The organism is Alcanivorax sp. 24 (assembly GCF_004360225.1).
Classification (GTDB): domain Bacteria; phylum Pseudomonadota; class Gammaproteobacteria; order Pseudomonadales; family Alcanivoracaceae; genus Alloalcanivorax; species Alloalcanivorax xiamenensis.
In genome coordinates this window covers 57,672-115,342 of record NZ_SNUA01000010.1, presented here as the reverse complement: position 1 = coordinate 115,342, position 57,671 = coordinate 57,672, and the positions used below count along the sequence as shown (strand labels likewise).

53 protein-coding genes and 1 tRNA gene (2 of these 54 cut by a window edge) are annotated in these 57,671 nt (G+C 62.4%); 24 read left to right on the top strand and 30 right to left on the bottom strand.

Going from position 1 to position 57,671, the window contains the following annotated elements:
* Positions 1-151 carry the final stretch of a hypothetical protein gene (locus E0L37_RS14310; RefSeq protein ID WP_166643071.1) on the top strand. 878 nt of this gene lie to the left of the window's left edge, so 151 of the gene's 1,029 nt are visible here — the last part of the coding sequence; its start codon lies beyond the left edge, outside the window; it ends in the stop codon at positions 149-151.
* Positions 152-277: 126 nt separating this feature from the next.
* On the opposite strand, the gene E0L37_RS14305 is transcribed toward E0L37_RS14310, so the two are convergent.
* From E0L37_RS14305 to hemA, 4 genes are read right to left on the bottom strand one after another with little or no spacing between them, the layout of a single operon-like run.
* A complete protein-coding gene (locus E0L37_RS14305) occupies positions 278-1,039 on the bottom strand; it encodes a molybdopterin-synthase adenylyltransferase MoeB (RefSeq protein ID WP_133492397.1) in 762 nt (253 codons plus the stop codon).
* Positions 1,040-1,066: 27 nt separating this feature from the next.
* Positions 1,067-1,888, bottom strand: coding sequence for a peptide chain release factor N(5)-glutamine methyltransferase (prmC, locus tag E0L37_RS14300; protein ID WP_133492396.1), 822 nt, complete (start codon positions 1,886-1,888; stop codon positions 1,067-1,069).
* Between the two features lie 3 nt (positions 1,889-1,891).
* Positions 1,892-2,989, bottom strand: a complete 1,098-nt coding sequence (gene prfA / locus E0L37_RS14295) for a peptide chain release factor 1 (RefSeq protein WP_133492395.1) — start codon at positions 2,987-2,989, stop codon at positions 1,892-1,894.
* 43 nt (positions 2,990-3,032) lie between these two features.
* Positions 3,033-4,298 (bottom strand): glutamyl-tRNA reductase, encoded by a 1,266-nt coding sequence (gene hemA, locus E0L37_RS14290; protein WP_133492394.1) that lies wholly within the window; start codon positions 4,296-4,298, stop codon positions 3,033-3,035.
* A 198-nt stretch (positions 4,299-4,496) separates the two neighbouring features.
* On the opposite strand from hemA, the gene E0L37_RS14285 reads away from it, so the two are divergent.
* The 7 genes from E0L37_RS14285 to pth all read left to right on the top strand — a co-directional run bounded on the left by E0L37_RS14285 (position 4,497) and on the right by pth (position 10,236).
* Positions 4,497-6,218: a tetratricopeptide repeat protein gene (locus E0L37_RS14285; protein WP_133492393.1), complete on the top strand. Its 1,722-nt coding sequence runs from the start codon at positions 4,497-4,499 to the stop codon at positions 6,216-6,218.
* The gene (gene lolB, locus E0L37_RS14280; protein ID WP_133492392.1) at positions 6,215-6,775 is read left to right on the top strand and encodes a lipoprotein insertase outer membrane protein LolB; all 561 of its coding nucleotides are present in this window, start codon (positions 6,215-6,217) and stop codon (positions 6,773-6,775) included. The genes E0L37_RS14285 and lolB overlap by 4 nt, the downstream gene beginning before the upstream one ends.
* Positions 6,772-7,653, top strand: a complete 882-nt coding sequence (ispE, locus tag E0L37_RS14275; protein ID WP_133492391.1) for a 4-(cytidine 5'-diphospho)-2-C-methyl-D-erythritol kinase — start codon at positions 6,772-6,774, stop codon at positions 7,651-7,653. The genes lolB and ispE overlap by 4 nt, the downstream gene beginning before the upstream one ends.
* 12 nt (positions 7,654-7,665) lie before the next feature.
* A tRNA-Gln gene (locus E0L37_RS14270) sits at positions 7,666-7,741 on the top strand.
* Between the two features lie 51 nt (positions 7,742-7,792).
* Positions 7,793-8,752 carry a ribose-phosphate pyrophosphokinase gene (locus E0L37_RS14265; RefSeq protein ID WP_133492390.1) on the top strand — a complete coding sequence of 320 codons (960 nt, stop codon included), beginning with the start codon at positions 7,793-7,795 and terminating at the stop codon, positions 8,750-8,752.
* 195 nt (positions 8,753-8,947) lie between these two features.
* The gene (locus tag E0L37_RS14260) at positions 8,948-9,592 is read left to right on the top strand and encodes a 50S ribosomal protein L25/general stress protein Ctc (protein WP_133492389.1); all 645 of its coding nucleotides are present in this window, start codon (positions 8,948-8,950) and stop codon (positions 9,590-9,592) included.
* 59 nt (positions 9,593-9,651) lie between these two features.
* Entirely contained in the window at positions 9,652-10,236 is a 585-nt protein-coding gene (gene pth / locus E0L37_RS14255) for an aminoacyl-tRNA hydrolase (protein WP_133492388.1), read from the top strand.
* A gap of 12 nt (positions 10,237-10,248) precedes the next feature.
* Here pth and E0L37_RS14250 read toward each other — a convergent pair whose 3' ends face one another.
* A complete protein-coding gene (locus E0L37_RS14250; RefSeq protein WP_133492387.1) occupies positions 10,249-10,989 on the bottom strand; it encodes a glutathione S-transferase family protein in 741 nt (246 codons plus the stop codon).
* Between the two features lie 160 nt (positions 10,990-11,149).
* On the opposite strand from E0L37_RS14250, the gene ychF reads away from it, so the two are divergent.
* Positions 11,150-12,241: a redox-regulated ATPase YchF gene (gene ychF, locus E0L37_RS14245; protein WP_133492386.1), complete on the top strand. Its 1,092-nt coding sequence runs from the start codon at positions 11,150-11,152 to the stop codon at positions 12,239-12,241.
* A 194-nt stretch (positions 12,242-12,435) separates the two neighbouring features.
* Positions 12,436-13,050, top strand: coding sequence for an NTP transferase domain-containing protein (locus tag E0L37_RS14240; protein WP_133492385.1), 615 nt, complete (start codon positions 12,436-12,438; stop codon positions 13,048-13,050).
* Positions 13,051-13,089: 39 nt separating this feature from the next.
* On the opposite strand, the gene E0L37_RS14235 is transcribed toward E0L37_RS14240, so the two are convergent.
* From E0L37_RS14235 to E0L37_RS14215, 5 genes are all read right to left on the bottom strand, one after another.
* A complete protein-coding gene (locus E0L37_RS14235; RefSeq protein WP_133492384.1) occupies positions 13,090-14,013 on the bottom strand; it encodes an XdhC family protein in 924 nt (307 codons plus the stop codon).
* Between the two features lie 44 nt (positions 14,014-14,057).
* Positions 14,058-16,349, bottom strand: a complete 2,292-nt coding sequence (locus E0L37_RS14230; RefSeq protein ID WP_133492383.1) for a xanthine dehydrogenase family protein molybdopterin-binding subunit — start codon at positions 16,347-16,349, stop codon at positions 14,058-14,060.
* Positions 16,349-16,819, bottom strand: coding sequence for a (2Fe-2S)-binding protein (locus tag E0L37_RS14225; protein ID WP_133492382.1), 471 nt, complete (start codon positions 16,817-16,819; stop codon positions 16,349-16,351). The genes E0L37_RS14230 and E0L37_RS14225 overlap by 1 nt, the downstream gene beginning before the upstream one ends.
* Before the next feature lie 289 nt (positions 16,820-17,108).
* Positions 17,109-17,327, bottom strand: coding sequence for a hypothetical protein (locus E0L37_RS14220; RefSeq protein ID WP_133492381.1), 219 nt, complete (start codon positions 17,325-17,327; stop codon positions 17,109-17,111).
* A gap of 28 nt (positions 17,328-17,355) precedes the next feature.
* The gene (locus E0L37_RS14215; RefSeq protein ID WP_133492380.1) at positions 17,356-18,132 is read right to left on the bottom strand and encodes a DUF899 domain-containing protein; all 777 of its coding nucleotides are present in this window, start codon (positions 18,130-18,132) and stop codon (positions 17,356-17,358) included.
* A gap of 88 nt (positions 18,133-18,220) precedes the next feature.
* Here E0L37_RS14215 and E0L37_RS14210 point away from each other — a divergent pair, with 88 nt between their 5' ends.
* Positions 18,221-19,441 (top strand): helix-turn-helix domain-containing protein, encoded by a 1,221-nt coding sequence (locus E0L37_RS14210; RefSeq protein ID WP_133492379.1) that lies wholly within the window; start codon positions 18,221-18,223, stop codon positions 19,439-19,441.
* A 36-nt stretch (positions 19,442-19,477) separates the two neighbouring features.
* Positions 19,478-20,107, top strand: coding sequence for a PQQ-binding-like beta-propeller repeat protein (locus E0L37_RS14205; RefSeq protein WP_133492378.1), 630 nt, complete (start codon positions 19,478-19,480; stop codon positions 20,105-20,107).
* Between the two features lie 101 nt (positions 20,108-20,208).
* On the opposite strand, the gene E0L37_RS14200 is transcribed toward E0L37_RS14205, so the two are convergent.
* Entirely contained in the window at positions 20,209-21,075 is an 867-nt protein-coding gene (locus E0L37_RS14200) for a DMT family transporter (protein ID WP_133492377.1), read from the bottom strand.
* A 369-nt stretch (positions 21,076-21,444) separates the two neighbouring features.
* On the bottom strand, positions 21,445-21,882 hold the full coding sequence (locus tag E0L37_RS14195; protein WP_133492376.1) for a PACE efflux transporter: 438 nt from the start codon (positions 21,880-21,882) through the stop codon (positions 21,445-21,447).
* A gap of 89 nt (positions 21,883-21,971) precedes the next feature.
* Between E0L37_RS14195 and E0L37_RS14190 the strand changes: the two genes are divergently transcribed.
* The gene (locus E0L37_RS14190; RefSeq protein ID WP_133492375.1) at positions 21,972-22,850 is read left to right on the top strand and encodes a LysR family transcriptional regulator; all 879 of its coding nucleotides are present in this window, start codon (positions 21,972-21,974) and stop codon (positions 22,848-22,850) included.
* A gap of 113 nt (positions 22,851-22,963) precedes the next feature.
* Here the strand turns inward: E0L37_RS14190 and E0L37_RS14185 are convergent, their stop codons facing one another.
* Positions 22,964-23,542 (bottom strand): carboxymuconolactone decarboxylase family protein, encoded by a 579-nt coding sequence (locus E0L37_RS14185; protein ID WP_133492374.1) that lies wholly within the window; start codon positions 23,540-23,542, stop codon positions 22,964-22,966.
* A 91-nt stretch (positions 23,543-23,633) separates the two neighbouring features.
* Between E0L37_RS14185 and E0L37_RS14180 the strand changes: the two genes are divergently transcribed.
* Entirely contained in the window at positions 23,634-23,960 is a 327-nt protein-coding gene (locus E0L37_RS14180) for a helix-turn-helix domain-containing protein (protein WP_133492373.1), read from the top strand.
* A 46-nt stretch (positions 23,961-24,006) separates the two neighbouring features.
* Complete coding sequence (locus E0L37_RS14175; RefSeq protein ID WP_133492372.1) at positions 24,007-24,858, top strand: DMT family transporter; 852 nt, start codon at positions 24,007-24,009, stop codon at positions 24,856-24,858.
* Here the strand turns inward: E0L37_RS14175 and E0L37_RS14170 are convergent.
* Genes E0L37_RS14170 through E0L37_RS14160 form a run of 3 tightly spaced genes read right to left on the bottom strand, consistent with a single transcriptional unit; the run spans position 24,822 to position 27,390 of the window.
* Positions 24,822-25,769, bottom strand: a complete 948-nt coding sequence (locus tag E0L37_RS14170) for a bile acid:sodium symporter family protein (RefSeq protein ID WP_133492371.1) — start codon at positions 25,767-25,769, stop codon at positions 24,822-24,824. The genes E0L37_RS14175 and E0L37_RS14170 overlap by 37 nt on opposite strands.
* A 53-nt stretch (positions 25,770-25,822) precedes the next feature.
* On the bottom strand, positions 25,823-26,593 hold the full coding sequence (cysE, locus tag E0L37_RS14165; RefSeq protein WP_133492370.1) for a serine O-acetyltransferase: 771 nt from the start codon (positions 26,591-26,593) through the stop codon (positions 25,823-25,825).
* Positions 26,594-26,622: 29 nt separating this feature from the next.
* Positions 26,623-27,390 (bottom strand): RNA methyltransferase, encoded by a 768-nt coding sequence (locus tag E0L37_RS14160; protein WP_133492369.1) that lies wholly within the window; start codon positions 27,388-27,390, stop codon positions 26,623-26,625.
* Between the two features lie 131 nt (positions 27,391-27,521).
* Here E0L37_RS14160 and suhB point away from each other — a divergent pair, with 131 nt between their 5' ends.
* The 7 genes from suhB to E0L37_RS14125 all read left to right on the top strand — a co-directional run bounded on the left by suhB (position 27,522) and on the right by E0L37_RS14125 (position 36,262).
* On the top strand, positions 27,522-28,343 hold the full coding sequence (gene suhB / locus E0L37_RS14155; RefSeq protein WP_133492368.1) for an inositol-1-monophosphatase: 822 nt from the start codon (positions 27,522-27,524) through the stop codon (positions 28,341-28,343).
* 195 nt (positions 28,344-28,538) lie between these two features.
* Positions 28,539-29,993, top strand: a complete 1,455-nt coding sequence (locus tag E0L37_RS14150) for an NAD-dependent succinate-semialdehyde dehydrogenase (protein ID WP_133492367.1) — start codon at positions 28,539-28,541, stop codon at positions 29,991-29,993.
* A 60-nt stretch (positions 29,994-30,053) separates the two neighbouring features.
* A complete protein-coding gene (locus E0L37_RS14145; protein WP_133492366.1) occupies positions 30,054-31,256 on the top strand; it encodes an isocitrate/isopropylmalate dehydrogenase family protein in 1,203 nt (400 codons plus the stop codon).
* A gap of 74 nt (positions 31,257-31,330) precedes the next feature.
* On the top strand, positions 31,331-32,581 hold the full coding sequence (locus E0L37_RS14140) for an aspartate aminotransferase family protein (RefSeq protein WP_133492365.1): 1,251 nt from the start codon (positions 31,331-31,333) through the stop codon (positions 32,579-32,581).
* Positions 32,578-33,549, top strand: a complete 972-nt coding sequence (locus E0L37_RS14135; protein ID WP_133492364.1) for a D-2-hydroxyacid dehydrogenase — start codon at positions 32,578-32,580, stop codon at positions 33,547-33,549. Before E0L37_RS14140 ends, E0L37_RS14135 begins: the two co-directional genes overlap by 4 nt.
* 62 nt (positions 33,550-33,611) lie before the next feature.
* Positions 33,612-35,021 (top strand): amidase, encoded by a 1,410-nt coding sequence (locus E0L37_RS14130; protein ID WP_133492363.1) that lies wholly within the window; start codon positions 33,612-33,614, stop codon positions 35,019-35,021.
* A gap of 44 nt (positions 35,022-35,065) precedes the next feature.
* Positions 35,066-36,262, top strand: coding sequence for a pyridoxal phosphate-dependent aminotransferase (locus tag E0L37_RS14125; RefSeq protein WP_133492362.1), 1,197 nt, complete (start codon positions 35,066-35,068; stop codon positions 36,260-36,262).
* 299 nt (positions 36,263-36,561) lie between these two features.
* Here E0L37_RS14125 and secF read toward each other — a convergent pair whose 3' ends face one another.
* The 6 genes from secF to E0L37_RS14095 all read right to left on the bottom strand — a co-directional run bounded on the left by secF (position 36,562) and on the right by E0L37_RS14095 (position 42,576).
* A complete protein-coding gene (secF, locus tag E0L37_RS14120; protein ID WP_133492361.1) occupies positions 36,562-37,488 on the bottom strand; it encodes a protein translocase subunit SecF in 927 nt (308 codons plus the stop codon).
* 7 nt (positions 37,489-37,495) lie between these two features.
* Positions 37,496-39,379 (bottom strand): protein translocase subunit SecD, encoded by a 1,884-nt coding sequence (gene secD / locus E0L37_RS14115; RefSeq protein WP_201303685.1) that lies wholly within the window; start codon positions 39,377-39,379, stop codon positions 37,496-37,498.
* Between the two features lie 63 nt (positions 39,380-39,442).
* Positions 39,443-39,766 carry a preprotein translocase subunit YajC gene (gene yajC / locus E0L37_RS14110; protein WP_014995999.1) on the bottom strand — a complete coding sequence of 108 codons (324 nt, stop codon included), beginning with the start codon at positions 39,764-39,766 and terminating at the stop codon, positions 39,443-39,445.
* 22 nt (positions 39,767-39,788) lie between these two features.
* Positions 39,789-40,910: a tRNA guanosine(34) transglycosylase Tgt gene (tgt, locus tag E0L37_RS14105; RefSeq protein WP_133492451.1), complete on the bottom strand. Its 1,122-nt coding sequence runs from the start codon at positions 40,908-40,910 to the stop codon at positions 39,789-39,791.
* A 96-nt stretch (positions 40,911-41,006) separates the two neighbouring features.
* A complete protein-coding gene (gene queA / locus E0L37_RS14100; RefSeq protein WP_133492360.1) occupies positions 41,007-42,071 on the bottom strand; it encodes a tRNA preQ1(34) S-adenosylmethionine ribosyltransferase-isomerase QueA in 1,065 nt (354 codons plus the stop codon).
* A gap of 28 nt (positions 42,072-42,099) precedes the next feature.
* Positions 42,100-42,576, bottom strand: a complete 477-nt coding sequence (locus E0L37_RS14095) for an RDD family protein (protein WP_133492359.1) — start codon at positions 42,574-42,576, stop codon at positions 42,100-42,102.
* A 372-nt stretch (positions 42,577-42,948) separates the two neighbouring features.
* Between E0L37_RS14095 and E0L37_RS14090 the strand changes: the two genes are divergently transcribed.
* Complete coding sequence (locus E0L37_RS14090; RefSeq protein ID WP_159659843.1) at positions 42,949-44,094, top strand: DUF3541 domain-containing protein; 1,146 nt, start codon at positions 42,949-42,951, stop codon at positions 44,092-44,094.
* Here the strand turns inward: E0L37_RS14090 and E0L37_RS14085 are convergent.
* The 3 genes from E0L37_RS14085 to E0L37_RS14075 all read right to left on the bottom strand — a co-directional run bounded on the left by E0L37_RS14085 (position 44,064) and on the right by E0L37_RS14075 (position 47,997).
* Positions 44,064-45,254, bottom strand: a complete 1,191-nt coding sequence (locus E0L37_RS14085; protein ID WP_133492357.1) for a serine hydrolase — start codon at positions 45,252-45,254, stop codon at positions 44,064-44,066. The genes E0L37_RS14090 and E0L37_RS14085 overlap by 31 nt on opposite strands.
* 116 nt (positions 45,255-45,370) lie before the next feature.
* The gene (locus E0L37_RS14080) at positions 45,371-46,384 is read right to left on the bottom strand and encodes a helix-turn-helix transcriptional regulator (RefSeq protein ID WP_133492356.1); all 1,014 of its coding nucleotides are present in this window, start codon (positions 46,382-46,384) and stop codon (positions 45,371-45,373) included.
* Positions 46,385-47,001: 617 nt separating this feature from the next.
* Complete coding sequence (locus E0L37_RS14075) at positions 47,002-47,997, bottom strand: GlxA family transcriptional regulator (RefSeq protein WP_133492355.1); 996 nt, start codon at positions 47,995-47,997, stop codon at positions 47,002-47,004.
* Between the two features lie 199 nt (positions 47,998-48,196).
* On the opposite strand from E0L37_RS14075, the gene E0L37_RS14070 reads away from it, so the two are divergent.
* Positions 48,197-48,883, top strand: a complete 687-nt coding sequence (locus E0L37_RS14070; RefSeq protein WP_133492354.1) for a M24 family metallopeptidase — start codon at positions 48,197-48,199, stop codon at positions 48,881-48,883.
* Positions 48,884-49,207: 324 nt separating this feature from the next.
* Here the strand turns inward: E0L37_RS14070 and E0L37_RS14065 are convergent, their stop codons facing one another.
* The 5 genes from E0L37_RS14065 to E0L37_RS14045 form a co-directional block, all read right to left on the bottom strand.
* Positions 49,208-53,143 carry a cobaltochelatase subunit CobN gene (locus tag E0L37_RS14065; RefSeq protein WP_133492353.1) on the bottom strand — a complete coding sequence of 1,312 codons (3,936 nt, stop codon included), beginning with the start codon at positions 53,141-53,143 and terminating at the stop codon, positions 49,208-49,210.
* Positions 53,143-53,502, bottom strand: coding sequence for a DUF2149 domain-containing protein (locus tag E0L37_RS14060; protein ID WP_133492352.1), 360 nt, complete (start codon positions 53,500-53,502; stop codon positions 53,143-53,145). The genes E0L37_RS14065 and E0L37_RS14060 overlap by 1 nt, the downstream gene beginning before the upstream one ends.
* Positions 53,495-54,049, bottom strand: coding sequence for a MotA/TolQ/ExbB proton channel family protein (locus E0L37_RS14055; RefSeq protein ID WP_133492351.1), 555 nt, complete (start codon positions 54,047-54,049; stop codon positions 53,495-53,497). Before E0L37_RS14055 ends, E0L37_RS14060 begins: the two co-directional genes overlap by 8 nt.
* 12 nt (positions 54,050-54,061) lie before the next feature.
* Entirely contained in the window at positions 54,062-56,143 is a 2,082-nt protein-coding gene (locus E0L37_RS14050; RefSeq protein ID WP_159659847.1) for a TonB-dependent siderophore receptor, read from the bottom strand.
* A 224-nt stretch (positions 56,144-56,367) separates the two neighbouring features.
* Positions 56,368-57,671, bottom strand: the 3' portion of a protein-coding gene (locus tag E0L37_RS14045) for an isochorismate synthase (protein ID WP_133492349.1). Its footprint extends 88 nt past the window's final position; only the last 1,304 of its 1,392 coding nucleotides appear in the window; its start codon lies off the right edge, out of view — the gene reads right to left on this strand; the stop codon is at positions 56,368-56,370.

The window sequence follows — 57,671 nt, the reverse complement described above, 5'->3', positions numbered from 1 at the left end:
CAAGGGTGCGGAAGGGATTTACTTCTTCGGCTTCGTGGCCTTCGTCAGCGATGATCCGGTCAACGATCCCACCGGTGAACGGCTGCTGTTCGTCACTCCGGAAAACTGCTCCGGCAGTCCGCTGTGCGCCTTTCCAACCAAGGTGCTCTGATCCGTAATCGTTGAGCAACCGCTCCATTCGCGGCCAGAGCCGCTCCCCACGGTGACTTTGTGGTTACTGCCGTGGGAAGCGGCCTTGGCGGCGAAGACTACGCCAATCCATGTCTCCTGAGCCTGATCATCCGTCTTCCCTGGCGACGGGATCACCGCACACCGGGCAATGCGGGTCCTTGCGCAGTGCCAATTGCCGCCAGCTCAGGGCGCGCCCATCGAAGACGTGAAGTTTCGGAGCCACCGGTTTGCCGGTGAGCAGGTGCATGGCCAGCAGTGCCTGCAAGGTACCCACGGTACCCACCACCGGCCCCAGGATCCCCGCCTCACTGCAGAGCAGATCGCCCTCGGTACCGTCGCCAAACAAACAGGCATAGCAGGGGCTGTCGATTCGGCGCAGATCGAAAGCAGCGATCTGACCTTCCAGACGAATGGCCGCGCCGCTTACCAGCGGCTTGCGGTGACGCACACAGGCGGCGTTGACCGCTTGCCGGGTAGCGAAGTTGTCGGTGCAATCCAGCACCAGATCCACTTCCAGCAGCTGATGATCGAGCCAGTCAGCGCCGACTCGGGCCACCACTGGCGTGATCGACACATCGGGATTCAACGAACGCAATTGCGCCGCCAGGGCCAGGGCTTTGTCCTCCCCCACCTGATCGGCGCGGAAAGCCACCTGCCGATGCAGGTTGGACGCCTCCACGCGGTCGTCATCCACCAGCAACAACCCACCGACACCGGCGCCGGCCAGATACAGGGCCGCCGGATTGGCCAGACCGCCACATCCCACCAATAACACCCGGGCACGGCTCAACGCCTCCTGACCGTCCAGATCGAAGTCCGCCAGCAGCAACTGCCGGCTGTAACGCATTAGCTGGTCGTCGTTGAACATGGTGTCTCCGCCTGTCGTCGGCACCGGTTATCTTTGCCCGAAAGTGACGCGATCCTGCCCTCCCAGATCGCGGAGCGTCTCCACTTCTCGATACTCTCGCTCCGTCAACAGAGTGCGTACCGCCTCGCCCTGATCATAACCGTGCTCCAACATCAGCCAACCCCCTTCCACCAGGCGCGTCATGGCCTGATCGGCAAGCACACGAATATCCGCCAGCCCCTGTTCCGCCGACACCAGGGCGGTACGCGGCTCATGGCGAACATCGCCCTGCCCCAGATGCGGGTCTTCGGGATCCACATAAGGCGGGTTGGATACGATCAGTTCAAACGGGCCCGACAGCGCCGCCAGCCAGGTTCCGCCAACCATCTCGACCGTCGCCCCAAGAGTCCGGGCATTGTCCTTCGCCACCTGTAGAGCCGCCTCACTGATATCCACCAACAACACCGACCAGGCCGGCCTTTCCAGCGCCAAAGTGATGCCGATGGCGCCGGTGCCGGTGCCCAGATCCACCGCTCGTAACGGCGATTCAGGCATCCGTTCCAGCACGGCGTCAATCAGGGTCTCGGTGTCCGGTCGCGGAATCAGGGTGTCCGGCGAGACCCGAAACCGCCGGCCATAGAACTCCCGCTCACCGATCAGATAAGCCACCGGCTCACCGGCTTCACGGCGCGCCAGCAGTTCCAGGAAATGCCGCTGCTGGGACTCATTCAGGGTCCGTTCCGGCCAGGTGAACAGATAGGTGCGGGATTGGGCCAGCACGTGGGCAAGCAGACACTCCGCATCCAACGCCGCGCTGGGCGAGGCCCGCAGACGGGAGCGGGCTTCTCGCAGTGCCTGGTCGATGCGCACCGGTTACTCCGCGCCGCCGGCGTCCGCCAGCGCCGCCAGCTGTTCCGCCTGATGTTCGGCGAGCAGAGCGTCCAACACTTCGTCCATGTCACCGGCGACGATTTCGTTGAGGCGGTAGAGGGTCAGATTGATGCGATGATCGGTGAGGCGGCCCTGAGGGAAGTTATAGGTGCGGATACGCTCGGAGCGATCACCGGAGCCCACCAGGGACTTACGCTGGGCGGCCTGTTCCGCATGGGCGGCGCTTTCGCGGGCGTCCAGCAAACGTGCTTTCAGCAGGGACATGGCCTTGGCCTTGTTCTTGTGCTGACTGCGTTCGTCCTGACACTCCACCACCACGCCGGTGGGCAAGTGGGTGATGCGTACCGCCGAGTCGGTGGTGTTGACGTGCTGCCCACCGGCACCGGAGGAACGATAAGTGTCGATGCGCAAATCCTCGTTGCGAATCTCGATATCGCCGGCATCCTCGGCCTCCGCCATCACCGCCACGGTACAGGCCGAAGTATGAATACGGCCCTGGGATTCGGTGGCGGGCACACGTTGCACCCGGTGGGCACCGGATTCGAACTTGAGGCGGGAATACACGCCATCGCCCATCACCCGCGCGATCACTTCCTTATAGCCACCGTGTTCGCCTTCGCTGGCGCTCACCGTCTCCACCTTCCAGCCGCGCTGATCAGCGTAACGGGAATACATGCGAAACAGGTCACCGGCGAACAGCGCCGCTTCGTCACCGCCGGTGCCGGCGCGGATTTCCAGGTAAACCCCGGCATTATCGCGGGGGTCCTTGGGCAGCATGGCCCGTTGCAGGTCGCTTTCCAGTTGCTCCAGACGCGCCTGCCCCTCGCGCAGTTCCTCCTGCCCCATGGCACGCATTTCCGGATCGCTGTCCTCGGCGAGCGCACGGGCTGCGTCCATATCCTCCTCGGTGGAGCGATACTCCCGGAATCCCCGCACCACCGGTTCCAGCTCCGCGTACTCCTTGGAAAAAGCACGGAAGCGCTTCTGCTCGGCAATCACGTCCGGATCGGACAGCAGGCCGCTCAGTTCCTCGAAACGTTCCGTCAATTTCTCGAGCTTGGCGCTCAGCGAAGCTTTCATAGAGGTTTCCGATGTTGAAAAAGAGGGACCGGGCGACGCGGCGTCAGGTCTGATCAGGCTCGTCGCCGAGCAGCAGTTCCCGGGCGGTGCGCAGATCCTCCACACGACCTTCGGCGGCCATCCGCCGCAGTGACACGCTGGGCTGGTGCAGCCATTTGTTAACCAGGTTGTGCTTGAAGCGGCGCAGGACATCCTCCGGATCCACGCCGTTCCGCAGCTGCGACAGTGCGCGCTCCAGCTCCTGGTCCGCCAGCAGCACACGCTGCTGCCGGTAATCCCGCAACACACCGGCGGCGCGCTGCTCACGGCGCGAACGGCGATGACGGTGCACCGCCTCCCGGATCAACTCACCGGCCTCGCGGGCCGCCTCCTGGCGGGCGCGAACATTCTCCTCGATGGCTTCCTGAAGGTGATCCACCGTATATAGATAGACGTCGTCCAATTTACCCACTTCCGGCTCGATATCCCGGGGCACGGCGATATCCACCATGAACACGGGGCGGTGCCGGCGCCGCTTCAGCGCCCGTTCCACCGTGCCCTTACCCAGCACCGGCAGCGGTGAAGCGGTGCAGGAAATAACGATGTCCGCGTGCTCCAGCGCCACCGGCAATTCTTCCAGGGCGATGGCGCGTCCCGCCACCTCGGACGCCAGTTCACTGGCCCGTTCCAGTGTCCGGTTGGCAATGACGATTTCCCGCACCTGCTGTTCATGCAGATGCCGGGCCACCAACTGGATCATCTCCCCGGCTCCGACCAGCAATGCACGGCTTTTCTTCAGGTCAGAGAAAATATGCCGGGCAAAGGAGACCGCCGCATAGGCCACCGATACCGGATTGGCGCCGATACCGGTTTCCGTGCGAATGCGCTTGGCCACCGAGAAGACGTCCTGGAACACCCGCCCCAGTTCGCTGTTGAGCAGGCCAGCCTCATGGGCACGGGCATAGGCTTCACGCATCTGCCCGAGAATCTGGGGTTCTCCCAGCACCAGGGAATCGAGCCCACCAGCCACCCGCATCATATGTTCCAGCGCTTGCTCATCACGATACTGGTAGACCACGTCACGCAACCGCTGCGAGGACATACGCCGGGCACGGGCCAGCCAATCACTGAAATCGGGGATGGGGCCGTCCACCAGGCAATACAATTCGGTACGGTTACAGGTGGACAACAGCGCGGCTTCGCGAACGCCGGGCAGCTCATCGCGCAAGACGGCCAGCACCTGGTCGGCCTGATCCGCTGAAAACGCCAGTTGCTCACGCAACTCCACGTCCGCGGTGGTGTGATTGACCCCGACTGCGAAGAGATTCATATGGACAGGACGACCCGGCATGGGTCACGCATTTTGCTCGAAAGCGCCCGCGGAAACAATGAGAGCCTGTTTATAGTCTGTACGGCACCGCGCCACCAGGCCCGGGAGCAGCAGCGGGAGCCCCGTGGCGCGGCCCCTTGGGTGACGCAAATGTCTGTGCCATGATAGCCGCTCCCCCGTGCCGTGACAGCGAGTTCGATGAAACCACGTTCGCCGTTTTATGCCGCGATCCCGCCACTGATCGCCAGTTTATTGCTTGGCGGTTGCGCCAGTCCGGCCCCCAAGGTCGAGGATCCCGCCACCGCCTCCGAGCCCACGCCCACCATTCCGCCAGTCAAGTACGATGGTACCGATATCGGTGACCTGTTGGTGGCGGAAGCCGCCGCCCAGCGTCAGGCGCTGGATCTGACCCTGGATTACTACGCCCCGGTGGCGGAGCGCACCGGCGATCCCAAGGTGATTGGCCAGGCCACCCAGTTGGCCGCCTACCTCGGCCACTTCGACCAGGCCCGGGCACTGTCCAACCAATGGCTGGCGCAGTCTCCTCGGGACCCCGACGCCCTGCGTCTGGCCGCGCTCGCCGACATCCACCTGGGGGACGGTGATGCCGCCGCCGATCATGTGGATCGATTGGTGGCCCATCACGGCACCGAAGCTCTCGTGCCTCTGGTAGCGGAGGCCCAGAATCTGGATCAGCAGGGCAACCGGGAATTGCTGCATGCACTGTCCAGCCTCGCCACCCGTTACCCGGAGCACGCTCCGCTGTGGTATGCACGGGCTCTGGACTTGCGTGAACAAGGCGATCTGGAAGGAGCCATGGAAGCCACCGACGAGACCCTCAAACGCAACCCGGATCACAACGAAGCTCTGCTGCTGAAAGCCCAGCTCTGGCATGACATGGGGAAGCAGAAACGCGCCCAGCGCCACCTGCGCAAGATGGTGAATAAGGCACCGGAGCAGCGCCGTTACCGCCTCGCCTATATTCGTGTGCTGCTGGCCGATGGCGAGCACGAACGCGCCGAGGAACAGCTGGAAATTCTCGCCGCTCAGGACCCCGACGATCTGGATCTGCAATATTCCCTGGCCCTGATGGCGCTGGAGTCCGGTGCCGCCGAGGTCGCGCAGGAGCGGCTCCAGGCCTTGCTCGATCAGGGCTACCGCCCGGATGAGGTGCGCATGCAGCTGGCTCAGGCGGCGGAGCAGCAGGGCGTGCCCAGCCAGGCCATCGACCTTTATATGCAGGTGCAGGGTCCTCAGACTCTGCCCGCCCGGGTCCAGGCGGTACGGCTGATGTACGAGCGCGGCCAGACCGCCAAGGGGCACGCCTTGATGACCAGTCTGATGCAACAGCACCCGGCCCATACCTCACTGCTGTACGTTACCGAGGCGGAGATCCGCACCGACATCGGTGACACTCCCGGGGCCATGGCCCTGTTGGATGAAGCGGTCAGCGAGCTACCCGACGACCCCGATCTGCTCTATGCCCGCGCCATGACCGCCACGCTGCTCAAGGACTGGGACCGGGCCACCGGCGATCTGCGCAAAGTGCTGGCCTTGCGCCCGGGCAATACCGATGCTCTTAACGCCCTGGGCTACACCTGGGCGGATCTGGGGATCAATCTGGATCAGGCCCACGACATGATTCGCCAGGCTCTGGAGCAGGAGCCGGACCATCCCGCCATTCTCGACTCCATGGGCTGGGTGCTGTTCCGGTTGGGACGCCCCCAGCCAGCTCTGGACTATCTGCAGCGGGCCTACGCCCAGTATCCGGATGCCGAGGTCGCCGCTCATCTGGGTGAGGTATTGTGGAATCTGGGTCAGCGCGACGAAGCTCGCACGGTCTGGCGCGACGCCCTCGCCGACGACCCGGAAAGCGAGCTGCTGCGCGACACCCTGCAACGTCTGGGAGTGTCATTATGATGCGCATCGCCGCCCTGGCACTGGCCCTTTTTCTGGCCGCCTGTCAGCAGCAACCGGTGAGCACCGATTTCACCCGTCCCGACCAGATTCTGAAGTGGCGCATGTCCGGCAAACTGGGCTACCGCACCGACGCCGACGGCGGCTCCGCCACTTTTGACTGGCATCAGACGCCGCGCCAGGGCGAGATCCAGTTCTCCGGCCCCCTGGGTTTCGGCAGTGCCGAACTGCGCTGGGACCCGGGCCTGGCCCATCTGCGCACCGCCAAGGGGGAATGGCAGGCCCGCACTCCCGGAGAGCTGGCCTGGCACCTGACCGGATTCTGGCTGCCGGTCTCGGCACTGGAATACTGGAGTCGCGGCCTGGTCTGGCCGGGCGCCCCGGCGCGGAGTGACCGCGACCAGGCCGGCAATCTGACCACATTGAATCAGCTCGGCTGGCATCTGCAATTTGACCGCTATGAACCAGTCGGCCGGGTCACGCTGCCCCATCGCATCAAGGCGGAGCAGGACGGTAACCGGTTCACTCTGTTGATCCGCGACTGGCAACCGCTGCCATGACCCCCTTCGATCTACCGGCGCCGGCCAAGCTGAATCTCTTTTTGCATATCACTGGCCGCCGCCCGAACGGCTACCATGAGCTGCAAACCCTGTTCGTGATCCTGGACCATGGCGATCGCCTCTACTTTGAGCCGGGCGACGATCTCCACCTCCAATGTGACGCCCCCGACTTGCCCATCGATGACGACAATTTGGTACTGCGGGCCGCCCGGCTTCTGCGCGAGCACACCGGATGCCGCCAGGGCGCGCGTCTGCGTTTGCAAAAACGGCTACCCGCCGGGGGCGGGGTCGGCGGCGGCTCTTCCGACGCCGCCACCGCTCTGTGCGGTCTGAACCTGCTTTGGGATCTGAACCTGGAAGAGTCGGAACTGATGGCTCTGGGGCTGAAGCTGGGTGCCGACGTTCCGGTATTCGTGGCCGGCCACAGCGCCTGGGCGGAAGGCGTCGGCGAACGCCTGACTCCGGTGTTCATGCCCGAAGAATGGTTTCTGGTGGTGCACCCCGGCATTGCCGTTCCGACCGCTCGAATTTTCGGCGACAAGGAATTGACAAGGCACACACCCCCCATTACAGTACCGGCCTCGCTGGACAGGGGCATCCTGGACAGTCTGCAAAATGACTGTGAAAGCGTGGCCAAACGGCACTTTCCGCTCATAGCGGAAGCCCTGGACTGGCTCCAGCGAGAAGCGGGCAACGCCCGCATGACCGGCACCGGCGCCTGCTGTTTCGCACGCCTTGCCGGTGAGCAAGCAGCCCGGCAATTACTGCCGAGGTTGCCACAGCACTGGACAGGTTTTGTGGCACGAAGCAAACAAATCTCCCCACTCCGGGAGGCACTGGCAACGCTTCGGGCCAGACAGAATTCAGGAACGTCCTGAGCAAGTTAGTGTTGGGGTATCGCCAAGTTGGTAAGGCAACGGGTTTTGATCCCGTCATTCCCAGGTTCGAGTCCTGGTACCCCAGCCATCTTTCCTGTAGTACTTCAAAACAGTACTTTCAACATCCTAGGGGACGCCAGTGTCCAAACTCGTCATCTTTTCCGGTAACGCCAACCCGGTTCTCGCCGAGGCCATGTCCCGGCATCTCAGCATTCCCCTGGGCGATGCCGAAGTCGGCACCTTCAGCGACGGCGAAGTCGCCGTGGACATCCAGGAGAATGTACGCGGCAAGGACGTGTTCATCGTCCAGTCCACCTGCAACCCCACCAATAACAACCTGATGGAAGTGCTGGTGATGGCGGATGCCCTGCGCCGCTCCTCCGCCGGCCGCATCACCGCCGTCATGCCCTACTTCGGCTATGCCCGTCAAGACCGCCGGGTTCGCTCCGCGCGGGTGCCCATCACCGCCAAGGTGGTGGCCGACATGATTACCGCGGTGGGTATCGACCGGGTGGTGACGGTGGACCTGCACGCCGACCAGATTCAAGGCTTCTTCGATATCCCGGTGGACAACGTCTACGCCACGCCTCTGTTCGTGGCCGATATCGAGCGCCAGAAGTATGACGACGCCATGGTGGTGAGCCCGGACGTGGGCGGCGTGGTCCGCGCCCGTGCCCTGGCCAAGCAGCTCAATGACCTGGATCTGGCGATCATCGACAAGCGCCGCCCGAAAGCCAACGAATCCCAGGTCATGCACATCATCGGTGAAGTCGAGGGCCGCACCTGTATCCTGGTGGACGATATCGTCGACACCGCCGGCACCCTGTGCAAAGCCGCCCAGGCCCTGAAAGACCACGGAGCCGCCAAGGTCTACGCCTACTGTACCCACGCGGTACTCTCCGGCCCGGCCATCGACAACATCCGCAACAGCCCGCTGGATCAGCTGGTGGTCACCGACAGCATCCCGCTGTCCCTGGAAGGCGAAGCCTGCCCCAACATCCGCGTCCTCAGCCTGGCACCGATTCTGGCTGAAACGGTACGCCGGGTGAACAACGAGGAATCCCTGTCCGCCATGTTCGACCGCCTCGAGCTGGTGTAACGCCGGACGCCTGACGCTTTCCAAAAGCCCGCCTCGGCGGGCTTTTTGCTTTTCGTCCGGCGTCCGGCGTCTAGCGTCTAGCGTTCTTTTCCGGCATAATCCGCCCCCTTCCGGCCTGGTTGCCGGTTCCATTCGATTGATCCCTCCCGGTGCGCCTGGTCGCGGGGCGCCGTGGAGCTTTACCGGAGAATACTCATGAGCAATGAGTTTGTACTGAACGCTGAAGCACGCAGCGACAAGGGGAAAGGTGCGAGCCGCCGCCTGCGTCGTCTGCAAGACCGGGTTCCCGCCGTTCTCTACGGTGGTACCGACGAGCCCGCCATGCTGTCCCTGGAAATGCGTGAGCTGCGCAAAGCCCTGGAAAACGAAGCCTTCTACAGCCACGTGCTGACCCTGAAACTGGAAGGCAAGGAGCACCAGGCGGTACTGCGTGATCTGCAGCGCCATCCGTCCAGCGGCTTCCCGATCCACGCCGACTTCCTGCGCGTGGACACCAGCCATGCCATCACCATGACCGTTCCGCTGCACTTCATTAACGAAGAAACCAGCGTGGGCGTGAAGAAGGAAGGCGGTGAGGTCCACCACAACATCTCCGAGGTTCAGGTCAGCTGTCTGCCGCAGGACCTGCCGGAATTCATCGAAGTGGACATGGCCGATGTTGCCCTTGAGCAAGTGGTTCACCTGTCCGACCTGGTACTACCGAAAGGCGTGACCCTGGTCGAGCTGAGCCACGGCGAAAGCCACGACCAGCCGGTTGCCGCGGTACACAAGCCGAAAGTGCGTGGCGGTGGCGACGACGCCGAGGAAGGTGGCGAAGCGGAAGGCGAAGGCCAGGAATAATTGGCCCGAAACGAAACGGGGGCCTCGGCCCCCGTTTTTTATGACTTCAGGATAGCGACATGGCACCGGTCCGACTGATTGTCGGCCTCGGTAACCCGGGGCAGGAGTACGAGCAGACCCGCCACAATGCCGGCATCTGGTATGTGGACGCGCTGGCCCGTGCTCACGGGGTTCACCTCAACGAGGAAAAGAAGTACTTCGGTGTCACCGGGACGTTCACCTTCGAAGGCGAAACCATCCGCTTGCTGGTGCCCACCACTTTCATGAACCGCAGTGGCCAGTCCACCGCTGCTCTGGCCAACTTCTTCAAGATTCCCACCGAGGAAATCCTGGTCGCCCATGACGAGCTGGATCTGCCACCCGGCACCGCCCGGTTCAAGCAAGGCGGCGGGCACGGCGGCCACAATGGCCTCAAGGACATCATCAGCCGCCACGGCAACAACCGGAACTTTTACCGGCTGCGCATCGGCATCGGCCACCCGGGCAGCGCCCAACTGGTCACACCCCATGTGCTCAACAAACCGTCCACCGCCGACCGTACGCTCATCGAACATGCCATCGACGAAGCGGTGCGTTATACCCCCGATTTGCTGCGCGGCGACCTTAACACCGCCATGAACCACCTGAACGGCTTTCGCGCCTGACCGCCACGCCCTCTACCGGTCACTCAGGTAACGCTCCTTCACCCATTGCCCGGCGGGCCGTTCGCGGTTGGCCTGGAATTGCTGCTGGACCGGCTCCGGCAAACTGGCGATCTCAATCCCTTCCCAAGGGGTGCCGGCAATCCCCATCATCGGCGCCAGCAGACTGGCGGCGGTAATGTCCGCCAGCGTCAGGCTTTCTCCCACCAGGTAATCGCCCCCGTTCCGGGCTAACAGATTCTCCACCAGCGTCAGCCCTTCCTCGACCCGTTCGCTGGCATAAACCACCGATTTCGGCTCGATGGCGTACTTGCGACGGATCACCTGACGCAGGGGCGACGCCAGCAACCGCGTCAACCAAGGGGCCATTGCCGCCGGCGACAGCAACAGTTCCATGGTTTCCGGGCGATCCAGCACCTGTCCGTACATCCAGGTCCGCAAATGAACCCCCAGGCGGTCGAACTGTTGCTCCAGTTCAATGACCCGATGACGCAAGGCCGGCGCCTCGGGAATCAGGGAACGCTCGGGATAGTACTTCTCCAGGTAATAGGCAATTCTGGTCGAGTCCCCCACCCTGCGCTCACCGTCACGCAGCACCGGCACGGTACCGATCCGGGCCAGCCAGCGCGTTCGCGGCCAGTGCGCTCCGGGCAGCAGGTCGCGGGTCTCGTACGCCAGCCCCTTGTGCTCCAATTGCCAACGGCTCTTCTCGCAGTAATGGGAAATGGGAAACTGGTAAAGGATACGCATGATCATCGGACTCTTGGTTTTCTGACCAGCCAGTCTAGCCGCGCCCCGGCGCCGTCATATCGGCGCCAGCGCCTGTTCGCCACGGCTCCCTGGCAACCCCGCCATGGCGGTCGCTTTTTGCCGGCGGCTTGAGTAGCATTGCGCCCTCGAACGTGGAGGTATGGTTATGGGTATTCAGTGCGGCATCGTGGGACTCCCCAACGTGGGCAAGTCCACTCTTTTCAACGCCTTGACCAAGGCGGGCATCGACGCCGAGAACTTCCCTTTCTGCACCATTGAGCCGAACACCGGCGTGGTGCCCATCCCCGACCCACGGCAGGACAAGCTGGCCGCCATCGTCAACCCGGAGCGGGTGCTGCCGGCCACCATGGAATTCGTCGATATCGCCGGTCTGGTGGCCGGCGCTTCCAAAGGCGAGGGCCTGGGCAACCAGTTCCTGGCCAACATTCGCGAAACCGACGCCATCGCTCATGTGGTGCGCTGTTTCGATGACGAGAACGTGATCCACGTGGCCGGCAAGGTGTCCCCCCTGGACGACATCGCCGTCATCAACACCGAACTGGCGCTGGCCGATCTGGACACCGTGGAACGCGCCCATCAGCGCGCCACCAAGGCCGCCAAGGGCCAGAACAAGGAAGCCCAGGCGCTGTTACCGGTGTTGGACAAAGTGCTGCCGTTACTGAACGAAGGCGAACCGGCCCGGGCCGCCGAACTGAGTGACGACGAACGCAAACAACTGCGCAGCCTCAACCTGCTCACCCTCAAACCCACCATGTACATCGCCAACGTGGACGAGGACGGCTTCGACAACAACCCGCTGCTGGGCGCGGTACGGGAACTGGCGGAAAAGGAAAACGCTTCGGTGGTGCCGATCTGCGCCAAGATCGAAGCGGAAATCGCCGAGCTGGACGACGATGAAAAAGCCGACTTCCTGGCTGACCTGGGCATGGAAGAGCCTGGCCTGAACCGGGTGATCCGCGCCGGCTACAGTCTGCTCGGTCTGCACACCTACTTCACCGCCGGCAAAAAAGAAGTGCGCGCCTGGACCGTCAAGATCGGCGCCACCGCCCCGCAAGCCGCTGGCGTCATCCACACCGACTTCGAGAAAGGCTTTATTCGCGCCGAGGTCACCGCCTACGACGATTACGTCGCCTACAACGGCGAACAGGGCGCCAAGGACGCCGGCAAATGGCGCCTGGAAGGCAAGGAGTACGTGGTCAAGGACGGCGACGTGGTGCACTTCCGCTTCAACGTCTGATCCCGCTTGCCCCTCGCCCCAGGCGACCAGGGCCAACCCGCCCGTCAGGCGGAAACCGGCCCCACCGGTTTCCGCCCATGAACCTTTCAGCCCACCTTCAATCCGATAGCAGCCAGCTTACGGATAGACGCCGTTTCACTTTCAATGGGACGGCGCCATACTGCCTTTCCTGAATACGGATAAGAGGGCTATCGGTGCCAGGCAGGAAGATCACGGTCGCTGGTTTGTTGCTCGCCGCCGGTGAGGCCCGCCGCATGGGATCACACCATAAATTGCTGGCCGAATTCGACGGCTGTCCGCTGGTAAGACGATCAGCGCAAACCTTGTTGTCGTCCCGCCTTTGCCCGGTCATCGCGGTCACCGGACATCAGCACTCACAAGTCGAGTCGGCACTGAGTGAACTCGAGGTGGAACCGCAATTCAATCCCGCCCATGGCACCGGCATCGGCAGTTCCCTGGCTTGCGGGTTTGCTCATCCGGCGATCATGAAAACCGGCGGCACTCTGGTGATGCTGGCCGACATGCCGGCGATCACCCCGGATCATGTCCACCGGCTGGTCCAGGCATTTCGCCAGCACGGCGGTAACGTGATCGTGCGCGCAAGCTGCGACGGGCAACGCGGCAATCCCGTCATCATTCCCGAGGCCCTTTACAACGACATGCGGCAGCTGTCTGGCGATACCGGAGCTCGATCATTGATCGAGCGGTCGGAGTTGCCGGTCCTCGACGTGGAAACCGGCCCGGCCGCGCTTCTTGATGTGGACACGCCAGAAGCGGTCATCCGGGCGGGCGGCGTGCTGAAAATCTGACACCCCGCCAGCACCGGGCACGATCCACCTTACCGGGATTCAGACAAAGGTCACCAAGCGCGTCGCGGCGACATCGGCGAGCACCGAAATGGCCAGGGACGACGCCTCTCGCGCCGGCCCGAACAGGCCAATCGGCGCCTTGATCCGGGCCACGTCCTCATCACTGAAACCGAGGCCGAGCAAACGTTCGATGCGTTTACGGTGGGTTCGGGTACTGCCCAGGGCGCCGAGATAAAAGCCCGGAGCGTTCAGCGCCTTTTCCAGGAACGGCAGTTCCACATCCAGATCGTGATGCAGAAGCACAATGGCGCTATGGGCATCAGCCACCCCGTCCAACCCTTCCCTGGCCCGCGACGGGTCGAGAACGACGGCATCGTAGCCCGAGCATTCCGCCAGCAGGGCGACGCGTTCCGCTTCAATGCCGCCCCCGGATATCACCACCCGCGTCACCGGACGATAGACCGACACAAAGGTGTCATCGCGCCACCCGGCCTGTTCCGGTGACGCAACGCACCTCAACGTTTGCTGTTGCGGAGAGTAAGCCAGCCCGGCCGGACCGCGCTTGTCGAGACACGCGATAACCTGATCGATGGCGTCGATGTCTCTGAGTACATGAATGGCGACGGTGATGCCGCCTCCGCAGGGCAGTACGATGTCAAAAAATGGCGAGCCCTCGCCGTAGAGCACGGAGCGATCACGGCCCTCGGCCAGCGCGAGAAGCGCCTCGGCGGCGACGGCCGCTTCCACACAGCCGCCGGAAACAAAGCCGGCGAATTCGCCCTCCTCGGTGACCACGACCTGCGAACCGAGCGAGCGCGCCGCCCCTCCTCTTATGTCAACGAGCATGGCGATCGCCACACCGCCTCCGCGGAAGCTGGCCCGCGCGAATTTCAGCAGTTCGAGCGGGTCATCGGTCCGCAGCGTTCGGACCGGCGATGCGTGAACCCAATGGTGTTCCTTCAAGACCGACTCCGAAACAGATCAATCCGCGATCCGACTTGCCACATTCAGGTCACCGTCCCCACCGGCAAGCTGCGCACGCGCTTACCGGTGGCGGCGAAGATGGCATTGCACAGGGCCGGAGCCACCGGTGGCACCGGCGGCTCGCCCACGCCGCCCGGCGGCAAATCATGGTCATCGTTGAGCAGATGAGTACGTATCACCCGCGGCGAGGCGTTGTGGCGCAGCACCTGGTAGTCGTGGAAATTGCTCTGTTTTACACGCCCTTTCTCGAAGGTAATCTCGCTGGTGAGGGCCAGACTCAACCCCATGACCGCGCCGCCTTCCATCTGGGCACGAATGCGCTCGGGGTTGATCTGTGGGCCACAGTCCATGGCCATGTCCACCGCCAGCACCCGGACCGCGCCCTTCTCGTCCACGGCCACCTCGACCACGGTGGCGGTGTAGCTCATGAAGCTGTAACAGAAGGCCAGGCCCAGACCATGCCCCTTGGGAAGCTCCCGTCCCCATTTGGCGCCTTGGCAGGCGGCCTCGATGACGCCACGCAAACGGCCCGTGTCGTAAGGATAGCGTTCCGGTGACTCGGTGTAGTTCCAGGTGTCAGCCATGTCGCCGGGATCGATGCGGCGTGGCGGACCAATCAGATCGAGCGCGAACTGCCGGTGGTCCTTGCCGGCGCGGTGCGCCAGTTCGGCGATGAAACATTGCGCCGCGAAAGCATGAGGAATGTTGGCCACCGACCGGAACCAGCCGATGCGCGCGTGGGCGGCGACCTCCGCGGTTTCGACCCGTACATTCGGAATCCGGTAAGGCATGTTGATGGCCGACATGGCCGACTCGAAAAGCTGCTGCCCCTTGGCGCCCTCGGCGAACAACGAGGCAATAGTGGGGGCGGCGCTGCGATGCAGCCAGGACTGAACCTTTCCGGCCTGGTCGATGACTGCTTCCAGCCGTTCCGCCGAAACGGTGTGCAGGTAGTCGTGGTGGATGTCGTCTTCGCGGGTCCATACCAGCTTGACCGGCGTCCCTTCGGGCATGGCCCGGGCAACGATGGCCGCTTCGTCAACATAATCCGGTTTGGATTTCCGGCCGAAGCCGCCGCCCAGCAGCAGCACGTTGACCTTGACGTCCTCGGGTTTGAGTTTCAGTCGTGCCGCGACCGCCTGTTGCGCCGCCGCCGGATTCTGCACCGAGGTCCAGACCTCGGCGCGACCCTCCTTGATCAGCACCGTGGCTACCGGCGGTTCCATCGACGCATGCGCCAAATGCGGGATGTAGTAGTCAGCGGCGAACCGCTCCGTCTCGGCGGCGTCGTTCCACACGCTCACGGCATCACCGTTATCACGAATGGTTTTACCCGTTGCACGCGAGGCCTGCGCCAGTGTCTCGCGGAAGTCGGCGGAGTGGTAGCCACCGTTGGGGCCGTCGTCCCACTCTATCTCCAGAGCTTCGCGGCCCTTGATCGCGGCCCAGGTGTTGCGCGCCACCACGGCGACACCGCCCAGCGGCTGGAATGCCGGCGCCCCCTGGAAAGCGGGAATCTCCACCACCTTCACGACACCGGGCACGGCCAGAGCTTTCTCACTGTCGAAACGGCGCGGCTTGCCGCCCACCACGGGCGGGCGCGCCACCACGGCGTAAACCATGCCAGGCAGACGCATATCCATGCCATAGGTGGCCTGGCCCTTGCCAATGGCCTCCAGGTCGACCAGGCGCACCTGGTCCTTACCTATGTAACGATAGTCGTCACGCGTCTTGAGTTTGAGCTGCTCCGTTCCGGGCACCGGTTGCCGGGCCGCGTCGGCCGCCAGCTCACCATAGCCCAGACGTCGCCCGGAGCTTTGGTGAATCACCTCATGCCGCACCGCCCTGACCTCGGACACCGGCACCGACCAGCGGACGGCGGCCGCCGCTTCCAACATCTGTCGGGCCGCCGCGCCCACACGTCGCATCGGCATCAGAAAATGGCGCATGCTACGCGAGCCGTCCACATTCTGGTTGCCATAACGGGCCTCGTTGGCTTCCGCTTGCACCACCCGCACGCGATCCCAGTCGGCCTCCATTTCATCGGCCACCACCATGGGCAGACTGGTACGCACGCCGGTTCCCATCTCGGCACGATGCGCCACTATGGTGACCGTGCCGTCCTCGGCGATGGACACGAAAACCAGAGGATCGTCCACCGTACCGCCCGGCATGGAGTCGGCACCGTATTTCTTGGCATCCGCATCCGCGGCTCTGGCGATGGTAACCAGCCCCCCCGAGGTCACCGCCAACGTCAATGCCCCCAGGCTGCCCTGGAGGAAACGGCGCCGGGAAAGTTGTAAGGTCGTGGACATTATTCGCCTCCTTGCGCCAGACGGCCCGCCGCCTGCTTGATCGCGGCACGAATACGCGGGTAGGTGCCACAACGGCAAATATTGCCGCCCATGGCGCCATCAATCTGCTCTTCCGTGGGCGCCGGCGTCTTCTTAAGCAACCCCACCGCCGTCATGATCTGCCCGGCCTGGCAATAGCCACACTGGGCCACGTTGTGCTCAACCCAGGCCTGCTGCACTACCTGGCCGACACGGTCGGATGCCATACCCTCAATGGTCGAAATTTCACGCCCCGACGCCGCGGAAGCCGGTGTGACGCATGAACGAATGGGGGCGCCATCAAGGTGCACGGTGCAGGCACCACATAACGCCATGCCACAACCGAATTTTGTACCGGTCATACCGAGTTCATCGCGCAACACCCACAACAGGGGCATCTCCTCGGGAACCTCAACGTCCCTGGTTTTGCCATTGATTTTCAGTTGCGTCATGACGAACTCCTTCGCGTTGCAAATTGGCGTGGCAGCCCCTGAATAAGGGCCTGAGTTCATACCGCAAATCAAGAGCCGTGCAAAAAAACACGCATCCGGCCACTACGGTTCCATGGCTTGTTTGCGACATTCGTCACCGAATGATGTTTATCAACATCCGACAAAAAGCAATGTCAGGTCAATACCGCACTGTTGCCTGTTCCTGCCGGAATGATCCCGCCGTGGAGCGATGCCGGATCAAGTCCGGCATGCCGTTTTCAGACTTTTGGTTTGAACCCACTTCATGCCGTCACCAACGAGACAACCGGTCCAGCCAGGGCGCCGAGTGCAGCACGCCCATCAGAACATACATCGCCGCCATTCCCGTCAACCAGGACAAGTCATGCGCCGAATGATGAGAGCCGGCCAGCCCGGTCATCAATGCCATCATGATACACAGAGGGGTGGCCGCGAAGGCGAGAAAGCCGGCCACACCGGAAGTGGGCCGCCTTTCAGCTCCATTATTCATCGCTGTTTCTCCCATGCCAGCCGGTTATCTACACAGGCTCATAGGCGTCACGGTGCCGCCACCAGACACCACCGCTTTCGTTGCGCCCTTTGGGAGCCCGGTCAAGCCATTGGTAAGCTCCCCAAAGGCCATCGAGGCCGCGGGCGTAAGTGGAGTAGGTGTGATAGACCACGCCGTCTTCGAGTATAAAGGCGCTCATGCCCGGCCGATCCCGTTCAAAGGTCGGTGCATCCACGCCACACATAGCCGCGAACGTGGCTTCCGCTTCCTCGCCGCCACCTTCCTTATTCGCGCGCCAGGGCCGTTCCGGTTCGCGATGGAAGTTATATTCAATGCCTTCGCTTTGTTGCTGTTTGGTGTACGAGGCGGAAAAGTCGAAATTGAAATCGCTGTGTTGCGAAGAGGCCCAGGAAAAATCCCAACCCATACGCTGCTTGAAAGAGCACAGCTTCTGTAATGGTGCCCGGGAGACGGCCCACAACATGACATCGTGCCGCGCCAAATGCGTGACGAAACCATTGAAGCCATCAGCGATCATCGAACAGGATGGACACCCCGCCTTCCAATCGGGGCCGAACATGAAATGGTAGATCAGCAGTTGGGATCGCCCCTCGAACAGATCGGCCAGGGAAGCATTGCCCCTATCGGTTTCAAACACATAGCTCTTGTCCACCGGCACCCAAGGCAGAGCCTGCCGCCGCCGTGCCAACTCATCGCCGCGCCGTGTCAGTTCCTTTTCCTCCCGCAACAGTTGTAACCGCGCCTTCAACCATTCTTCATGGGTTCCAATAACGTGGCTTGTCATGATGATGCCCTCCAAGTGATTGTTGGTCATGGGCTATGCTAGGTATCAACCAGCGGGCAGCGTGAGTAACAAAGATGGCGGGATTCCGATGGATTCATTGATCACGGCGGCGGCTCGTGCTCTCGCGGCGGGCGATCCGCTGGCCGCGCTCAACCAGGTCGCCCTGCGTGATGACGCCGCCGCGCTGGCCATGCGCGGCATTGCGCTGGCGCAACTCGGGGACTTGACTCGGGCCGGTGCTCTGCTGAAAGACGCGGCTCGGGCCTTCGGAAAAAAAGAGGCTCTGGCTCGGGCCCGCTGCATCGTCGCCCAAGCCGAGGTCGCGCTGGCGTCACGCGATCTGGGTTGGTCCGAGCAGCCTCTTGAGTTGGCAAGATCAACGCTGAAAAAGCACGGCGAGCGGATCAACGCCGCCCATGCCCGACATATCCGAATCCGGCGCCAACTGCTGCTTGGCCGTCTTGACGACGCGGAGCTGGGACTGTCCGGAATCGACGCCTCGTTCTACCCTCCTCCCTTACAAGCCGCCCATGAATTGGTGATCGCCGGCATCGCCCTGCGTCGTCTGCGAACACGGCGGGCCCGAGCCGCTTTTGTCCGTGCCGACAAGGCGGCACGCCAAAGCGGCATTCCAGCTCTGATCGCGGAGGTGGAACAGGTCGCGATCACGCTGACGGTGCCAGCGGCGCGATTGATTCATGCAGGCCGGCAACGAACTCTACTGCTGGAGGAAGTGGAAACGCTGTTCGCTTCCGACACGCTGATCGTGGATGAATGCCGGCATCTGGTCCGTCGCGGTCGCATCACGGTTCCGCTCATGGGACGCCCGGTACTGCTCGCGCTGGCCCGCATGCTGGCCGAGGCCTGGCCGCAAGACGTATCCAGAGACGCCCTCATTGAAAGGGTATTCCGAACCCGCTTCGCCGACGATTCCCACCGCGCCCGGCTGCGGGTGGAAATCGGGCGCCTGCGTCAGCACCTGCGAGGCCACGTCGGCATAAAAGCAACCCACCGGGGTTTCACCCTGGCTCCCGGGCCCGGCATGGAGGTGGCCGTGCTCGCCCCTCCGGTGGACGGAAAACACGCCGCCATGCTGGCCCTGCTTGCCGACGGCGAGGCCTGGTCCAGTTCGGCTCTGGCGCTGGCATTGGGCGCCAGTCAACGTACCGTGCAAAGAGCGTTGGAATCGCTGGCTCGGGCGGAAAAGGTGCAATGTTTTGGTCAAGGCCGCGCTCGCCGCTGGCTGCTTCCTCCGATTCCCGGATTCACGACAACGTTGTTACTCCCTGCCCCGCTGCCGGGTGGCTAGGATGAAAACACCTAGTGTAGCAACGAGGACAACCTCATGAAGACATCAGCAGCCGATCTGCTCCGTGAATACGGACCTTTCCCCGACATCAACGCCGTCCACGGCGTGTCCTTCGACGGCCGGCACGTCTGGCTTGCCACCGGGGAGACGCTCACCTCCTTGGATCCCGAGAGCGCTGAAACCGTGCGCTCATTGAACGTCCCCGCGGATGCGGGAACCGCTTTCGACGGGCAATATTTGTTTCAGATCAGCGGCGACCGGATACAGAAGATCGACCCGCGAAGTGGCACGGTCATCGCCACACTCCCCGCGCCCGAAGGCGGCAACTCGGGTCTCGCCTGGGGCGAAGGCGTACTCTGGGTTGGACAGCATCGCAGTCGCAAGATCCATCAGGTCGATCCGGAAACCGGGGCGATTCTACGTACTCTTGAGTCCAACCGCTTCGTCACCGGAGTAACCTGGGTGGAAGGCGAGTTGTGGCACGGCACTTGGGAAAACGATGAAAGTGAACTACGACGTATCGACGCCACCAGCGGAGAACTTCTGGAACGCATTGAGATGCCGGCCGGAATGGGCGTATCAGGGCTCGAATCCGATGGCCGGGAGCGTTTCTTCTGCGGTGGCGGTGGCAGCGGAAAACTGCGAGCCGTACGTCGCCCTGGATGACACAAGCGAACCAACAGTATAAGAGGAAAGCGCCCGGCATAAACCGCCGGGACCGCTTCCCTCCGTTCTTCTTTTTTCGGGATTATGGCTTTCTCACCTTGCTACTCGGTGGGCACCCGCTCCCGCCGGCCATGCACCACCGCCAGCCCGGCCAGGATCGCGATCATCCCGGCCAACGACATAACCGACAAAGCGTTGCCGAACACCAGGTAATCCAGCACTACCGTCACCACCGGAACCAGGTAGAACAGGCTGGTCACATTAACCAGATTACCGGAGCGAATCATTCGATAAAGCAGCAACTGCGCCGCCACCGAGACGCCCAGCCCCATCCAGACCACCGGCACCAGGAACCCCACACTCCATTGCCAATGAAAGGGCTGGAACGGGATCAGCAACACGCACAACACAAGAGTCACCGCGTACTGTAATGGCAGCACCTCACTCGGCGGCAGCGCGATACGTTTCTGCCAAAGCGCGCCCACGGTGACACAAAGCAAGGCACCCATGGCAAACGCCATACCGGTCCAGGACAACCTGGCCAACACCAGACTCTGGTAGACCACCAGTGTCAGCCCCAGCAAAGCCAGCAGCAGCCCGGCCAGACGCCACGGAGAAAAACGCCGCTCGGTGAGAACCAGAGTAAGGATCGGCTGAGCCCCCAGCACCGTGGCCAATAGTCCCGGTGTGACCTCATACTCCAAAGCCAGGAAGTAACACAGGGTATAAAAACCAATCAGCAACAAGCCGACGCCAGCCACGGGCAGACGCTGTCCTCGAGGAGGCAGCAAGCGCCCACCCCGGATCAGCAGCAAGACGCCCAGCGCCAGAGCAAAACGCAAAATCAAGAGGGCAAGAACCGAGCCGTGGTCCAACCCCCAACGAGTGACGATGGCGGCACTGCCCCACAGCAACACGAACGTGGCCATGGCGCCCTGGGCCGCCCAGAAGTTATTTTCCGTTTTCATGAAACACTCATCCATCGAATACGAACGGACCCCGACCTGACGCCGCGGAAACCGGGCGGCGAAGCCGTTAAAGCAGGTCAGGGAGGTAAATCAGCGGTATCAGCCGCGAACGACTTGGCGTACCACGGCAACGGATGTCCGAACCGCCGTGACGACGGAGGAAACCGGTGGGGACATGCCATGATCGCGTACGCGGTCGCCGGGGAACCGGACAGCTACAGCGACGGGAGTTGCGATCACATTCATGAGGGAGAATCCGTTCGTTCAGGATTTGACGGCGTCCATGTTAATACAGGAGCCGCTCATGCACCAGCATGATGCATGAGCGGCTCCCGCCGACCTGACTTTTGGATAATCAGCGGGCCGTCTTCAAATCGCCGCTTGCGCCATCGGCGCCACCGGAAACACCCGGTCATAGGCCCAGTTGAAACCGAAGGCATAGAACAGATAGAACAGCACCATGGCGAGGTCCATCATCAGCGCCTGCATCAAACCGATCCCCAGATACCAAGCCACCATCGGCAGCAGCATTACCAGCAAGCCACCTTCGAACAGCAGCGCATGCCCTACCCGCATGCGCAGGGTTTTCCTGGTATGGCCCAGCCAACGGAACATGGCGTGGTCGAATCCCAGGTTGAATACGAAATTCCACACGGTGGCGATGGTGGCACCGGCCACTCCCAACACGCCCATGTGGGCAGCCGGCAACTGGAACAGGTAAGCGCCGACCGGGATCATGATGGCCAACCCGATGACCTCGAACAGAACCGCGTGACGAACCCGGTCCTGAGCCGTACGCAATGCCATGATGGAGCACTCCTTGATGATTTGACGTGCGCCTAATCTATCTTCAATATCGCATTAATAAAGTTAGTTGCCATCTAAATTTCAGATAGATGAGTGTTTCTCTGGACCAGCTTCAGGCCTTCGTCGTCGCCGCCGAGACCGGCTCGTTCTCCGCCGCCGCCCGGCGACTGCGCAAGGCCCAATCCGCCGTCAGCACCCAGATTTCCAACCTGGAAGAGGATCTGGGGCTGGCGCTGTTCAGCCGCGCCGGGCGCAGCCCCTCCCTGACCCCGGCCGGGGAACGGCTGCTGCTGGAGGCCCGGGTGATCCTCGACCGGCGCGAACACCTGATCGGTGTGGCTCGCAGTTTCGAAGCTCATGTGGAACAGCGGCTGGTGGTGGCGATCGACGAGATTTATCCAGAGCAGGCCATGGCCGAGGTGTTCGCCGAATTCGCCCGGCACTTCCCCCATGTGGAACTGGAGCTGCTGTTCCCGATGATGGAGGACGTCAGCCGTCTGGTACTGACCGGCCAGGCCGACATCGGTGTGATGTGGCGTCAGGAAATTCTGCCCACCGAGCTGGGCTTCCAAACCCTTGGCTGGGTGCCGATCAAAATGGTCTGCGGTAAACAACACCCTTTGGCCAACGTACGGGTGGACTGGGAGGATCTGAAACGCCATCGCCAGATTCTGGTGGCCGCGCGTAACGACGGCCCCGAGAAACAGCGTTTACGAGTGGCACCGGAAGTGTGGTGGGTGGAAAGCCACTGGGTGATCCTGCAACTGGTGCGTCAGGGTATCGGCTGGGCCTTTGTCTCCAGCCATGTGATCAAGGCGTCACCGGTGGCGGCGGATCTGGCGATCCCGGAACTGCAGTTCGACGATTTTGATCTGCCGGTGGCGGTGGAGCTGGTCTGGCACAAACAGCGCCCCTGTGGTCCAGCGGCCAAATGGCTGCGGGAACGCTTCGCCGCCATCCGAATCTGAGGCCGTTTTTCTTCAGCGAAACACCAGCTCCGTTCTCACCATAGAAATAGAATCCACCACTGTCTGCGTATCACTCTCCTCAACCGGCCCGCTTCCGGCATGGTGAAAGAGAGTCAGGCCGGCGCGTCGGCTTCACCGGCATCGGGAAAACGCCGCGCCCAGGGCTCCGGCGCCAGTCGGGCGGTGTTAGCGATGAAACTGACGGTGGAATAGAACCCGCACAACGCCAGCACTTCCAGTTGCTGTTCCGTTTCCCAGTGCCGGGCGAACAACGAGTGCGCTTCCTCGCTCAAATCACCGCCACCAAGCAGTTCATCAACCACCCGGATCAGGGCTTGTTCCACCTCGGTCCAACATGGAGCCTCCGCCACCCCGTGCCGGGTAGCGATCAGCTGCGCCTCATCCAGCCCCGCGGCCTTGGCGAAAACCCTGGCGTGCACGCCCCACTCGTACTCGCACCCATGGCGCGCGGTGGTACGCAAGATCACAATCTCCCGATGACGTAAAGGTAACGGGCTGGCCTCATCCAGCAGTCCCGCCGCGCCGAGTTTGCGTAACAGACGGGGACTGCGGGCGAAAACCCGGAACAGGCTCAACACCACGCCGTCCCGCTGCGGGTAGTATTTGTCCAGTATGGCCTGAGTCTCGCTGTCGAATGGCGGTCCCGAAAGGGGCATCAAGTCATGTGTCATTGTCGTCTCCTGGTCGCTACAATATGTGTAGCACAGACTCAGTCTCCGCTACTTTTTATGTAGCAGTCAAGTCCTTCAACAAGGAATCGCCATGACCAAGAAGACCGTCAACCAACCGGTCCGGGGATCGACCACCGGCCGCCCGATCATGGTGTTGCTGGATATTCTCGGGCAGCGCTGGACGCTCCGTATTTTGTGGGAGTTGCGCGATTCGCCGCTGTCCTTCAGAGCCTTGCGTCAACGTTGCGACCAGGTGTCGCCCACGGTCCTGAACGATCGATTGAAAATCCTGCGCGAGTCGGGCCTGGTTCAACGGGAAGACGGAACCGGTTATCGTCTCAGCCAGGCCGGCGAGGAGTTGGGGACCACGCTGCTGGCGCTCAACCGCTGGGCCGAAACGCATTGGGCTGGCCGCTGAGCGCCCTCTGCTCCGCCCCATCCGGCCCCGGAAGGAAGCCCCATTGATGGATCGCACTCAACTGCAGGGAACGGGATACGCCTTCGGCACCAGCGCACTCTGGGGGGCCACCGGTATCTGGGTAGCGCTGCTGACGGTTCTACCGGTGTCTTCCACGCTGTTATTCCGTTTCGTTACCGCCGCCGCATTACTGGTACCGGCACTACTGCTCTCCGGCGGCATCCGCAAACCGACCCGCGACGGCTATGGCGCGGGCGCCCTGCTGGCCGCCTATTATCTGTTCGCCACCGTCGGTTTTTATTTCAGCAACGTGGTCAGCGTCTCGCTGTTGGTCTCCACCTCACCGTTCTTCGTTATGTTGATTCGCGTTTGCCGGCGGGAGGCTTTACGTGGCCGTGAGATAGCAGGCGGGGTTCTGGCGTTTACCGGTGTGTTGGTGCTGATTACCGGCAGCGCCGCAGCGACCACCGGCCGCCTTCCCGCGCTCGGTAATTTCTGCGGTCTGGGCGCCGCTCTGACCATGGCTTTGTATTCACTGGTCGGGCCGCGTTTACAGGGACAGGGTTGGACCGTGGTATTGATCAGTTGCCTGCTGGGCGCGCTGGTCAGCCTGCCATTCGCTCTGCCGACGCTGACGTTGCCCGAGTGGCCGCAATGGGGATTGTTTGTGGGGTTGGCGCTGTTCTCCACCCTCGCCCCCGGCTATCTCTACCCGCTGGCCTGCCAGCGCATCACCCCCACGGCAGCCACGGTAATCCGCCTCAGCACGCCGTTTTTCACCGCCCTGTTCGCCTGGTTGATCCTCGGCCAGACCCTGGGACTTCACCATTTGCTTGGCGCCCCGCTGATGCTGGCCGGGGTTTATCTGACGTTGCCACGAGCCTCTTCATCAGACTGAGCCGCTTCGGCGGACTCGGACTGGCGCCGCCAATACCAGGCCAGCACCGCGCCGGAGAGGTTATGCCAGACGCTGAACAAAGCACCGGGCAAGGCGGCCATGGCGGTGAAATGTTTCACCGCCAGCGCCACGCCGAGACCGGAATTCTGCATACCCACTTCGATGGCGAGCGTGCGGGCGCGGCGCGCATCAAAGCGGAACAGTCTGGCAACGCCATAGCCGGCGGCCAGGCCGATACTGTTGTGCAGCACCACCGCCAGCATCACCAGAACACCACCACTGGCGATACGGGATTGGTTCAGAGCCACGATGATGCCGATTACCAGGACGATGGCGGCCACGGAAATCAGCGGGAAGGCCTCACGCACCCGATCCAGCTTCGGCCCCAGTAAAGAATTGATCAGGGTGCCGCCGACCACCGGCAATAAAACGATCTTCACCAGGGAAACCAGCATCGCCGCCACCGGCACGGGCAGGGTTTCGCCCAGATACAGCCACACCAAAGCCGGCGTGGCCAACACCGCCACCAGGGTGGAAACAGCAGTCATGGCGATGGAGAGCGCCACATCGGCCCGGGCCAGATAGCAAATCACATTGGACGCGGTACCGCCGGGACAGGCGCCGACGATCACCAGACCGACCATCACTTCCGTGGGCAAGGCCAGGACCTTGGCCACCAGCAGCGCGGCCAGCGGCATGACCAGGTATTGCAGGACCACCCCCAGGCCAATGACGCCGGGGGCCCTGAATACACGCAGGAAGTCCTCCCAGGTCAGGGTCAGCCCCATACCGAACATGATCACCATCAGCAGCGGCACGATCCAGTCGGACAACGCCGCCAGCGGCGCCGGCATGAAATAGGCAAAGATGGAAAACAGAATCGCCCACAGCGGGAAAAGTCTCGCGATCATGCCCTGCCCTCGTTATTTGATGTTGTTGTTCTGGGTACCGCCGCGCCAGTCCGTCAGTCGGTGCCTTCCCGGGCCTTGATGGACTCGAAGTCCTCATCCTTCAATTCCGGCAGCTGCTCGTCACAGCCCTGGATGCCCTGGCGGCGCAGGTTCTCGCACACCCGGTCCAGCTTGCCATCCACCGCGTGCATATGATCCAGCAGCGTCCCAATGGCCTCCGCCACCGGGTCGGGCATGTCATTGCTGACACCGTAAGCCTGGAAGCCGATCTTCTCGGCCATCTCCTGGCGATTGCGCTCCTGCTCGGAGGCCGGCTGGCGAATCACCCGTCCGGGGATACCGATCACCGTGGCCCCTTCCGGCACCTCCTTGGTCACCACCGAGTTGGAACCGATCTTGGCGTTCTTGTGCACGGTGAACGGCCCCAGCACCTTGGCGCCGGCGCCGACCACCACACCGTCTTCCAGCGTCGGGTGGCGTTTGCCCTTGTTCCAGCTGGTGCCGCCCAGGGTGACGCCGTGATAGAGCGTGACATCGTCACCGATTTCCGCCGTTTCGCCGATCACCACGCCCATGCCGTGATCGATGAAAAAGCGCCGGCCAATGCGCGCCCCCGGATGAATCTCGATGCCGGTCAGCCAGCGGCTGAAGGTGGAGATCAGACGCGCGAGCAGTTTCATACCATGCCGCCAACACCAGTGCGCCAGCCGGTGGAACAAGACGGCGTGCAGCCCCGGATAATTCAGCAATACCTCAAGGGTGTTACGCGCCGCCGGGTCACGGTGAAAGACGGATTGGATGTCCTCTTTGATCTGCTCGAACATAGTTACCTCTGAGAGCCTGTTTGCCTGCTCTATGAGCGGTCATCCAGGGCCTTCTCAATGGCCACCAGGGTGCCGCGCAGGATATTGATTTCCATTCTGTCGGGGCGTGCGCGCAGGAACAATCGCCGCATGCGGGTCATCACCTGGGCCGGTTTCTCCGGGTCCAGGAAGTCACTGCGCACCATGATCCGCTCCAGATGATCGAGGAAGTGCTGGACCGCGTCGTTGCTGGCCGCCGGCTCGTCCCAGTACATCCGGGGTGGCGTCATGGTGGCGCGATTGGCCCGCGCAGCCTTCGGCACGGTGTCGTCGTCAGCCAGCACCAAACGCAGTTCATAGGCAATCAACTGCACCGCCGACGCCACGTTCAGCACACCATACTCCGGGTTGGTGGGCACGGAAACATGCAGGTTACAGCGGTGCAGTTCTTCGTTGGTCAGGCCACGATCCTCACGCCCGAACAGCACCGCGATACGAGCATCGGCGGGCTCCTGTTCCAGTTGCTGGCCAAGCTCACGTGGCGTCAGGCAGGGCCAGGGGATACGGCGGCGGCGGGCACTGGTGCCCACCACCAGAGTGGCGCCTTCCAGGGCTTCGTCCAGGCTCTCGCAAACCCGGGCCGCGGCGAGAATGTCACCAGCGCCGGAGGCACGGGACGTGGCTTCGGCACTGGGGTAGATCTTGGGCGTCACCAGGCGCAGGTCGCTCAGCCCCATGGTCTTCATGGCACGGGCCGCCGCGCCGATATTGCCCGGGTGGGTGGTCCCCACCATCACCACGCGCACGTTATCTAACATGATGTATCCAGATCACGGGAAAGAAGGGAGTTTAACAGATTCTCACCTGCCCACGGTCCTCCGCCTCTGCTAAACTTCGCGGCAACACGGCCGTTGGCCGAATCGCTCTTTTAAACCGACAGGATACCGGCATGCACGCGCCGCAAGTGAACATTGCTCTGCGAGCCGCCCGCCAGGCGGGCAATCTGATCCGCCGCGCGGCGGAGAACAACGATCCCCTGACCGTGGATCAAAAGGGCATGAACGACTTCGTCACCCAGGTGGACCGGGCGGCCGAAGCTCGCATCATCGAGGTGATTCGCAAAGCCTATCCGCAACACGGCATCCTCGCCGAAGAAGGCGGCGAAATCGCCGGCACCGGTGAAGGTGTCGATTATCAGTGGATCATCGATCCTCTGGACGGCACCACCAACTTCATCCACGGCTTTCCTCAATATTGCGTATCCATTGCCCTGGCCATCAAAGGCCGGGTCGAGCACGCGGTGGTCTACGATCCGCTGCGGGATGAGGAATTCACCGCCAGCCGCGGTCGCGGTGCGTCCCTCAACGGCCGCCGTATCCGGGTCAGCAAGCGCGCCGGTCTGGCCGGCGCCCTGATCGGCACCGGCTTTCCCCTCCGCGCCGAACTGATCCAGCACCTGGATGCTTATCTCGGCATGTTCAAATCCATCGCCGAATCCGCCTCCGGTCTGCGCCGCCCCGGTTCCGCCGCCCTCGATCTGGCCTGGGTCGCCGCCGGTCGCATGGACGGCTTCTTCGAGATCGGCCTGGCGCCCTGGGACATGGCCGCGGGGACGCTGCTGGTCACCGAGGCCGGGGGGCTGGTGGGCGATCTCGCCGGCGGCCACGGGCACCTGGACTTCGGCCATGTGGTGGCCGGAGCGCCCAAGGTCTTCAAGGGCCTGCTGCAGAAAATCCAGCCCCATCTCACCGCGGCTCTGCGCCGCCAATAAGCCCTGCGCGGGCTCGCTCCCGGCGGGCCCGCCGCCCGCCTGTTTTTCTCGATCACCCTGATTTGTAAATCCGATTTACCAGGGGATGGGATTGCGCGCCGGGCTCTGCTAGCGTAACTCTATACCTCTATTTTCACGGGCGCGGTCGCACGACTGCGCCTCTTGCCTTTGATGCGCTTTCAGGAGAGCCACGCCATGACCCAGCACAACCTCAAGGACTCTGATCTGTTCCGCCAGCAGTGTTTCATTAACGGGCAGTGGTGTGATGCCGAGGGTGGCGCCACCCTGGACGTGGACAATCCCGCCACCGGTGACATCATCGGCACCGTGCCCCGCATGGCGGAAGAGGGAACCCGGCAGGCCATCGCCGCCGCCGACAACGCCCTGCCCGCCTGGCGTGACAAAACCGCCGAGGAGCGCGGCAAACTGCTCTACGCCTGGTATGAGTTGATGATGGCGCACCAGGACGACCTGGCCACCATCATGACCCTGGAGCAAGGCAAACCGTTGGCCGAATCCAAGGGCGAAATCGCCTACGCCGCCTCCTTCCTGAAATGGTTCGCCGAGGAAGCCCGGCGCGCCTATGGCGACACCATTCCCGGAGCCCGTCCCGGCCAGCGTATCGTGGTGATCAAACAACCCATCGGGGTGACCGCCGCGATCACCCCCTGGAACTTCCCCTCCTCCATGATCACCCGCAAGGCCGGCGCCGCCCTGGCCGCCGGTTGCACCATGGTGGTCAAACCGGCCAGCGCCACCCCCTACTCCGCGCTGGCACTGGGTGAACTGGCTACCCGGGCCGGCATTCCCGCCGGTGTGATCAATGTGATCACCGGTTCCGCCGCCGCCATTTCCACCACCATCACCCAGTCTCCGGTGGTGCGCAAAGTCAGCTTCACCGGCTCCACCGAAGTGGGCAGCCAGTTGATGGCGCAGTGCGCCGAACACATTCAGAAGGTGTCCCTGGAACTGGGCGGCAACGCGCCGTTCATCGTCTTCGACGACGCCGATCTGGACAAAGCCGTGGAAGGCGCCATCGCCAGCAAATTCCGCAACACCGGGCAGACCTGTGTGTGCGTGAACCGGTTCCTGGTACAGGACGGCGTGCACGATGCCTTCGTGGAAAAACTGGCGGCGGCGATCAATCAACTGAAAGTGGGCGATGGCTTCGAGGACGGCGTCACCCAGGCACCGTTGATCAACGGTGGCGCGGTGAAAAAAGTGCTTGAGCACATCGAGGACGCCAAATCCAAGGGTGCCAAAGTGGTGGTCGGCGGCGCCGCTCATGAACGCGGCGGCAACTTCGTGCAACCGACCCTGATCACCGGCGCCACCCAGGACATGGAATTTTGCCACGAAGAGACCTTCGGCCCGCTGGCCGCGGTGATCCGTTTCCAGGACGAACAGGATGCGATCCAACTGGCCAACGACACCCCGTTCGGCCTTGCTTCCTACTTCTACAGCGAAAACATTCACCGCGTGTGGCGCGTGGCGGAAGCGCTGGAAGCCGGTATGGTGGGTATCAACGAAGGTTTGATCTCCAACGCCGCCGCCCCGTTCGGCGGCGTCAAGGAATCCGGCCTGGGCCGTGAAGGCTCCCATTACGGCATGGAAGAGTATCTGGAAGCGAAATACCTCTGCATGGGCTGATCGCGCGGACGGTAATGACCACGGCAGCGCGTTAGCGCTGCCCGTTTCAAGGAGCCGCCCATGGTTTCCATCGCGTTACTGCCCGGTGACGGTATCGGCGGCGAGGTGATGGCCGCCACCGTGCCGGTCCTCGATACCCTGGTCCAGCGGCACCGGTTGCCGCTGGATTACCGGGTTCTCCCCTGGCCCGCCACCGAATGGCACCGGCAGCACGGCAGCATGATGCCGGACGACGCTCTGGATCAGTTGCTCGGCTACGATGCCTTGCTCTTGGGGGCGTTAGGGGATCCCGGCCCGCTGGATCAGCCGGACCGCTATCGTCTGCCCGACAGCATTTCCCTCGCCCCTTTGCTGACGCTGCGCAAATCGCTCAATCTCTGGGCCTGTGAACGCCCCGCCCGCTACTATCCCGGTGTCCCCTGCTACCTGTCCGATCCACGCGCCACAGAACTGGATATGCTGGTGATTCGAGAAAACAGCGAAGGGGAATACGCCGGCCAGGGCGGCCGCCTGCGCGCCGGCACCGAAGACGAAGTCGCCACCCAGTTGGAAGTGTTCACCTACGCCGCCACCGAGCGGCTGATCCGCCATGCTTTCGAGCGGGCCCGACAACGGGCCAGGGAGCGCCGTGAAGAAAAACGGGTGCGTGCTTTCACCGGCCCCGGAGGCGAAACCCGGGAGTCCCAGGTTTGCCTGATCACCAAACGCAATGCCCAGGCCTTCTGGGGTGATCTTTATGACCGCGTTTTCCAGCAGGTGGCGGCGCAGTACGCCGATGTCGCCACCCACCACGAGCTGGTGGACGCGGCGGCGATGAAGTTCGTGCAGTGTCCCTGGCGCTTCGATGTGGTGGTGGCCAGCAACCTGCACGGCGACATTCTTACCGATCTGGCCGCGGTCCTGGCCGGTGGTTTGGGGGTGGCGCCTTCCGCCAATATCAATCCCGCCGACCTCGATGTGCCGGCGCTGTTTGAACCGACCCACGGCTCGGCGCCGGATATCGCCGGCCGCAATCTGGCCGACCCGCGCGCCACTTTGTTCAGTCTGGCGCTGCTGTTGCAATGGTTAGGAGAACGGTTAGGAAAACGGTTGGGGCAGCGCTCGGATGCCACCGCCGATATTAAGAACTCGAATGAAAAAAGTCGGCTTTTTTATAGCGCCGCACACCAATTGCATGAGACGCTGATTACGGATCTCGCTGCCGGACATCCGGTCAGTGGCACCGATGCCGTGGGCCGGCGCATAGCCAACGCTCTACGGTAAGCCGAACGGCATCGGCGCTGGCCCCCGGGGCTTAGAAGCCTGTTCAAGGGCTCTACGACACGGAGGAGAGAGCGATGCATCATCTGTCTCCATTGCTGGTGCAATCCAGCGGCATCTGCGCGGAGCGCGGCGAAGGAAGCTGGTTGTTCGATGCCGAGGGGCATCGCTGGCTGGATTTCACCTCCGGCATCGGCGTCACCGCCACCGGCCATTGCCACCCCAAGGTGGTGGCCGCCGCCCAGGAACAGGTGGCCCGCCTGGTCCACGCCCAGTACACCACCGTCACCCACCCCAACATGCTGCGCCTCACCGACCGGCTCAGTGAGCATCTGCCCGCCGGCCTCGATGCCGTGGCATTCTCCAACTCCGGCAGCGAAGCCGTGGAAACCGCCATCCGGCTGGCGCGGCATGCCACCGGCCGCCCTAATCTGATCGCCTTTCAAGGCGGCTTTCACGGCCGCACCCTGGCGGCGGCCTCGCTGACCAGTTCCACCACCAAGGTGCGCAGCGGGTGGGGGCCGATGATGGCAGGAGTGTTCTTCGCGCCGTTCCCGCACACCTACTTGTACGGTTGGGATGAAGAAGCCACCAGCGCCTTTTGTCTGCGTCAGCTCGACGAACTGTTGTTGACCCAGAGTCCGCCGCACGATACCGCCGCGCTGATCATCGAACCAGTACAGGGGGAGTTCGGTTACTACCCGGCACCGGCCTCGTTCCTGGCCGGTCTGCGCGAGCGCTGCGACCGCCATGGCATCCTGCTGATCGCTGATGAGATTCAGGCCGGTTACGGCCGTACCGGCCGCTTCTGGAGCCACGAGCATGCCCGGATCCAGCCGGACATAGTGGTCACCGCCAAGGGGTTAGCCAGCGGCTATCCACTATCCGCCGTGGCCGCCGCCAAGGGCTTGATGGCCCAGGGACGCCCCGGTTCCCAGGGCGGCACCTACGGTGCCAACGCGGTGTCCTGTGCCGCCGCTCTCGCCACCCTGGAGGTGATCGAGGAAGAGGATCTGGTCAACCAGGCCGCCGGGCACGGCCGCTATCTGCGTGAACGCCTGGAGGCACTGGCTCGCAAACACGACGACATCGACGAGGTGCGCGGCAAGGGCCTGATGCTGGGCGTCGAGATGGTCCGCGCCCCCGGCCAGCCCGACGGCGAACGCGCCCAAACGCTGCTGTCCCGGTGCGAACAGGCCGGCCTGTTGCTGCTGCGCTGCGGCACCCATGGTCAGGTGGTGCGCTGGCTGCCGCCCTTGACGGCAAGCCGTCAGGAAATCGATCTGGCGGTGGATACCTTCGAAGACGCGCTGGAGAACACGGCATGACGTTGCCGCGGGTTACCGTATTGCTGGCCGAGGACGAGCCCGATCTGCCCGGCCTGGAAAGCCTGGAAGGCCTGGCCCGGATCCACCAGCACCGTGGCGTCGATGGTCTGGCGCCCCGGCTGGCGGAAACCGATGTGCTGGTGGTCACCGACTTTCGCGTCGACGCGCTGGAACGGGCCTGGCCCTCCCCCTGTCCGATTCGTTGGGTGCATGCCACCAGCGCCGGCGTCGACGCACTGATGATTCCGCCTCTGCGGGACAGCGATATTCCGGTCACCAACGCCGCCGGCATCTTCGATCGCGGTATCGCCGAATACGTGCTGGGCGCGCTGCTGCTGTTCGCCAAGGACACCCTGGGCAATCTGCGCTATCAGCGGCAACGGCAGTGGCGGCACCGGGAAACCAAAATGCTGCGCCAGCAAAGCGCGCTGGTGGTCGGCGCGGGTTCCATCGGCCGGGAAGTGGCAACCCTGCTCGGCGCCCTGGGCATGGAAGTGATCGGCACCGCGCGGCGGGCGCGACAACATGACGACGCCTTTGCCCGGGTCCATGCCCAGGAGGATCTGCCGGCACTGCTGGGTGATGCCGACTACGTGATCATTACCGCGCCGCTGACCCGCCAGACCGAGGGGCTGTTCAATAGCGACACCTTCGCGCGGATGAAACCCGGCGCGGTATTGGTCAATGTGGGCCGCGGTGCCATTGTGGACACCCGCGCTCTGCTCGCCGCTCTTGATGGCGGCCACCTGGGTGGCGCCGCCCTGGACGTATTCGAGCAGGAGCCGCTGCCCACCGATCACCCGCTCTGGGACTACCCCAATGTGATGATTTCCGCCCACATGGCCGGCGACGCCCAAGGCTGGCGTGCCGCCCTGGGCCACCAGTTCGTGGACAACTTTGAGCGCTGGCGCCGGGGGCAGCCCCTGCGCAATCCGGTGGATACGCAGCGGGGTTACGGTCAACGCTGACCTCGCCTCGCGCCGTTCCTCCACCCCCGTGCCGGCACCGCCACCAGCGGAGGAGGCCATCCATGAGCGAGGATATACGCGCCCTGAGCGCGCGGGCATTGCGGCAAGCCTACCAAAGCCGGGCATTGTCCCCGGTGGAGGTGACCGAAACCCTGCTCGATCAGATCGAGCAACAGGACCCGGCATTGAATGCCTGGTGTCTGATTGATCGTGATACCACTCTGACCTCCGCCCGGGAGGCCGAGCAACGCTATCTGCGCGATGATAGCCAGGGCTTGCTGGACGGCGTTCCGGTGGCGATCAAGGATGTTTTCCTCACCCCGATGTGGCCCACCCTGAAAGGCTCGCGCACCGTCGATCCGGTCAAGACCCTGGGCAAGCGCGCTCCGGCGGTGGCGGCACTGGAACGCCACGGCTATGTGCCATTGGGCAAGACCACGACGCCGGAGTTTGGCTGGAAAGGGGTGACCGACAGCCCCCTGTGCGGCGCCACCAACAATCCCTGGGATCCGGCCAAAACCGCCGGAGGCTCCAGCGGCGGATCGGCGGCGGCGGTGGCCGCCGGCATGGCGCCGCTGGCCCTGGGCACCGACGCTGGCGGCTCCATTCGCATTCCCGCCGCCTTCTGCGGCATCGTCGGACACAAACCGACCTTCGGCGAAGTGCCGCACTGGCCCGCCAGTCCGTTCGGCACGCTGGCCCACGCCGGACCGATGACGCGCACGGTGGCGGACTGCGCCCTGATGATGCAGGTGTTGAGCGAAGCGGATTCGCGCGACGCCCAGGCCGCCCCGCGCCGCCCACGGGATTATCTGGCCGCCCTGGACGGCGACCTCAAAGGACTGCGTATCGCCTACAGCCGCAATCTGGGCTACGTGGATGTGGCCGCCGACATTGAACAGGCCTGTGATGAAGCGGTGAAGGTATTGCGGGAGCTGGGCGCGGAGGTGGTGGAAGCCGATCCGGGCTTTCGCAGTCCCCTAGCCGCCTTCGGCCACCTGTTCTACGGCGGCGCGGCCAACGCCTGCCGGGAGTTGGGCGCGCGCCAGCGCTCGCTGATGGACCCGGCCCTGATGGAAGTGGTCAGCAAAGCGGAGCGGCTGTCTATGCTCGACTATCTGGGCGCGGTGAACGAACGGCTGGCGCTGTCGGAACGGATGGCGCTGTTCCATGAGAAATACGATTTACTGGTGACGCCGACACTGCCAATCACCGCCTTTGATACCGCCCGGGAAGTACCCGTGGACTGGCCCAGCACCCGCTGGCCCACCTGGACGCCCTTCACCTACCCGTTCAACCTCACTGGCCAACCGGCATTGTCGCTCCCTCTGGGCCTGGACAGCGCCGGCTTGCCCATGGGGCTGCAGATCGTCGGCCGCCGTTTCGATGACGCCCTGGTGCTGCGCGCCGGGCATCAGTTCGAACAGCAACGGCCCTGGCGACGGTTTCCGCCGCTGGCCGGGGTCGACTGACCGGAGGCACTCTCAATGGGTAAGCACCGTCGACAGGAGGCACCGTGAGCGAACTGGACATCGACTTCTACGAATCCGAGGACCCGATCTGGAATCCGGCGCTGCACACCATGCCGGTGCCGGGCATCCGCCGCATGGTGAATCTGGCCGCCACCATGGACGACGTCATTCATTTGTCCATTGGACAACCGGATTTCAAGCCACCGGAGCACGTGGTGCAGGCGGCCGTGGAGGCGCTGCAAGCCGGCCAGACCGGTTACACCATGGACGCCGGACTACCGGAACTGCTGGACGCTCTGGCGGACTACTACCGGAATCGTTATCAACGGCCGCTGGTGCCGGAAAACATCATGGTCACCACCGGTGCCACCGAGGCCATCTATCTGGCACTCACCGCCACCTCCGCGCCGGGTCGGGAGTTCATCGTGCCGGAGCCGGCCTTCATGCTTTACGCGCCCTTGATCCGCATGAACGGCGGCGTCGTCAAGGCGATCCCCACCCACGCCGAACAGAACCACCAATTGGACCCCGAAGCGGTCATCGACGCCATCGACAACAACACCTGCGCCATCGTACTCAACTCGCCGAGCAATCCCACCGGTACGCTCTATCCACGGGAAACCGTGGAGGCCATCGTCCAGGAGGCGGCCTACCGGGGCGTCTATGTGATCAGCGACGAGGTTTACGACCATCTGGTTTATGACGGGCGAGAATATCCCAGTGTGCTGTCATGCTGCGCCGACCTCGACCACGTGATGGTGGTTTCCAGCTTTTCCAAGACGTTCAGCATGGCGGGGATGCGCATCGGCTGGTTGATGGCCAGCCAAGGCGCGATCAAGAAGCTGCGCCGCTATCACATGTTCACTACCACCGTGGCCAATACACCCTGCCAGTGGGCGGGGGTGGCGGCCTTGAACGGCGACCGCTCATTCGTGGACACCATGCTGGCCGAATATCAGCGGCGGCGGGATCGATTGGTGGAACTGGTGGAGCGGACACCGCACCTGACCGGCTACCGGCCCGAGGGGGCCTTCTATCTGTTTCCGTCGCTTCCGGAAGGCGTCAACGGCGGCAATGTGGCGCTGAAGCTGCTGCGAGAGACCGGTGTCTGCACGGTGGCAGGGGACACCTTTGGCGAATCCTGTGCCAACGCCATACGGATCAGTTACTCCACCTCGCTGGAGCAGATCGAGGCGGCGTTCGAGCGCATTATTCCGTGGATGGCCAAACAGGATTTCTAGGGTGAGGCTAATCTCTCAGGAGGTTTCCACAAGGCCGCTGTAGGAAACTCCATGGTGCCCTGCAAGCTCACTGATACGCCGATTCGCCAGCAAGCTGGTCTCCCACGGATCATGCTACACAGCCGCTGTGGGAGCTTGCTTGCAAGCGAATGGCCAGCGGCCCGGAGGCATTCGTGTCCAAGCGGAGCGCCGCCCGGGCCTCTTCCACAGCAATGAACCACGAAGCCGCTCCGTGGGAGCTTGCCTGCAGCGGCTTCGTGGGCAAGTCCGTACGAAACGGCCCAGGCGGCACCCCGCCATCAGGGCATATCGTCCACTTCCTTCTTCTCCGGAATGATGAAGTCCTGCTTATCCACTTTCATCAGGAACAGCATGTTGGTGACCACGTATATGGACGAGTAGGTACCCACCGCGATCCCCACCAGCAGCGCTTCGGAGAAGGCACGCATCACTTCACCGCCAAAGAAGAACAGGGCAATCAATACCAGCAACGTCGTGAAGGAGGTGTTGATGGTCCGACTCAGGGTTTCATTGAGAGAGCCATTGATGATCTTCTCCGCGTCGGTTTCCCGGGTATCGCGGAAGTTCTCCCGGATCCGGTCCGCCACCACGATGGAGTCGTTCAGCGAGTAGCCGATCAACGCCAGCACCGCCGCCAGCACCGTCAGATCGAAAGTCCAGCGCGTCAGCGAGAACAGACCCAGGACGATGATCACGTCGTGCAGCAAGGCCACCACGGTGGCGACACCAAACTTGTTGGTGAAGCGGAACCACACGTAAACCAACATCAGGCCCAGCGCCATCAGCAGCGCGAGGCCGGACTCGTCGCGCAGTTCGTCGCCGACTTGCGGACCAACAAATTCCACCTGCAGAACCTTCAGCCCGGGCAGCTTGCTTTCCACCACCTCTGTAAGCCGCGGCCCTACCTGATCCGCGGGCATATCGTTCAGGGTGGGCACCCGGATACTGATATCCCGGGGCGATCCGTAACGCACCACGGTGGCCTCTTCGAACGGAGTGCCTTCCAGCGCGGAACGCACATCGTCGATGATCACTTCATTTTCGCCCTTGGCCACCACCGAGGTGCCACCGGTGAAATCCATCCCCAGATTCAGCCCCTGGGTCGCCAGCAGCCCGATGGAGCCGATCACCAGAATGATCGACAGCGCCGCGAATACCCGCCGGATGCCCAGGAAATTGATGGAGAAAGGAGCCTTGTTACTCATAAGCACCTCAAATACTCAGTTTGGCCGGCGGACGGGCGCCGCGGCCGTAGACCATTTCCACCATGGCGCGGGTGCCCACGATGGCGGTAAACATGGAGGAGAGGATGCCGATAAACAGAGTCACCGCGAACCCCTGCACCGAGCCGGTGCCGGCGGAGAACAGGATCACCGCGACGATCATGGTGGTGATGTTGGCATCAAGAATGGTGCTGAACGCCTTGGCGTACCCTTCATCGATGGCCTGCCGTGGACGCACGCCTTTCTTTAATTCTTCCCGGATACGTTCATAGATCAGCACGTTGGCGTCCACCGCCATGCCCACTGTCAGGACGATACCAGCGATGCCCGGCAGGGTCAGGGTGGCGCCGGGAATCAGCGACATGATACCGACGATGATCAACAGGTTACCGACCAGCGCCACATTGGCGAAGATACCGAACACCTTGTACCAGACCAGCATGAACACCAGCACCAGAACCATGCCCAGCGCCATGGATTTGAGGCCGGCCTCGATATTTTCCGCCCCCAGGCTGGGACCGATGGTGCGCTCTTCGATGATGGTCACAGGCGCGGCCAGGGAACCGGCACGCAGCAGCAGCGCCAGCTCGGACGCTTCCGCCGGGCTGTCCAGACCTGTAATCCGGAAGCGGCTGCCCAGAGTGTCCTGGATAGTGGCCACGTTGATCACGTAACGGTCGGTGGTGCTCACCGGTACTTGCTCGGTCTCACCGTTCTCATTGGTACGCGAGCGCATCTCGGTCTTGGTTTCGATGAACAGCACCGCCATCGGATTGCCGACGTTCTGTGAGGTCACCCGCTGCATCCGGCGGGCACCGGCGGAATCCAGGGACACGTTCACCTGCGGGGTGCCGTTTTGCGGATCGAACCCCATCTGCGCGTTGGTGACTTCGTCACCGGTGGCGATCTTGGCGCGATCCAGAATCACCGGACGATCCCCCTGACCGCGGAAGGGGAAAATCTCGGTGCCCGGCGGCGCCACGCCGGTGGCGGCACGGCTGGCCGGATAGTCCTGATTGACCAGCCGGAATTCCAGGGTGGCGGTACGGCCGAGAATACGGCGGGCCTGGGCCGCGTCCTGTACCCCGGGCAGTTGCACGACGATGCGGTCCGCCCCCTGCCGTTGCACCACCGGCTCGGCCACGCCCAGTTCGTTGACCCGGTTATTCAGCGCGGTGCGGTTCTGATCCACCGCGTAATCCTGCATGTCCTTGAGGGCGGTCGGGTTCAGGTTGAACACCAGCACCCGCTGCTCGGGATCGGAGTCCAGCGAGAATTCCGGCAGCGCGTTACGCAGCAGAGTGCGGGCCGAGTCGGCGTCTTCGGAGTTGGCGAACTGCACGCGCAACTGCTGGCCGTCTTGCCGCACGTCGCGGTAACGAATGCCTTCGTTTTTCAGCGCCAGTTTGATCTGACCGGCCCAGGCTTCCATGCGCTGGTTCACCACCGCGTCCATGTCCACCTGCAACAGGAAATGCACACCACCGCGCAAGTCCAGCCCCAGGTTCATCGGCGAAGCGCCGATGGCACGCAGCCAGCCTGGAGTGGTGGGTGCCAGGTTCAGGGCCACCACGTACTCATCGCCGAGGGAGCCGGCGAGAAGCTCTCGGGCACGGAGCTGGCTGTCGTTATCGCTGAAGCGCACCAGCCAGGAGCCGCCGTCGATGTGTTCGCCGGGCCCGTGTTGCAGACCCGCCTGATCCAATTGCCGCAGCACGCGCTGGCTGGCGCTGTCGGACACCTCGCCACCGGCCTTGGCACTGCTGATCTGTACGGCCGGCGCATCGGGGAACAGGTTGGGAAGAGCATAGAGGCCGCAAACAAACAGCACGGCCATGAGCAGGAAGAATTTCCAGCGCGGGTAGCGGGTCATAATCGTCTTCCGGTATTGCCGGGAGGCGGCGGCCCGGAGCGACCGGGCCGGACACACCTCTTTTTATATGGATTTGATGGTGCCCTTCGGCAACGTGGCCTGGACACTCTGTTTTTGCAGTTTGATTTCCAGATTGTCGCTGATTTCCACCACCACGAATTCGTCGGTGACTTTGGTCACCCGGCCGAGAATGCCGCCGGCGGTTACTACCTCGTCACCTTTGTTCAGGTTCTGCACCAGATTGCGGTGTTCCTTGGCGCGCTTCTGCTGCGGGCGGATCAGGAAGAAATAGAACACCGCGATCATCACCACCAGCATGATCAGTTCGATGCCACCGCCCGGACCTCCGGCGGCTTGTGCATAAGCGGGCGAAATCAACCAGTTCATCTCAATTCTCCACGTTTTCGCGTTAAAGAGCGGGCACATCGCGGCCCATGGCCGCATAGAAGTCGCCGACAAAGGCGCTCAATGTACCCGCTTCAATGGCCCCCCGCAATCCAGCCATCAGCCGTTGGTAATAGCGTAGATTGTGGATGGTGTTCAGCTGCGCGCCGAGCATTTCACCACAGCGATCCAGGTGATGCAGATAGCTGCGGGAAAACTGGCGGCAGGTGTAGCAATCGCAGCCCTCCTCCAGCGGTGACAGGTCGCCGCGGTGGCGGGCATTACGAATCTTGATCACCCCTTCACGGGTAAACAGATGACCGTTGCGCGCATTGCGGGTGGGCATCACGCAATCGAACATATCCACCCCGCGGCGCACCCCTTCGACAATGTCCTCCGGCCGCCCCACGCCCATCAGATAGCGAGGCCGGTCAGTGGGCATATGCGGCGTGATCCCGGCCAGAGTACGCCGCATTTCCTCCTGCGGCTCGCCGACACTGAGCCCGCCGATGGCATAGCCGTCAAACCCGATGTCGGTCAGACCGGCCAGGGATTCGCGGCGCAGATTATCGTACATGCCCCCCTGTACGATCCCGAAACAAGCCGCATCGTTCCCTTCATCGGCTACATGGGCCGCTTTCGAGCGGCCCGCCCAACGCAGCGACAGCCGCATGGACTCGGCGGCCTGGGTCTCGGTGGCCGGGTACGGGGTGCATTCGTCGAAGATCATGCAGATGTCACTGCCCAGAGAACGCTGTACCTGCATGGCCCGTTCCGGCGTCAGTTCCACCCGATCGCCATTGATCGGGTTCTTGAACACCACGCCCTGCTCGGAAATCTTGCGCAACTCCCCCAGGCTGAACACCTGGAAACCGCCTGAATCGGTGAGGATCGGCTTGTCCCATTGCATGAAGCCGTGCAACGAACCATGACGTTCAATGATTTCGGTGCCCGGACGCAACATCAGGTGAAAGGTGTTGCCCAGGCAGATTTGCGCGCCAGTATCGGCCAGGTCCCTCGGCAACATGGCCTTGACCGTGCCGTAGGTGCCCACCGGCATGAACGCCGGGGTCTCCACCTCGCCACGGGGGAAGGTCAAGCGGCCACGGCGCGCCGCGCCGTCGGTGGTCAGCAGATCAAAGCTCATTCGGGACATGGAATACACTCGCCTGACGCCAGACGCTGGACGCCCGACGCTATAAAACAGAAATCATAAAGGTAGAAGCGTAACCGCATTGCTCAATTATTCCTTCGAAGCCGCCGCGTCCGGCGTCTGGCATCCAGCGTCCGGCACCCTTTCGATGAACATGGCATCGCCGTAACTGAAAAAGCGGTAGCCTTCACGGACTGCTTCCCGGTAAGCCGCCAGCACCCGTTCCCGGCCGGCAAAGGCGCTGATCAGCATCAGCAGGGTGGAACGCGGCAGATGGAAGTTGGTGACCAGGGCGTCCACCTGACGAAAACGGTAACCGGGATAGATGAAGATATCGGTTTCCGCCTCCCCCTGGGTCAACGCACCGTCAGCGCTGGCGGCTTCCAGAGCCCGCAGCGCCGTGGTACCCACCGCCACCACCCGTCCGCCACGGGCTCGCGTCGCCAGTACCTGCTCCACCAGGGCTTCACTGATACGAAAGCGCTCACTGTGCATGTGATGCTCTTCCACCTTATCCACGCGCACCGGCTGGAACGTGCCCGCGCCCACATGCAAGGTGACGAAGCCCGTGTCCACGCCCTGCTCCCGCAGCTGCTCGATGAAGGCCTCGTCGAAATGCAAACCGGCGGTGGGCGCCGCCACCGCGCCCGGCTCCCGGGCATACACGGTCTGATAGCGCTGCAAGTCGGTGTCTTCGTCCGGGCGGTCGATGTAAGGCGGCAACGGCACGTGGCCAATGCGCTCCAGAGCATCCAGCACCTGCTGACACCCGGTGAACACCAGGTGGAACAATTCGCCACGCCGACCGCGAACCTCCGCCGCCACGCCGTGGTCAAATTCCAGCCAGCCGCCGGCCTTGGGCGACTTGGAAGCCCGCACATGGGCCAGCGCCTCACGACCGCCGAGCAGACGCTCGATCAGCACTTCCACCCGCCCGCCGGTTTGCTTGCGGCCGAACAGGCGGGCCGGGATCACGCGAGTGTCGTTGAACACCAACAGATCGCCGGGCTTCAGCCAGGCGGACAGATCCGGAAACCGGCCATGCCCCATCCCCGCCCCGGTCAGCGTCAGCAAACGCGCATCACGCCTCCGCGCTGGCGGATAGCGGGCGATCAGTTGGTCCGGTAACTCAAAATCAAAATCGTCGACTTGCACGTATCACCCGTGTTCAGCTCACATGTGTTCAGGAGCAACCTTTGCCGTTCTTCGACATTTCCACCGTGGCGGTGAGGGACAATCGATCATGCAGAGTTTGATGAGGATGCACCAACACCACCAGATAACCGGCCCCCAGCATCAACCAGGACACACCGGCGGCGGCGAAACGGGCCAGGGTCTGCCAGAATTTCACCGGCCCGCCACGATAGCCACGAATTTGCAGCCGCCAGGCGCGCATTCCCAGAGTCTGGCCACCATGCAGCCAGAACCAGGCATAGAAAGCCCAGGTCTCCACCAGCAGCAGGGGGAACAGCACCCCCTTCAGCACCATCGGATCGGCCCGGGTGACACCGTTGATCTCCTGGGTCGGCAATCCCGTGTGGTTATAAACGATGACGAAGAGCCCGGCGGTTATAAACCATAACGCCAACACCAGAAAGCCATCGTAGACCAGCGCCATCAGCCGTTTGATCAGGCCCGCGGGTCTGGCATCTTCGATCATCGCTGCTCCATACGAGTTACCCGGGCGACGGCCCGCGGAGTGACCGCCACTGAGGGCGCCCCATCACGGATGGTGGTCACAAATAAATCGTCCGGAACGATTTTTGACGTCGCTCCGGCGACGGCCCGTAAGGTGACCATCATGAATGATGGTCACAAAAAAACCCGCTCGGCGCGGGCCTTTTGAATCATCGGCGGCGCGGTCGGCTCGGCGACCGGCCCAAACGGCGGCTATTCTAGCAAACCCGGGCCCCCCTGTCCCGCCGTGGACCGGCGTCACAGCCCGTCATCATGGTTGTTGCGGGGCGCCCCTCGGCGGCGGTACAAGGGCACTATGACCCCGGTCACCGGGGTGCCACCCGGAGGGAGTCCCATGTCCGGCTTCCGCCTGTACGCCCTGCTCGTTCTGGCTGCCCTGTCGACACTCCTGACTGGCGCCATCGCCACCGCTTCACCGCCTTCCGCGCCATCTCTCGGCGAACAGATCCGGGACCGCTATGAGACCGTGCTGCCGTCCCTGCCACCGGACAAGCAGCGCCACTACGCCCTACGCCTGTACCGTCTGACCGGCGACGACGTTTATCTGGCACCGATCCGCGACGAGGTTCTGGCCATTCTGCCGCGCTGGCGGCAAGCCATGCAGGCCCTCGACTCCGCGGACCAGCGGCAGGCCCTGGCCAGCCAATTGGTGGACGACTACCGCGACGACACCCTCAAGTATCAACGCCGCAAGGCCTTGCTGCGCCGCAGTGGCGAGCTGCCCTTCGCCAAACGGTTACTGTACCGCGTCAATCAACTTGAGGAGTTGCATCTTGCCGGCAAACCGCCGTTTCAGGGCACCGGCCGCGCCCTGGCCTATCTGAGGGAATTCGACTTCCGCTCCTTCGTACTCGATCCCGAGGTCATCACGGTGTACTCGGCGCAGACCGCGAACCTGGTCTACTACCTGTACCGGCTCGGATTACAGGATTTGCGCGAGCCCTACCAACAGGCCTTTCGGCGCGTCTACCCACCCGACACCCGGCACCAGGGGCTCGAATTGCAGGAAAAGGTCTATGGCATGACCCATCTGGTGATCGCCGCCAGCGGCTATTACCAACATGCCGTGGCGCGCAAGGACTTTGCCTGGATTTTCGATTATTTCGAGCACCGGGCCGGCCACGTCATCCAAGGCACCAAGCCGGATGTGTATACCGAGATGGCGCTGTGTTTCCTGCTCGCGGAAGAGCCGGACAACCCGGTCATCGGCAAGGTCAAAGCGGCGCTGGAACGGGAGTTTGATGACAAGGCGGACATGATTCCGGCCACCGACGGCAGCACCGACCCCGCCCGCGGCGAGCACCGCAACACCCTGGCGGTGATGCTCTATTACTGGCCGGAGAAGCTTCACACGGGTCCGGACCTGTCCCGGACCCGCCCCTTCCAGCAAGCGCCGTCCATACCCAAAGACACCACAACAGGGCGGAAAAGTATCGATGGCGCCCCGTCTCAAGCCTCCCGCACACGGTTCATGGATTGATAAACGGCACCTTCAAAATCCAGATAGCCCGCGAACGAGGAGGGGTCGCCGAAGGGCAGGATCTGGGTCGCCCAGTAGCCACCGATGCCGTTGCGACGATCAATCCAATAGAACAGGTTAGCCAGCCCCGCCCAACCGATAGCGCCTTTAGGGCGACCGGTGGGAGCGTCTTCCTCCACCGTCATGAAGGTGAAAGACCACCCCTTCTTCAACCCCGGAAAGAACTCCGCGTCATTGGATAACGGCGCGATGACGCCCGGCAACATACCCACTTTCTGATGGGGTTCGAGTTGGTTGGTCACCGCCATGGCGACAGTCTCGGGCTTCAGCACCTGGCCGTTCGATCCGGCGCCGTCGTTGAGCCACATACGAATGAACTTCATATATTCCGGCACGCTGGCATACAGACCATGTCCGCCGCAGTCGACTTCCGGTTCATCCGGCAGAAAGAAATTCATATCCTCGAGTGCACCATCAGCCTGGCGCGCGTAGACAGCGGCGGTACGATCCCGCATGGCGGCGGTGCGGGTAAACCCGACGTCTTCCATGCCCAGTGGCGCAAAAACGCGTTCACGCAAGACCGTGCCCAGACGCTGGCCACGGATGCTCTCGACGATCTGGCCGACCCAATCAATGTTCGTGCCGTATTCCCATCGGGTCCCGGGGTCGAACAACAAGGGTGTCTCAAGACTCGCTCGAGAGCAGGTTATCGCGCCGGGCTGGCCATGCTCCGCCGCCATGCGCGAATAGTTTTCGTTGAAAAAGTCATAGCCAAAACCGGCGGTGTGGGTCAGTAGTTGGCGGGTGGTAATGTCGGATTCCGGTGCTCTCAATACCGGCTGGCCACGGGCATCAAAGCCATCCAGCACCGGCAATTCGCCAATGACGGGTACATATTCCCTGGCTGGTGCGTCCAGATCCAGCAGTCCCTCCTCGACACATTGCAGCGCGGCGGTTCCCGCGATGGCCTTGGTGGTGGAAAAGATCGCGAAGACAGTGTCCTCTGTCATTGGCATTCCGTCCGGCCCTCGCTCTCCGGCTGCGCCGGAATACAAATCACGCTCCCGATCCGTGACCATGGCGACGACGCCGGGTACACGCGGGCTTTCCGTGACAACTCGATGAAGGATGCTGTCAATGGACGCTCTCAAGTCGGTCATGTCATTGTCCTTTTATTGAATGTTGTGGGATGACGGACAGTGAAGCGTGCGTCGGCATGAGGCTACGCGCCATTCGAAATCGGCGGGCTGCATTCCGAATCGGAAGATATTTTGTATTACGTTTGTTTCGCGGCGGCCAAAGTGTGTGAGGGCAGTTCGCCGAAACGGCGCCTGTAAATGCGCGCCAAGGCCCCCAGGTTGACGTACCCCCAATCAGCGGCGATCGAAGTCACGGTTTCTCCCAGCGATGGGTTTTGCAAGGCCTTGCGCAAGCCCTCCAATCGGCGGGCACGTAAAAAGTCGTACGGGGTAACGCCACGGGAGCGCCGAAATCCATCGGACAGTGCCCGAGCGGAAACCCCCACCATTCGTGCGATTTCGCCGATGGTGGGTGGGTTATCGGCCTGCTCGGACATGATTTCCTCGGCCTGACGAACATAGCGTGGCGTCACCGGCATGGTTTCCTTGCGCATTGCCAGGCCCACGCCATCCCCCCATGTTTGCAACAGCTCCAGGCATAGCAGTTCCTCCAGGTGCCGGGCCATCACCGGCTCCGCCTTGAGGCGGCCGCAGGCCTCGACGGACCGGACCACATAGCACAGCAAGGCATACCACCGCGAGCCGTTCCCTCCGAAAGCCAATCGTCGGGTCCACAGCGTGTCGTCCGGCACGAACCCCAACCAATGCATGGCGACATCGGCCATCGCTTGATGGGGGATCGTCAGGTTTAACTGCATATGATGGCTGTCGGCATCGAGCCAATAGTCGGTTCTTGAACAATCGACCACGAAGCTTTCCCCCGCTCCGGTGCTAACGTCAGAGACCTCGTCCTGCTTATGGCGCAACGCACCTTTAATGGTGTTCAGGACCAGAATATTCCCCGCCGCCGGATCGAAATTATCCAGATGAACGGGAACGCCATAAGAAAATCGCGTCATCGTGATGCGTTGGACTTCCACCGAACGCATGGTGGCGGAAGGAAGCAACCGCGGTGTAGCCGGCCTTACGCGATAGGGCATATAGACCCTGCGGCAGAATTCCTGAACCTCGTCCCAATCTCTGGATGACGTGGGGCCATCTTGTGCGATGGGGCGGCCCGACATGTCAGTCAATAGTGCCTGCTCCAGCATTTGCCTCTCCACCACCTGCTTTCAGGAAATCCGGACATCACTTCTGTCATAAAATGTCCAGTGCCGCCATACAACTTTGGTGCGATCAACAGTGCGGATATGGAGCCCGGCGCCGGGTCCGATATCCGATACTCGAGCCATTCAGAACCGTTCGTGGCAAGAAGGCAGGCGGCGTGATGATATCGCAGGCAAAAAAGCCGGAGAACAGCGCCCCGGCCTATGATTCGCCAAGTTTAAGGTGTCTTGGCGCACCACGAATTTGGTACAGAGGCCGGACTTGAACCGGCACGCCCATCTCCCGCTGCCAAGACGGTCATCGTGGTCCCTTGCCGCTTGCGGCATGACGCCCTGTCGGATCGAGAATCAGGGCGGCCTCCGGACTCCGATCCTGCCCTCCCGCCTATAACGACACTATAACGGCACCCCCACGAAGGAGGCGCTCAACCACGCGCCAGTGGCCGCTCCTGTCCCTAATCGGACGGAGAGGTCGCCCAGCTGAGCACTGTCTTTAAAGGCGTCTATTGCCCAATAGGATTCTCTACTCGTCGATATGAATAGACGTCGTGCAAGCCGCCACCATATCGGGAAAGCTATAACCACATGGGGTTCTCATGGGGTCAGATATTCCATCTTTCTTCGATTGATTGCCTTTCCATACTTCCAAAGTTCGCCCTATATTGCCGTGGAGACACACCGAGACGGCGCAGAAACACAGAACGCATAAGTTGCGCATCACGTAATCCGCATTCGGCCGCAATGGTCTTCAATGGCAATCTTCCACATTCTAACAGCCTGCGGGCCGCATCAACCCTGACCATCTCAACAAACTCAGCCGGACTCATTCTGGTTTCCCGCGAGAATACACGGGAGAAATTCCTCGGACTCATTCCGAGCATATCCGCAAGCGCCTTCACCCTGAGGTCCGCAGTCAGGTTTGACAAGACATACTCTTGCACCTGCGCGACTGGCGAATCTGAGTCGATGAACGGCATCAAATAAGGACTGAACTGCGATTGCCCTCCCGATCGCTGGGTATAGACAACGAGCCGCTTTGCCACATTGAGCGCCACATCCTGACCTTGATCGCGAGCCACAAGAAAGAGAGCGAGATCAATGCCCGCAGTAACCCCGGCGGAGGTGTACAGATTACCATCGCTGATATAGAGGCGATCCGGCTGGACTTTGGCGTCGGGGCATAACTCAGCCAATGCGTCAGCATCGTTCCAATGCGTTGTGACCATGCGGCCAGCCAAAAGGCCTGCTCTGGCAAGAATGAACGCTCCGTTGCAAATCGAGCCAAACCGCTGAGCCCGGGCCGATGCTTGGCCCAACCAAAGCGCAAACGCCCTCGATACCTCAAGCCCAGGTATCGAGGGCCCACCAGCCACCAGTAATAGGCTGAACGCATCCTTTACATCCATGTAGTGACAGTGAGGTCGGAGTAAAGCTCCGTTTGAGCATCGGATCGAGTGCGGCTCCATCCCGATAACGGTCAGATGATACTGAGCGTCCGGCAGTAAAAACCGATTGGCTTCGGCAAAGACATCAAGCGGTCCAAATATATCCAGAGCCTGTGAGTCCTGAGGGGCGACGATACCCACATGATGGACCATAGCGAGCGACTCCTACGTAACGCAACGGGGACATTGCGCACTCTACAACCCGCTGCTCGCCCAACGAAGCCGACAGCATGATTGTTGGCACAAAACACATTCGGGTTGTCCTAGATCATGCCCAAACGCCACTGGGTGGAACAGGCCCCTTGCTACGACAATAACCACTCCCTCATCCCGATCATCAAGGAGTTGTTTCATGGACAAAACGACCGTACATGCCGCCGAACGTGTGGGCCCGGCCTTTTCGACAGACGGCATGCTATTGGCACGCAGAAAAACACGGCAAGCCATTCACGACATCGCTAGCCGTGTCACTCCAGGAATGGTGGAAGAAGAAGCCGTCACCATGGCAAAACAGGTTTTGATCGACAGCGGAATGACTCTTAGCTGGCACCCCACCCGTGTGCGCTTTGGCCGAAACACGATCAAACCGATGAAACGCAAGTCTGAGCCTGGCGTGATGCTGCAGGAGAACGACATTTTCTTCATCGACATCGCACCTCGCGTGAACGCCTGGGAAGGCGATGGCGGCGCCAGCTTTATCGTCGGCGAACACCCCGACTATTCACGCTGTGCGGCCGATGCGGAGCGTCTTTTCCACGACGCGCGAGAAGTCTGGAGCTCCCAGAATCTGACCGGCCAAGCGCTGTACGCATACGCGGAAAGCACCGCCCGAAAAATGGGTTGGGAACTGAATCTTGACCTTCCGGGACACCGAATATCGGACTTTCCGCATGCGGCTATCCATGCAGGGGCATTAGCCGACCTTGACGTCCCGCCATCGGCAATGCGTTGGATCCTGGAGATACATCTGTGTGACCCTCAGCGACGTTTCGGCGCGTTCCACGAAGACATGCTGCTGGACGACGAACACTACAACTGAGTTTTCTCTTTAGGTTTAGGAGGCCCCTCCCAAGCCAGAACTTATGAGCCCCAGGGCAGCAAGCACTATGGATCAACGTTGCGCCCTCTCGCGGTCACCAACCGGCGAGAGAGTTCGACCTCGATCCCGCGGATCAGACCCGTCGCTTGTTCTTGACCGTTGCCTATCAGAAAGCTCAGCACCTGTGACGGCACCAACAGAAAACTTTCCACCAGTTACCTCAGAAATCGTGCCGCTACTCAACGCCTTGAAGACAGCTCTGTCTTTGTTTGCTGCGGCACTGTGCCCGGCGAGCCACTTCACGCCAACCCCTGATCGGCACAATCAGCGGCGGCGCCACTCCAGGCAGAATCCAAGACCGATCAGCAGCAGCGCGCCCCCCAGAAACAGCATGGTGGCCGGCTGGCCGACGGTATTGGCCGACACCGCGGGACGCGCCACGGTTTCCATGACACGACCTGTCACCTCGGCCGGGGCGCCGCCACTCCGCCCCGGCGACGCGGCCGTCAACGCGGGAGCTGTGCCAGTGGCCATCCGCACTGCCTGACGGTAACGGCGTGCCAGCGCCTTGCCACCCGGTGCCTGTTCCAATGCCACCTCAATGGAGCGGGTCAGCGTCTCGTTGCGGCAAAGGTTGGCGTTACAGGCGCTACCATGGGCCAGGGCACTCTCCACCAACCTCGTGGCCACTTGGCGCTTATCCGCGTCGCTGGCGTCCCATTGGCCACGCTCCGCGGCTCCAAGCAGATTGGCCAACAACCCCTGCTCCGCGTAGGGGTTATGACGATCCAGGAAATCGCGCATATCCAGGCCGTATTCGTCATCCACGTAGACCGCCTTCACCTTGGCCCAGTCAGCGCTGCCCACCACTTGGTCGGTGGTGCTATTCCAAAGATCAAGCTGATCGGTGAGAAACATGAATGCGCGCGCGCCGTCGTAGCCGTGATCCTGCATCCGCTGAATCCAACGCGGATTGAAATAACGGGTGAAGAGTTCCTCCTGGACCGCCTTGGCCGCGCTTTGCAGAGATCCGCCGCCAGCTCTTTCCGGGCGGCTTACATAAAGTTCCGCGCCCTGGCCTCCGGCGGCGCGGGCGGCCATATCCAAACCACCCAGAAAAGCAGCCGACATGGGGTGATCAAGCATGCCATTGACGTCGCTGGAGCGTGGTAAGACTGCGCCCTGCAGATCCTTCACAGTGTCCGAGAACAGCGCCGGCATGGCATCGCCGTCCCGGCCGCCACCATACACATGCCCCATGCGATCACGATACAGCGCCGCCATGTCCGCCTGGCCACCACGGTGGTCTCCGGAACGGGCCAGGAACTGGATGTTCGGCGAGTATGCCCCCGGCGCCGCGGAAAACACCCGGGCCGTGGATAAGGCATCCGCCTCGGAGGCGGATGCGCCAGAGGCTTTGAGCCGCTCTGCTCTTTGGCGACTGGAGGCGGCCACGGGATTATCGTCCTCCGGCGCGGCGGCGGCCAAACGTACTGCCCGGTCGATCAGATCCATAAGTCCGGCATAATGATCCCGGTAGGTACCGCTGGCGGTGACCGTGACGTCCACGCGAGGGCGTCCCAATTGTTCCCGGGAAAGGCGCCGAAGACCCGAGACACGGCCCTGGCTGTCCCGCTCGACGTGTACGCCCAGCAGAGCCAGGATGTGCGCTTCATTGACCCCCTGGTTGCGGGTTGTTTCGCTGGAAAACAACACGAAGGCGAGATGTTTCGGAGGTTGGCCCTGGTGCTTTTCCTGAAAGGTGGCCACCGTGTCCTCGGCCAGTTGCCAGCCAGTGGCTTCCGCCTCCGGTGTTGGCATGATCGCCGGGTCGAAGGTGTAGAGGTTGCGGCCCACCGGCAGGCTGTCAGCGCGGCGCAACGGTGAAAACATGGGCCCTGGCTCAATCCAGCGCCCTTCCAGGGCATCCAGGATGGCGCTGACCTCCCGGGGCGCTCCGCGCAAACCGTCAGCGTAGTCCTGGGCCTGTTGTACCGTTTGCCGCCGGGTATCGGACAGGGGCCCGTCGTTGGCGGCGATCAGTGCCTTTTCGTTGGCCCCGTTCAGGGCGGCATCAAGCAGGGCCGGGGGCAGGAGCTCCTGGCCATTGCCTGTGAGCATGGCCGTGACCATGCCAGCCAGGGCGTCTCCGGTGGGTGCCCGACCGAGTACCCGAGTGCCGTAAGGCATACTCTGCTGTTCCAGATTGGCAATATGGCCAACCACCTCTTCGCGCAGGCGCTCGAAGGGCACGTTGCTGGCGTCCCAGGACAATGCTCGATCCAGGCCCAGGGCCGCGACCTCGTCGCGAATTGCCCGGCGTGCCCCGCTGCGAAGCTGATCATGGCCGACCAGATCATCGTAGCGTTGTAACAGCGTCTTCAAGGTTGTCAGAGTGGTCAATTCGCCGGTGGGCACCACCAGGTTGTACCAGCCGGGAGTGAGCGCCAGCGCTTTTCGCTTATTGGCCAGACCGCCGGCTCCTCCCAGGCGTTCCGGGTGGATGTGGGGAGTGGCCCCCAGCAGCTGGCCAATGGCATCGTCCACCAGCGGGCCCTCGCTTTTGCCGGGTTGCAGGACGATGTTGCTGAACAGGCTGACCCAGGCGTCCGCCTTGAAGTCGTTCCGCAGCCAGAGGAAGAAGGCGGCGTATTGATGATGAGGCGGCAGGGCGTCCGGCGACTTCAGCGCTGCGTCGTTTTCCAGGTAACCCCAGGCAGGATGCGCGGCGATCAGAATGTTACCGAAGCGCAACGCCGGTAGCAGCAAGACACGTTCGTCGCCGTCGCCGGCCACCATGACGTTCCCCGGAGGCGCGCCCCAGACTGACCCCATGCGCTCTCGTAGCCGGGCGGGCAGCGCCCCGAACCATTCCTGGTAACGCGCCAGAGGCACACGAATGGCGTCTGTCCTTGCCGCACGTTGTTGGATCGACGCCGGAGCCCAACCACCGATATTGGACGCTTCGTCCACCAGTTGGCGGCTCAGTTGGTCCCGGGACGGCAAGGGGGCGTCGCCCAGATCATAGCCGCGTGCCTTCATCGCCTTGAGCACCTCAATCAGAGTGCCGGGCACGTCCAGAAAATCGTCGGGATCGGCACCCAGATCCGCCTTACCGCCGCTTTCGCTCCAGAAGGTGAACACCACTTTCTTTTCGGCGTTGGCCCGGCGGTGCAGATGCGCCCAGGCCACCGCCCGGGCGGCACGCCAACGGGTTTGTTCTACCATGGGGAGAACGTCGCGCCGACCGAACCCGCGCTCCCCGGCAGCGGATACCGCCAGCGGTTCGAATATGCCCGCCCGTTCCCCCCGGGCGATGTCTCCCGAGTTACGTGGCGCCAGACCATGAGCTGATTGCCGGTACGCTTCGCCACTCTGGTGACGAATATGCAACGCGGAAAGCACGGGAACACCCAGGGCCCGGGCCCGTTCAATGCCCTGATTCAGGTCGTCACGATCAAGAACGGTGCCCTGAAAGATTACTGCGTCCACCCTGGGAATACCCTGATCGTCCAGCAAAAGATCGAGGCGGGCGTCACCAGTGCCAGCCAGCGCCACCGGTTCGCCACCTTCCGCCCGGACGGCTTCGATCAGGGCGTCCACACCGGCCAGGTCTTCCTGCAGATAGTGGTTGCGATGGAACAGGATGCCGATGCGCGGTGTAGCCTCGTCCACCTCGGCGCCCGCGCGCTGGTAGCTCCGCCAGTCGGCGAACAGATCGGGCTCCCCCGGCCGGTAAAAGCCCTGCTCCGGATAGGAACGGGGCGCCGGTACCGGCGCCCCGTCGTTACCACCGGCCAACACCGCGAGATAAGCGATCAGTCCCCGGTAATTGACCTGCGACGGCATGCGCCAGTAACCGGTCAGATCCGGATGTTGATGGACATCCACATTGCCATTCAGGTCAGCGCCCGGCGAGACCACCACCAATCGGGTATGCTCGCCGGCCCTCCGGAGCAATCGGGCATGAGTACGGGCATTATCCGAGTCGCCATCCACGAATAGCAGATCCAACCCGGCCAGTTCCGCCTCTATACCGGCCTGATCCAAAGAATGACCACCATCCCCCGAGGCGTAAACGATGACCGTGGCACGATCATCCAGCCCCTGGGCGGCGCGTAGAATTTCGCCAGCCCCGGTACTTTCTCCACCGTCGTACACCAGGCCGATACGTGGCGTATCGGCCCATGCCGTTACCGTAACAAGCAGGCTGCCCAGCACCATCAACAGCGATACCGGAGTCCGTTGCCATGTCATCATCAGGGAGACACCCCATCTTCCGGCACATAGACCACCTGCCCGTCAGGCAACCGGTACGCGGTGCCCAATCGTGTGCCAGCACCACTCAACTCCCGGTCGGAGACTTTCTGTACCTTGATGCTTTCCCGGTCCTTGGTAATCAGAGTGGTTTCACCGTCCCGGTTCTGGGTCATCACCGTCATCTGGCTGTCCGGGTCGATAAAATCCTGCAGTGAAAACAGAGAGAACAGCGCCAGAATCAAGGCCACAATGAAAGCCAGACTGACATCGAAAAGATTCGCGATACCGGCGAGAGGGTCATCATCCAAGCTGCTCTCAGCGAACAGGCGATGGCGCCGCAGCAACCGATGTTCACTCATGGGACCCCTCATTATCGCGAGCCAGCAGACGTTCGGCGTACAAAGCCAACTCGGCGCCATCGCGACGAGCCCAGCGTTCCTGCGTGGTCGCCAACAGATAGGCCACCACACTGATCGCCAGCCCCAGCACAGTGGCCGCGAACGCGGTGACCATATTGCCCGCCAGCGCCGGCATCTGGCCTTCCGCCAACCCCTGCAGTGCATGGGCCATGGGAATCAATGTACCCATCAGTCCCAGGGCAGGACCGATGCGCACCAACAGCCGCAGCCGTGACACGGAACGCCAGGCACGTTGTTCGGTGTCCATCAGGATATGTTCCAGACGCAGGGACAGTGGGTCATCCGTGCTCCCTTGCCGGGCCTGATCAAGACGCTCAATGGCACTTGCCGGGCGCGGTTGTCGACGGCGAACCAAGGCCAGGCGCAGAGTGCCGCCCAGCGCGACCAGGGTGACCGCCGCGGCGAGCAGCAACCCGATCATCACCGGCCAGGCCAGCAGGTCGGCGATGCCGTGTAGGATCAGTCGAAGGCCGTTCAGGCTCGTCATGGCAGGGCTCTCCTAGAAGTCATAGCGGTAGTTGGCCAGGACCAGGCGCCCGGGACCGGGATAGTCGCCTTTCTCGTAGTAATAACGATTGAACAGATTCTCCACTTGCACGCCGACGGTATGGTGCGGCGTGATATACCAGCGCAGATCGGCGTCGACCAGGGTGGTGCTGTCGAACTCGAACAACCGGTCCTGCCTGTCGGAGAAATAGCGGCCGCTGCTGTAGTCACTATCGAGCATGCCATCCACATGGCGGGCGGCGAGGCGCGCACCAAAGCGGCTGCCTTCATAGTCGAGCGCCGCGTTGATCTTAAAGCGCGCCACATTGCGCAAAGGTTCCCGACCATCCGGGAGGTCCTGTTCACGTTCCATGTAATAGGTACTGGTGGTAGTAAAACGCAAGCTTCCCGGCAGCCGTGGCAGCCAGTAGTCCAGATCAATACCCAGCGTCGCCTCGAAACCTTCCGCCCGGGCCCGGCTGGCATTGACGTAAGTGGTCTCACGGAGGTCATCGGTGCTGGTCAGAATCACCGTCTCGATCTTGTCTTTTACCCGGGTCAGGAACCAGGTCAGGTCGGCATCCCAGGCTTCAGCCTGGTATCCCACGCCAAAGTCGTAAGTGGTGCTGGTTTCCGGATCCAGATCCGGATTACCGTAGGCGATCTGCAGCCGCTGTCCGACGATTTCCTCGGTACGGCCCGAAGTCTCGCGGGTGAGCGGGGCCACGAAGCCGCGCCCGGCGCTGGCATGCAGGCGCCAGCGCCGTTCCTGTTCGGGGAAGAACACCACACCAACGCGTGGATTGAAGGTATCAAAGCGAGAACTGCCCGGAATCAAATCCTCCCGATGAGGCGTGGATCTGGCTTTGTTCTCGATCTCGTCGTAGCGCGCGCCCAGATTGACGATAAGCCGGTCATCCAGCCATTTGCTGGTAAGTTCGGAGTAAACCCCCAGCGTTTCACGTTCATCGTCCGGAGAGTAGGGCCCTTGACGCTGACCCTCGGTGTCGTAGCGACGGCTGGTATTGCTGACTTCCTCGTAATCGAGGCCATAAACCCACAACCAACGCTCATTGAGGCTCCAGGCATCACGCAGTTGCAAGCCGTGGAAACGAGTATCCCGGTTACTGTCGTTATAAAGCAATTGGCCCTCCGCGGCTTTATGGCTGTCGTAGGCCTCGCGGGTGGTATAGGCCCGGGCCAGAGGCTGATGATTCCCCATTGTTCCAGTCAGCGAGAGATCCAGTCCGAAGGCATCGACATCGGAGAGCCCCTGGTTCAACTGGCCATCGGACTCGGCCCCGGGAGACTCAACGTCGTTGCCGCGCAACACCTGACCGCGCGCGTCCACACGCCACTCCGGTGACAGCCGATAACCAAAGCGGGCATAACCGGAGCGTGTCTCGAACCCGGTAAAGGGGCGCCGCACGCCACCGCCCTGGCGGAAGCCATCCTCGAAGCGACGGGACTGACGGCCCAGATCGTAGTCATCAAACTGGCTACGCTCATCAAAAGCGACATCGAAATCCAGATTAGGCGTCAAACTACCGCCGGCATGGGCATCCGCACGCAAGGTATCGTAGCTACCGGCGGCGATGCCGAACCCTCCGGAAACCGAGCCGCGGGAATCCCGGGTAATGAAATTGATCACCCCGCCCATGGCGGAGGAACCGTATACCGCCGAGGCGGAACCCTTCAGCACCTCCACCCGTTCAACCCCCGCCATGGGCAGATTACCGAGGCTGGTGATCCCAGCGGGACGGCCGTCAATCAGTATCAACACCCGCTGGTTGGTGCCGGAAAACTCCGGGCGGAAACCACGCAGGCCCACCCCGGAGCGGCCGCCGGGATACTGAATCACATCCACGGAGGTGCTTTTTTTAAGGAAATCGGTGGCAAACATCGCTGGCGTTTGTGTGAGTTCCTCCAGGTCAATGACCTCGACATTGGCGGCGACTTCCCGCCGCTCCGTGGCAATTCGATTGGGGGTGACCACCACCGTATCCAGATCGGCGGCGGAAGAAGCGTCGGCATTGGCTACGACGGGGGCAAGGCAGGACGCGGTAACGACCAGGAGAACAGGAGCTTTAATCATTGATGTCCCATGTGTAGCGCAAACGAAAATCTGGAACGGGCAATCATCAATGTCCTTACCGATACCCCGCGCCCGAAATCGACGATCCATGATCGGTCTTGAATGCTACATTATATCATAACATTAACAAAATAATTCTCTGGCGACCGCGTAACGGAAAGCCTCATGATCAATCGTGGCTTTTAAAGAATGCGTTGAGGAGTGATTTCGTGACCGCCAGGACATCAGGTTCTATCGCTAACAAGCGCTCTGCACATGCAAGACAACTTAAGGCTGGTCTCTCCGTATTCATGTTCAGGCTCCGAATCCCCCACCAAACCACACCCCGCAAACAGGTGGCACTCCTTGCCGCTGATCAAGGCGGACCGTAGCGCTACCACGAAGTCGCCATTACCCGCGCCGTCAATCCATCCCAGGGGACCTGCATACCAGCCACGATCGAAGCGTTCGTGGACGCGGATGCAAGCCAGAGCCTCGTGCCGCGGATAGCCCGCCACGGCGGGGGTGGGTTGCATGGCCTGCACCAAGTCAAGAACACCGGATCCCGCGGCGATGCGACCTTCGATGCGGGTACTCAAATGCTGCATCAGCGGCAGGCGATGCAACACCGGTTCCGGGGAGATCGTGAGCTCATCAAGCAGCGGACGCAGCGCATCACGGATAGCCTGAACCACCAGCTCGTGCTCGTGCTGGTCCTTGTCCGAGGCCAGCAGTTGCTCGCCAAGACGTTGGTCGTCCTCAGCATTGTCACCACGCCGTATGGTGCCCGCCAGAGCATGTGTCTCCACCCTGCCGTGATGTACGCGGACCAAACGCTCCGGCGTCGCCCCGAGAAAACAGAGGCCACCACGATGAACGGCAAAGAGATGAGAGCACGGGTCGGCGTCACGCAAACGGCACAGCACGGCAGCCGCGGACAACGGCGCCGAGTAGGTCTGGTGCAGGTGCCGCGCCAGCACCACCTTGCTCAACCGGCCCGCCCGGATCGCGTCAATCAGAGCTTCTGCCTTCGCCTGCCATTGCCGAGCGCCGATCCCCTGCTCCCGCACCAAAGTCGAAGCCGGCGGAGACGACAACACCGCCTGTTCACTGGAAAGCAGCGTCTCGATATCACGTCGATAGCGATGACTTTCGGTCACCGGGTCGTCGTCCTGCCGCACCAGCTTATGGCAGATCAAATAACTTCCCCGCGCCGTGCACTCCAGCAGCAGACGCGGCACCGTCAGACAGGCAGCGGGAAAGCATTGCCACGGCCACTGTTGATTCGCTGTCCGATCAAAACGAAGCCCGCCAATGGCGCGCGCTACCTCCGCGCCCTCCACTACAGCGTCATCATTGAGCCGCCGCCAACGGTGTTGCAGACCAGTCAGACCGGAATCCGGGTCGGGCACGCACTCCAATGCCTGACCGATCCCCAGCAGCACCCGTTGCGGCTCCCGGGTTTCCCAGTACAGACAGTCCACCCCCGCGGCGTCCAACCGTTGGTATAACGCCATCGGGTCCGCGCCGGACCAGGGAAGGCTCACAA

Coding starts and splice junctions, on each gene's coding strand:
- E0L37_RS14260 (WP_133492389.1), top strand. CDS start 8,948: ATGAGCAATGAGTTTGTACTGAACGCTGAAGCACGCAGCGACAAGGGG.
- E0L37_RS14130 (WP_133492363.1), top strand. CDS start 33,612: ATGAGCGAGGATATACGCGCCCTGAGCGCGCGGGCATTGCGGCAAGCC.
- E0L37_RS14205 (WP_133492378.1), top strand. CDS start 19,478: ATGAAGACATCAGCAGCCGATCTGCTCCGTGAATACGGACCTTTCCCC.
- E0L37_RS14210 (WP_133492379.1), top strand. CDS start 18,221: ATGGATTCATTGATCACGGCGGCGGCTCGTGCTCTCGCGGCGGGCGAT.
- E0L37_RS14175 (WP_133492372.1), top strand. CDS start 24,007: ATGGATCGCACTCAACTGCAGGGAACGGGATACGCCTTCGGCACCAGC.
- E0L37_RS14225 (WP_133492382.1), bottom strand. CDS start 16,819: ATGACGCAACTGAAAATCAATGGCAAAACCAGGGACGTTGAGGTTCCC.
- E0L37_RS14135 (WP_133492364.1), top strand. CDS start 32,578: ATGACGTTGCCGCGGGTTACCGTATTGCTGGCCGAGGACGAGCCCGAT.
- E0L37_RS14190 (WP_133492375.1), top strand. CDS start 21,972: ATGAGTGTTTCTCTGGACCAGCTTCAGGCCTTCGTCGTCGCCGCCGAG.
- E0L37_RS14170 (WP_133492371.1), bottom strand. CDS start 25,769: ATGATCGCGAGACTTTTCCCGCTGTGGGCGATTCTGTTTTCCATCTTT.
- E0L37_RS14160 (WP_133492369.1), bottom strand. CDS start 27,390: ATGTTAGATAACGTGCGCGTGGTGATGGTGGGGACCACCCACCCGGGC.
- yajC (WP_014995999.1), bottom strand. CDS start 39,766: ATGAACTGGTTGATTTCGCCCGCTTATGCACAAGCCGCCGGAGGTCCG.
- tgt (WP_133492451.1), bottom strand. CDS start 40,910: ATGAGCTTTGATCTGCTGACCACCGACGGCGCGGCGCGCCGTGGCCGC.
- E0L37_RS14200 (WP_133492377.1), bottom strand. CDS start 21,075: ATGAAAACGGAAAATAACTTCTGGGCGGCCCAGGGCGCCATGGCCACG.
- E0L37_RS14065 (WP_133492353.1), bottom strand. CDS start 53,143: ATGATGACATGGCAACGGACTCCGGTATCGCTGTTGATGGTGCTGGGC.
- E0L37_RS14085 (WP_133492357.1), bottom strand. CDS start 45,254: ATGACCGACTTGAGAGCGTCCATTGACAGCATCCTTCATCGAGTTGTC.
- E0L37_RS14150 (WP_133492367.1), top strand. CDS start 28,539: ATGACCCAGCACAACCTCAAGGACTCTGATCTGTTCCGCCAGCAGTGT.
- E0L37_RS14070 (WP_133492354.1), top strand. CDS start 48,197: ATGGACAAAACGACCGTACATGCCGCCGAACGTGTGGGCCCGGCCTTT.
- E0L37_RS14080 (WP_133492356.1), bottom strand. CDS start 46,384: ATGCTGGAGCAGGCACTATTGACTGACATGTCGGGCCGCCCCATCGCA.
- E0L37_RS14075 (WP_133492355.1), bottom strand. CDS start 47,997: ATGGTCCATCATGTGGGTATCGTCGCCCCTCAGGACTCACAGGCTCTG.
- E0L37_RS14180 (WP_133492373.1), top strand. CDS start 23,634: ATGACCAAGAAGACCGTCAACCAACCGGTCCGGGGATCGACCACCGGC.
- E0L37_RS14050 (WP_159659847.1), bottom strand. CDS start 56,143: ATGATTAAAGCTCCTGTTCTCCTGGTCGTTACCGCGTCCTGCCTTGCC.
- ispE (WP_133492391.1), top strand. CDS start 6,772: ATGACCCCCTTCGATCTACCGGCGCCGGCCAAGCTGAATCTCTTTTTG.
- E0L37_RS14060 (WP_133492352.1), bottom strand. CDS start 53,502: ATGAGTGAACATCGGTTGCTGCGGCGCCATCGCCTGTTCGCTGAGAGC.
- E0L37_RS14250 (WP_133492387.1), bottom strand. CDS start 10,989: ATGATCATGCGTATCCTTTACCAGTTTCCCATTTCCCATTACTGCGAG.
- E0L37_RS14285 (WP_133492393.1), top strand. CDS start 4,497: ATGAAACCACGTTCGCCGTTTTATGCCGCGATCCCGCCACTGATCGCC.
- E0L37_RS14230 (WP_133492383.1), bottom strand. CDS start 16,349: ATGTCCACGACCTTACAACTTTCCCGGCGCCGTTTCCTCCAGGGCAGC.
- secF (WP_133492361.1), bottom strand. CDS start 37,488: ATGAGTAACAAGGCTCCTTTCTCCATCAATTTCCTGGGCATCCGGCGG.
- lolB (WP_133492392.1), top strand. CDS start 6,215: ATGATGCGCATCGCCGCCCTGGCACTGGCCCTTTTTCTGGCCGCCTGT.
- pth (WP_133492388.1), top strand. CDS start 9,652: ATGGCACCGGTCCGACTGATTGTCGGCCTCGGTAACCCGGGGCAGGAG.
- ychF (WP_133492386.1), top strand. CDS start 11,150: ATGGGTATTCAGTGCGGCATCGTGGGACTCCCCAACGTGGGCAAGTCC.
- E0L37_RS14195 (WP_133492376.1), bottom strand. CDS start 21,882: ATGGCATTGCGTACGGCTCAGGACCGGGTTCGTCACGCGGTTCTGTTC.
- prfA (WP_133492395.1), bottom strand. CDS start 2,989: ATGAAAGCTTCGCTGAGCGCCAAGCTCGAGAAATTGACGGAACGTTTC.
- hemA (WP_133492394.1), bottom strand. CDS start 4,298: ATGAATCTCTTCGCAGTCGGGGTCAATCACACCACCGCGGACGTGGAG.
- E0L37_RS14145 (WP_133492366.1), top strand. CDS start 30,054: ATGGTTTCCATCGCGTTACTGCCCGGTGACGGTATCGGCGGCGAGGTG.
- cysE (WP_133492370.1), bottom strand. CDS start 26,593: ATGTTCGAGCAGATCAAAGAGGACATCCAATCCGTCTTTCACCGTGAC.
- suhB (WP_133492368.1), top strand. CDS start 27,522: ATGCACGCGCCGCAAGTGAACATTGCTCTGCGAGCCGCCCGCCAGGCG.
- E0L37_RS14095 (WP_133492359.1), bottom strand. CDS start 42,576: ATGATCGAAGATGCCAGACCCGCGGGCCTGATCAAACGGCTGATGGCG.
- E0L37_RS14140 (WP_133492365.1), top strand. CDS start 31,331: ATGCATCATCTGTCTCCATTGCTGGTGCAATCCAGCGGCATCTGCGCG.
- E0L37_RS14305 (WP_133492397.1), bottom strand. CDS start 1,039: ATGTTCAACGACGACCAGCTAATGCGTTACAGCCGGCAGTTGCTGCTG.
- E0L37_RS14215 (WP_133492380.1), bottom strand. CDS start 18,132: ATGACAAGCCACGTTATTGGAACCCATGAAGAATGGTTGAAGGCGCGG.
- secD (WP_201303685.1), bottom strand. CDS start 39,379: ATGACCCGCTACCCGCGCTGGAAATTCTTCCTGCTCATGGCCGTGCTG.
- E0L37_RS14055 (WP_133492351.1), bottom strand. CDS start 54,049: ATGACGAGCCTGAACGGCCTTCGACTGATCCTACACGGCATCGCCGAC.
- E0L37_RS14220 (WP_133492381.1), bottom strand. CDS start 17,327: ATGAATAATGGAGCTGAAAGGCGGCCCACTTCCGGTGTGGCCGGCTTT.
- E0L37_RS14185 (WP_133492374.1), bottom strand. CDS start 23,542: ATGACACATGACTTGATGCCCCTTTCGGGACCGCCATTCGACAGCGAG.
- E0L37_RS14090 (WP_159659843.1), top strand. CDS start 42,949: ATGTCCGGCTTCCGCCTGTACGCCCTGCTCGTTCTGGCTGCCCTGTCG.